The 43,706-nt window shown below is 53.4% G+C and carries 35 protein-coding genes, 1 tRNA gene and 2 pseudogenes (1 of these 38 only partly in view); 10 read left to right on the forward strand and 28 right to left on the reverse strand.

Annotated elements, in window-relative coordinates:
• The 3 genes and pseudogenes from phnX to J2Z18_RS05455 form a co-directional block, all read right to left on the reverse strand.
• Window positions 1-358, reverse strand: the 5' end (the start) of a protein-coding gene (phnX, locus tag J2Z18_RS05445; protein ID WP_210094332.1) for a phosphonoacetaldehyde hydrolase. 464 nt of this gene lie to the left of the window's left edge; only the first 358 of its 822 coding nucleotides appear in the window; it begins with the start codon at window positions 356-358; the stop codon falls past the left edge of the window.
• Window positions 355-1,287: pseudogene (phnW, locus tag J2Z18_RS05450) on the reverse strand (2-aminoethylphosphonate--pyruvate transaminase); the annotation flags it as partial. The pseudogene phnW and the gene phnX, both read right to left, overlap by 4 nt.
• Window positions 1,286-1,810 (reverse strand): annotated as a pseudogene (locus J2Z18_RS05455) (ABC transporter ATP-binding protein); the annotation flags it as partial. The pseudogenes phnW and J2Z18_RS05455, both read right to left, overlap by 2 nt.
• A gap of 252 nt (window positions 1,811-2,062) precedes the next feature.
• Between J2Z18_RS05455 and J2Z18_RS05460 the strand changes: the two are divergent.
• The 3 genes from J2Z18_RS05460 to J2Z18_RS05470 all read left to right on the forward strand — a co-directional run bounded on the left by J2Z18_RS05460 (window position 2,063) and on the right by J2Z18_RS05470 (window position 4,411).
• The gene (locus J2Z18_RS05460) at window positions 2,063-2,827 is read left to right on the forward strand and encodes a DeoR/GlpR family DNA-binding transcription regulator (RefSeq protein ID WP_144870736.1); all 765 of its coding nucleotides are present in this window, start codon (window positions 2,063-2,065) and stop codon (window positions 2,825-2,827) included.
• 238 nt (window positions 2,828-3,065) lie between these two features.
• Window positions 3,066-4,127 (forward strand): hypothetical protein, encoded by a 1,062-nt coding sequence (locus J2Z18_RS05465; protein ID WP_144870738.1) that lies wholly within the window; start codon window positions 3,066-3,068, stop codon window positions 4,125-4,127.
• A gap of 26 nt (window positions 4,128-4,153) precedes the next feature.
• Window positions 4,154-4,411 (forward strand): hypothetical protein, encoded by a 258-nt coding sequence (locus J2Z18_RS05470; RefSeq protein WP_210094334.1) that lies wholly within the window; start codon window positions 4,154-4,156, stop codon window positions 4,409-4,411.
• 57 nt (window positions 4,412-4,468) lie between these two features.
• Here J2Z18_RS05470 and J2Z18_RS05475 read toward each other — a convergent pair whose 3' ends face one another.
• On the reverse strand, window positions 4,469-5,383 hold the full coding sequence (locus tag J2Z18_RS05475; RefSeq protein WP_245255852.1) for a GNAT family N-acetyltransferase: 915 nt from the start codon (window positions 5,381-5,383) through the stop codon (window positions 4,469-4,471).
• Window positions 5,384-5,689: 306 nt separating this feature from the next.
• Here J2Z18_RS05475 and J2Z18_RS05480 point away from each other — a divergent pair, with 306 nt between their 5' ends.
• Window positions 5,690-6,535: an alpha/beta fold hydrolase gene (locus tag J2Z18_RS05480; RefSeq protein ID WP_210094335.1), complete on the forward strand. Its 846-nt coding sequence runs from the start codon at window positions 5,690-5,692 to the stop codon at window positions 6,533-6,535.
• Between the two features lie 221 nt (window positions 6,536-6,756).
• Here the strand turns inward: J2Z18_RS05480 and J2Z18_RS05485 are convergent, their stop codons facing one another.
• From J2Z18_RS05485 to J2Z18_RS05555, 15 genes are all read right to left on the reverse strand, one after another.
• Window positions 6,757-7,935 carry an MFS transporter gene (locus J2Z18_RS05485; protein WP_210094336.1) on the reverse strand — a complete coding sequence of 393 codons (1,179 nt, stop codon included), beginning with the start codon at window positions 7,933-7,935 and terminating at the stop codon, window positions 6,757-6,759.
• Between the two features lie 387 nt (window positions 7,936-8,322).
• Complete coding sequence (metG, locus tag J2Z18_RS05490) at window positions 8,323-9,963, reverse strand: methionine--tRNA ligase (RefSeq protein WP_210094361.1); 1,641 nt, start codon at window positions 9,961-9,963, stop codon at window positions 8,323-8,325.
• Between the two features lie 627 nt (window positions 9,964-10,590).
• On the reverse strand, window positions 10,591-11,595 hold the full coding sequence (pdxA, locus tag J2Z18_RS05495; RefSeq protein ID WP_210094337.1) for a 4-hydroxythreonine-4-phosphate dehydrogenase PdxA: 1,005 nt from the start codon (window positions 11,593-11,595) through the stop codon (window positions 10,591-10,593).
• On the reverse strand, window positions 11,592-12,893 hold the full coding sequence (locus J2Z18_RS05500) for a four-carbon acid sugar kinase family protein (protein WP_276824934.1): 1,302 nt from the start codon (window positions 12,891-12,893) through the stop codon (window positions 11,592-11,594). The genes pdxA and J2Z18_RS05500 overlap by 4 nt, the downstream gene beginning before the upstream one ends.
• Before the next feature lie 13 nt (window positions 12,894-12,906).
• Window positions 12,907-13,893, reverse strand: a complete 987-nt coding sequence (locus J2Z18_RS05505; protein WP_040740343.1) for a 2-keto-3-deoxygluconate permease — start codon at window positions 13,891-13,893, stop codon at window positions 12,907-12,909.
• 303 nt (window positions 13,894-14,196) lie between these two features.
• Complete coding sequence (locus J2Z18_RS05510; protein ID WP_245255854.1) at window positions 14,197-15,909, reverse strand: sigma-54-dependent Fis family transcriptional regulator; 1,713 nt, start codon at window positions 15,907-15,909, stop codon at window positions 14,197-14,199.
• 232 nt (window positions 15,910-16,141) lie between these two features.
• On the reverse strand, window positions 16,142-17,488 hold the full coding sequence (locus tag J2Z18_RS05515; RefSeq protein ID WP_210094339.1) for a glycoside hydrolase family 30 protein: 1,347 nt from the start codon (window positions 17,486-17,488) through the stop codon (window positions 16,142-16,144).
• Between the two features lie 124 nt (window positions 17,489-17,612).
• The gene (locus J2Z18_RS05520) at window positions 17,613-19,256 is read right to left on the reverse strand and encodes a type 2 periplasmic-binding domain-containing protein (protein WP_186332972.1); all 1,644 of its coding nucleotides are present in this window, start codon (window positions 19,254-19,256) and stop codon (window positions 17,613-17,615) included.
• A gap of 60 nt (window positions 19,257-19,316) precedes the next feature.
• The gene (locus J2Z18_RS05525) at window positions 19,317-20,201 is read right to left on the reverse strand and encodes a carbohydrate ABC transporter permease (protein ID WP_210094340.1); all 885 of its coding nucleotides are present in this window, start codon (window positions 20,199-20,201) and stop codon (window positions 19,317-19,319) included.
• A 100-nt stretch (window positions 20,202-20,301) separates the two neighbouring features.
• Window positions 20,302-21,300: an ABC transporter permease gene (locus J2Z18_RS05530; protein WP_007132949.1), complete on the reverse strand. Its 999-nt coding sequence runs from the start codon at window positions 21,298-21,300 to the stop codon at window positions 20,302-20,304.
• A 202-nt stretch (window positions 21,301-21,502) separates the two neighbouring features.
• A complete protein-coding gene (locus tag J2Z18_RS05535; protein WP_007132950.1) occupies window positions 21,503-22,513 on the reverse strand; it encodes a LacI family DNA-binding transcriptional regulator in 1,011 nt (336 codons plus the stop codon).
• A gap of 482 nt (window positions 22,514-22,995) precedes the next feature.
• Window positions 22,996-23,199 carry a hypothetical protein gene (locus tag J2Z18_RS05540; protein ID WP_028406738.1) on the reverse strand — a complete coding sequence of 68 codons (204 nt, stop codon included), beginning with the start codon at window positions 23,197-23,199 and terminating at the stop codon, window positions 22,996-22,998.
• A 349-nt stretch (window positions 23,200-23,548) separates the two neighbouring features.
• Window positions 23,549-25,735, reverse strand: a complete 2,187-nt coding sequence (locus tag J2Z18_RS05545) for a DEAD/DEAH box helicase (protein ID WP_210094341.1) — start codon at window positions 25,733-25,735, stop codon at window positions 23,549-23,551.
• Entirely contained in the window at window positions 25,732-27,066 is a 1,335-nt protein-coding gene (locus J2Z18_RS05550) for an ATP-binding protein (protein ID WP_210094342.1), read from the reverse strand. The genes J2Z18_RS05545 and J2Z18_RS05550 overlap by 4 nt, the downstream gene beginning before the upstream one ends.
• A gap of 56 nt (window positions 27,067-27,122) precedes the next feature.
• Complete coding sequence (locus J2Z18_RS05555) at window positions 27,123-29,201, reverse strand: TerB N-terminal domain-containing protein (RefSeq protein WP_210094343.1); 2,079 nt, start codon at window positions 29,199-29,201, stop codon at window positions 27,123-27,125.
• A gap of 144 nt (window positions 29,202-29,345) precedes the next feature.
• Between J2Z18_RS05555 and J2Z18_RS05560 the strand changes: the two genes are divergently transcribed.
• Window positions 29,346-30,008 (forward strand): M50 family metallopeptidase, encoded by a 663-nt coding sequence (locus tag J2Z18_RS05560; protein WP_028406734.1) that lies wholly within the window; start codon window positions 29,346-29,348, stop codon window positions 30,006-30,008.
• Between the two features lie 42 nt (window positions 30,009-30,050).
• Entirely contained in the window at window positions 30,051-30,575 is a 525-nt protein-coding gene (locus J2Z18_RS05565) for a hypothetical protein (protein WP_210094344.1), read from the forward strand.
• A gap of 95 nt (window positions 30,576-30,670) precedes the next feature.
• Here the strand turns inward: J2Z18_RS05565 and J2Z18_RS05570 are convergent, their stop codons facing one another.
• A complete protein-coding gene (locus tag J2Z18_RS05570; RefSeq protein ID WP_210094345.1) occupies window positions 30,671-31,573 on the reverse strand; it encodes an RsiV family protein in 903 nt (300 codons plus the stop codon).
• A gap of 75 nt (window positions 31,574-31,648) precedes the next feature.
• The gene (locus tag J2Z18_RS05575; RefSeq protein ID WP_028406731.1) at window positions 31,649-31,834 is read right to left on the reverse strand and encodes a hypothetical protein; all 186 of its coding nucleotides are present in this window, start codon (window positions 31,832-31,834) and stop codon (window positions 31,649-31,651) included.
• 295 nt (window positions 31,835-32,129) lie between these two features.
• Between J2Z18_RS05575 and J2Z18_RS05580 the strand changes: the two genes are divergently transcribed.
• Window positions 32,130-32,321 (forward strand): hypothetical protein, encoded by a 192-nt coding sequence (locus J2Z18_RS05580; RefSeq protein WP_028406730.1) that lies wholly within the window; start codon window positions 32,130-32,132, stop codon window positions 32,319-32,321.
• A 655-nt stretch (window positions 32,322-32,976) separates the two neighbouring features.
• Here J2Z18_RS05580 and eno read toward each other — a convergent pair.
• The 6 genes from eno to J2Z18_RS05610 all read right to left on the reverse strand — a co-directional run bounded on the left by eno (window position 32,977) and on the right by J2Z18_RS05610 (window position 40,245).
• Window positions 32,977-34,266: a phosphopyruvate hydratase gene (eno, locus tag J2Z18_RS05585; protein ID WP_007133019.1), complete on the reverse strand. Its 1,290-nt coding sequence runs from the start codon at window positions 34,264-34,266 to the stop codon at window positions 32,977-32,979.
• Window positions 34,267-34,320: 54 nt separating this feature from the next.
• Window positions 34,321-35,865: a 2,3-bisphosphoglycerate-independent phosphoglycerate mutase gene (gene gpmI, locus J2Z18_RS05590; protein ID WP_028406078.1), complete on the reverse strand. Its 1,545-nt coding sequence runs from the start codon at window positions 35,863-35,865 to the stop codon at window positions 34,321-34,323.
• 1 nt (window position 35,866) lies between these two features.
• Window positions 35,867-36,619, reverse strand: coding sequence for a triose-phosphate isomerase (gene tpiA, locus J2Z18_RS05595; protein ID WP_028406079.1), 753 nt, complete (start codon window positions 36,617-36,619; stop codon window positions 35,867-35,869).
• 83 nt (window positions 36,620-36,702) lie between these two features.
• On the reverse strand, window positions 36,703-37,884 hold the full coding sequence (locus J2Z18_RS05600) for a phosphoglycerate kinase (protein WP_007133016.1): 1,182 nt from the start codon (window positions 37,882-37,884) through the stop codon (window positions 36,703-36,705).
• Between the two features lie 194 nt (window positions 37,885-38,078).
• Window positions 38,079-39,083 carry a type I glyceraldehyde-3-phosphate dehydrogenase gene (gap, locus tag J2Z18_RS05605; protein WP_007133015.1) on the reverse strand — a complete coding sequence of 335 codons (1,005 nt, stop codon included), beginning with the start codon at window positions 39,081-39,083 and terminating at the stop codon, window positions 38,079-38,081.
• Between the two features lie 118 nt (window positions 39,084-39,201).
• A complete protein-coding gene (locus J2Z18_RS05610; RefSeq protein ID WP_210094346.1) occupies window positions 39,202-40,245 on the reverse strand; it encodes a sugar-binding transcriptional regulator in 1,044 nt (347 codons plus the stop codon).
• A gap of 263 nt (window positions 40,246-40,508) precedes the next feature.
• Between J2Z18_RS05610 and J2Z18_RS05615 the strand changes: the two genes are divergently transcribed.
• The 3 genes from J2Z18_RS05615 to J2Z18_RS05625 all read left to right on the forward strand — a co-directional run bounded on the left by J2Z18_RS05615 (window position 40,509) and on the right by J2Z18_RS05625 (window position 41,930).
• A tRNA-Arg gene (locus J2Z18_RS05615) sits at window positions 40,509-40,583 on the forward strand.
• A gap of 164 nt (window positions 40,584-40,747) precedes the next feature.
• The gene (gene clpP / locus J2Z18_RS05620; RefSeq protein ID WP_007133013.1) at window positions 40,748-41,344 is read left to right on the forward strand and encodes an ATP-dependent Clp endopeptidase proteolytic subunit ClpP; all 597 of its coding nucleotides are present in this window, start codon (window positions 40,748-40,750) and stop codon (window positions 41,342-41,344) included.
• Between the two features lie 139 nt (window positions 41,345-41,483).
• Window positions 41,484-41,930, forward strand: a complete 447-nt coding sequence (locus tag J2Z18_RS05625) for a hypothetical protein (RefSeq protein WP_210094347.1) — start codon at window positions 41,484-41,486, stop codon at window positions 41,928-41,930.
• A 295-nt stretch (window positions 41,931-42,225) separates the two neighbouring features.
• Here the strand turns inward: J2Z18_RS05625 and J2Z18_RS05630 are convergent, their stop codons facing one another.
• The gene (locus J2Z18_RS05630; protein ID WP_210094348.1) at window positions 42,226-43,296 is read right to left on the reverse strand and encodes a PdaC/SigV domain-containing protein; all 1,071 of its coding nucleotides are present in this window, start codon (window positions 43,294-43,296) and stop codon (window positions 42,226-42,228) included.
• Between the last annotated feature and the right edge of the window lie 410 nt (window positions 43,297-43,706).

A 43,706-nucleotide genomic window follows, 5' to 3' on the forward strand; every position in this document is an offset into this window, starting at 1 on the left:
TCCTCAGCCCCCGGCCGCGAAGCTCTTTCACCGTCTCGATAACTCCAGGAATAGGGTCTGTGTATGTGGACAACGATGCCATGAGCGCAGGCTCGAATTCGCCGTACAGCCGCTCCACATCTTCTTCATTGAAGGCCCTTCCGTACTTCTCCTCCCACAGTCCCGACACACGCGGCATAGACAGCATTGCGCGGATGTGATCGATTTTCAGCATGCCCATCGGCGCTCTGGCTTCCTCCATCGTTACATCGATGCCTGCATTCCGGAATATATCCACGAACACATTCACCGGTGCGAAGCAGCCGAAGTCCACAGCCGTCCCGGCCCAGTCGAGAATTACGCCTTCGATCTTGTTCATTGTGCCATCACTCCCATATATTCTTCGATAATTTCGCATAACCGCACGATATCCTGCTCATAGATCTCTCCGATGTTCCCGATGCGGAACGTGTCCACCTCCGTCAGCTTGCCCGGGTAGATGACATAGCCCCTGTCCTTGATGTACGCGTAAAATTGCTCGAAGCTGAACCGGTCGCTTGGAAAAACAAATGTAGTAATAATGGGAGATTGAACAGGCTTGGCGATATAAGCGCGGATTCCGATTCTCGCCATTCGCTCTCGCAGCAGCCGGTTATTGTTCCGGTAGCGCTCGAATCTTGCAGATACTCCGCCTTCCTCCATGAGTTCATCCAGCGCCTTGGAAAAAGCGGCTACGACATGGGTGGGCGACGTATAACGCCATTTGCCGTCCTTGTCCATTCCCCTCCACTGATCATACAGATCCAGGGACAAGCTGCGCGCAATGCCTTGGCAAGCCGCCAGCCGCTCGATGTTCGCAATGACAAACCCGAAGCCCGGAACGCCCTGGATGCACTTGTTCGCACTGCTGATCAAATAGTCGATGCCAAGCCCTGCCACGTCGATCTCGATGCCGCCAAAGCTGCTCATCGCATCGATGATCAGGGTTTTTCCGTATTCCCGGGACAGCCCCGAGATCATGTCCAGCGGATTAAGAATCCCGGTTGTCGTCTCGCAATGCACCATCGCGATATGGGTGATGCGCTGATCCTCATTCAGGATAGTGCGAAGCTCCTCCTCCTTCGGGTGCACATCATAACCGGTTCTGTAAGCGGCGTACTGGAGTCCAATGTACTCGGCCATTTGGATAATTCGTTCACCGTATGCGCCGTTGGACACGATCAGCACTTTATCCTTATCGGAAATGGCGGAGGTCATGACCGATTCGACCGCAAACGTGCCGCTGCCCTGCATCAGCACGGCCGTATATCGATTTGATCCGCTGCTTGATCGACTCCTTAATGACGCCGTCCAAGGCGCTGAGCGGCTCATCCAGCAAAAGAATCTTCGGCTTCGTCACCAGCGTTCTTGCGAGTGCCACCCTCTGCTTCTGCCCGCCGGACAGCTCGCCGATCCGCTTCTTCAAATGCGGCTGGAGTTCGAGAAAATCAATATACTCATGAACCTCCTGCGGGCTGGCGGCCCCCTTCTTATTGCGCAAGCCATAGACGATGTTCTCGTAGGCATTCAGATTCGGAAACAACGCATAATCTTGAAAAACAATGTTGAATCCCCGCTTCTTCATCGGCACGCGGCTCAGGTCCTGATCGTGGAATAAAATCTTGCCCTGGTCGACTTTCGTCAGACCGAGGATCATATTCAGCAGCGTCGTCTTCCCGCTTCCGCTCGGACCGAGCAGGGAGACGATCTCTCCCGTGCCGATCTCCACGCTGATATCGTCCAAAACCGCTTTATTGTCGAAATGTTTGCTTACATGTTGGAGTTTCAGCAAACCGGTCACCTCCCTTAAACACACCCCCAGTATAGAAATCCTATGTAAACAGGAATCATGCCAACTGTTAAATCCACGTAAATTATGCATAAATTATTACTAAATCTATACCATGTTATGGTCATATTGATCCTTAATGGATGCCTAACTTATGAATAATATGGGATGCTCTATTGAATAAGCAGGAGAAAATCGGTAAACTGGACATGAAAAAACGAGGCTTCGGCTAATGCTGATGGGATGGGTGAGGGCATGTTTCCGCTGGAGAGGCAACAGAAAATCATTGAACTGCTGACAATTCGAAAAGTCATGAAGATCACGGAGTTGACCGATGAGCTGAAGATTTCTGTAGATACGCTGCGCCGGGACCTGAATATTCTGACCGACCAAGGGCGGATCGAGAAAATATACGGCGGCGTGAAGCTTGCGGAGTCCCGGTTCGGCGAATCCTCCATGGATGAGCGCATGGTTAGCCATCTGGAAGAGAAGGACCGGATCGCCCGCAAATGCAGCGAATTTGTCGCAGAAGGCGACTGCATCTATATCGACAGCGGCTCGACGACCTACCAGATCGCCAAGTACGTGAAACACCGGAAGAAGCTGACGGTCGTAACGAATTCGCTTCCGGTTGCGATGGAGCTGATGGACAGCGACGTGGAGCTGATTATGATTGGAGGAAAAATACGGCGGGAGGAGCAGTCGGTCGTTGCGTATGAGTATATCTTTAATTTTCACGAGCTGAATGTGCAGAAAGCCTTCATATGCTGCAGCGGCATTACGATCGAGCGGGGCATCTCCGATTACAATCTGGAGGAAGCCATTACCCGCAAAAAGATGATCGAGCTGTCCAAGGAGGTCTACGTGATGGCCGACAGCACCAAATTCGGCAAGGACGTGACCGTGTCGATTGCTTCGCTCGACAAAATCGATTGTATCGTGACCGATTCCAACGTGAATCGAAGCTTTATTCCGAAGTTCAAGAAGACGGGCACCGAGCTTGTTATCGCTGAGATGTAATCATAGCAAAAGGACATTTCTACTTCGGGATCTTGAGGGATCCATCCGGAGGAAATGTCCTTTTTTAGTACGGCAGGGGCATGGAGCAGAATCGTCGGTGCTGGAGCAAAATAAGTGATTGATCGATCAATGGTACTGTAGTTGTACTACCAAATGGAAGTCAATATAATGGTAAGAAGATCAGGATGTTTTTTCTAAGTGAATACAACACTATGCAGATAGGGGAGGAAATCGGGTTATGAACGTTGGATCAGCTCGGGCGGCCGCGGCCGATTGGGTGCTGCAGCATGCCGGCGGCGAGCCCGGATTTATGGGTGCCTACTTCAGCGGCTCCACCGTAGGAAAGCCGGACGATGCCGAGATCGCGCCATCCTCCGATATCGACGTTGTGGTCGTTACCGATCGCGCAGAGCCTCCGATGAAGCCTGGAAAGTTTCGTTACCAGGACGCCTTGATTGAGGTCACTTATTTGTCGTGGCAAGACCTTGCTTCGCCCGAGCAGGTGCTATCCTCTCATCATTTGGCCGGCAGCTTTCGCGTGGACACACTGATTGCCGATCCATCCGGACAGCTTCGCAAGCTGCAGGCTGCCGTTGCCCGTCAATTCGCTGACCGGGCCTGGGTCATGCGCCGCTGCGAAGGCGTCCGGGAGCGCATCATAACAGGTCTTCGCTCCATCCAGAAGGACGCACCTTGGCACCAGCAGGTAACTTCCTGGCTGTTTCCCACCGGGATTACGACGCATTTGCTGCTGGTTGCCGACCTTCGTAATCCAACTGTTCGGCTCAGGTATTTGGCGGCCCGCGATGTGCTGAGAGCATATGGTTACGATGAGGTGTACAGCGAGCTGCTGGAGCTGCTGGGCTGTCAGCTGATGACACAGAATCAAGCTTTAGGTCATCTTGAAGGTCTTGCCCGCACCTTTGATGCAGCCAGCGCTGTTGCCAAGACGCCCTTCTTCTTCAGCAGCGATATTACGCCGGAGGCCAGGCCGATTGCCATCGACGGCAGCCGGGAGCTGATCGCCCAGGGGAACCACCGGGAGGCCGTCTTCTGGATGGTCGCCACGTACGCCCGCTGCCATGCTATCCTGGCTGCCGATGCATCACCCGAGCTGCAGCAGGAGTACCAGCCGGCCTTTGATTCGCTCCTTGCCGACCTCGGCATCACCGGCAGGGATGACCTGTTGAGCCGAGCGGATTTAGCCTTGCAATACTTGCCGAAGCTGTGGAAGGTTACGGAGGATATTCTTGCTGCTAACCCGGATGTGAAAGATGGAGACAGCCCTGCTCCGGCTTAACGTCATATCTAACAAGGGGGAGAAAGTTGTTTACTTTAATCGGCGCCGCGATTCCGTCGCTGCTCGTGTCGTTGGTGGCCGTATATGCGCTGACGGTCGTCTTCAGACGAAAACCGCTGCATCTGTTATTGCTCGGCATCCAGAGCACATTGTTCGGGATCGGACTATTCCTGCTGTACCATATCACGCAGATGGGGGCCGACAGCATTGTGCTGCTCGGAGCGTTTCTCATGATCTTCGGCTTCGTTCTTAGCATCGCGGCCGTTTTTCGACGGGAATCATAAAATTAAGGAGAATCGCAGCCGAAACGGCAGCGTTTCTCCTTTTTGCCATGCCCTTCCTCACGGGATCGGCAGATAGAATCGATGCTCTTCCCCGGCTTGGGCGAATCCGACCGATTGATAGAGCGACAAGGCCGAGGCATTCGCCGCTTTCACTACCAGCTCCGCCGTTTCCGAGCCGTGTTCCCGCAAATAATCCATCGCCCGGCTTAACAAGTATTTTGCAAGCCCTTGCCGGCGCCAAGGCTCGCGGACGAACACGTCCTCAATGACGCCCTCGCCTTCCTCCTCCCGCCATGCCATGACACTGGCTGCAATCTGCTCTCCCTCAGCGACGATGATCGCCGTCCAATTCGGTTTCGCCTTGTACTCCCGAAGCCGGTTCAAACCAAGCGGTGCATCCGGCCATACCTCGGCCTCCAGCTTCAGATACCTCGCTTCCTCCCGCTCGGTCTGCATGTCCCATAACTGACAGCTAAAGTTCTCATCAATCGCAAATGAAGGGATCGGCTCGTTCAAGGAGCGGACCATGGAGTACAGGTTCTCCAGCGGCCTAAATCCTTTTTCCTCTGTGAAAAAAGCCGTATTCCTCTCCTCATGGGCAAAATTACCGACACACAAATAAGTGCCGTGATGACTGGGCAGCGTCTCGTTCAGCTCGAGCGCCCGGGCGTAGAGACGTTGGTACAATTCCTCCAGCAGCTCAGCATCCCTCTCCCGTTCGGGGATGGTTTTCAAATTTACGTAAATATGGTGCTTGCAGTTTTCCGGGCAATCCTCCGGAAGCACATTGATGACAGCCACCTGGCCTTTGGCAACCATCTTCCCCTCTTCAAATGCGCAGAAGACGTTCGTCCAGTTGTCTTCATCGCCCACCCACCAGAACAGTCCGTCCCCTTGGCGCACGGCCTCGTATAACGCTCCGAGCAAAGGCATGTCGTCCTGCCGGAAGTTTCGTGTGATTCGTATATTCAAGCTTCGCTTCCCCCCTTTTGCCTTCATTCTACGATGGTCCTGCGGCCTGAACCTATATAAAAAATGGCTAAAGTCAAACAAGGCTTTCCAAATGCTGGACTCCTTCGTTTTAAGCCTATGGTCTCGTTGCAATCAGCTAAAAAACCTATACCCACCATTTCCGGGTTTCCGGTATACTGGCATCAAAGAACCATGATGTAATCGAGGTGAGCTTGAAATGCTGGAGCGTTCGATGGAGAATGTGATGGAATATTTCGCGAAAGGAGTTGATGCTTATCGAATATAAACGAAAAGAGGACGATGAACATGAACAGAAACGGCACGATCATGAGCGGTGAATTTGCATTGAACTATACGGTCCGCGGGCAAGGTCAACCCATTCTTGCCGTAGGAAGCAGTGTGTATTACCCGCGCTTGTTTTCGGAGCATTTTTATACAGCATTCCAATTGATTGCCCTTGACCACAGGGGGTTTGTGAAGCCGCCGCGGCCTCTTCAGCCGGAAGATTATACGCTGGATCGCATCGTGGAGGATATCGAGGCCGCGAGACAAGCACTTGGCTTGAAGGATCTTGTGCTCATGGGCCATTCCGGGCATGCGTTCATGGCAGCGGCCTACGCCCGCCGTTATCCTGAAGCTGTCCGCAAGCTTGTTCTGCTGAACACCGCGCCGACCAACAGTCCGCAGCGGCAGCAGCAGAGCCTGGCCTTCTTCCAGGATACCGCCAGTCCGGAGCGCAAGCGCCAATTCGAACAGGACATTGCCCTTCTTGAGGAAGATCTTGCAAAGGAGCCTGAGAGACGGTTTGTGCATATGTGTATCCGCATGGGCGCGCATAGCTTTCATGATTATACCTTTGACGCCTCGCCAATGTGGGACGGAGTCTACACCAATATGCCCGTCATCGATGATTTATGGGGCAGATCCTTCGCTGAGCACAATCTGATTCCGCTGCTGGCGGAGCTGCGTCCCCCCGTGTTCCTCGGGCTCGGACGGTATGACTACCTTGTCGGTCCGGTATCGCTGTGGGATCCCGTAGATGAACGGTATGGACATGTGCACAAGGTTGTATTTGAAGCCAGCGGCCATAATCCGATGCTGGAGGAGCCTGAAGCATTCGTCTCGGCGCTTTCCGATTGGATCCGCGAGTGAACGGATGTATTGAATGAAGAAGGCCTGTGCTGTCCGAAGCCTCCTTCGCTGGGGTAAATTTTAAAACAGCAGGGCACCCCGCGGTCAAATGATCGATAGGGTGCCCTGCTATATTTTAATCAAAGGTTCAGCTGATGCATGGGTTTCTTCAATAGCGAGCCTAAGCTCCGAGTTCAGTACACTAGAGGGCTCAGCACGCTTTTTCAACGCTCGGGCGTTGTTTAAACGGCTTTTCGCGAAGCGGTTAGAAAATACAACGCATACAAGGCGCAGATGACGGCAATGAAGCCATATCCGCCGAACACATCGAATTTCGACGAGAAGTATCCGAAGCCTAAGCCGATTGCAATTAGTACCGCCTTCTCCCCCAACGACTGGAATGACCCCGTCGTCGCCCGCATCCGGGAGTCTGCCCGGTGTTGGAGATATCCTGCGGCCAATGGCTCGACGAGCCCGGCGAACAGGGATATGACAAACAATGCCGCTATCGAGCGGCTATCCCGCATGGCGGCAAGCCAGAAGAAGCAGGCTGCCAGCACGCCGGTAACCAGGGTTAAGAGCAGCCTGTAGCTGAACCGCTCCTTCAGCGCGAATGCCAGTAAGTTTCCCGGAAGCCTGAGCAGAAAGATGCCTGCGGAGAACAGGCCGAAATACAGCACGGGAATCTCCACACGCTCTAAATATGTCTGCCAGAACTCATCGATGAAATTGACGGCTGCCCCTGTGACCATGCCGGACAGCATTACCAATAGCAGCCCCCGGTTCTCCCTGAACAGTCTCCATGATGCGGTAAGGTACACGCGGATTGGAATCGGACTTTCCTCCCCGTCCCCGGACGACCCCGCTTCCGTCAGCGTCAAGGTCAAGCCGAGGCAGACCAGCATGCTGATTAGCGACAGCGCGTAGTTGAATTCGTAAGGCAGACGGCTTGCCAGCAGACTGCCGCACAGCGCCGCCAGCACCGTTGATGCTATATCCACCGCGTTCAAGCGGCCGAGCCACTTCTCGAAGGAGCGCTCCCGCCCTCGTTCTCGCAGCGACTCATACAGCAGCGCCTGCTCGGCCCCGCTGCTGGCCGCGCCGCCAATTGCCGCCACAACGACAACGAGCGCAAAATGCCAAAATGCCTCGGCGAACAGGAGCAGCAGAAACTCCGCGCAGCCCATGAGCGCGGAGACCAGCATCATGGTCTTCCGCCCCCAGCGGTCGGCCATCATGCCGCTAGGCACTTCCAGCAGCACGATTGTAACGGCATAAATAATCTCCGCATACACGACCATCGGAATCGTCATGCCTCGATCTTCCCAGTACAATCGTTCGATGACGTACGCGGGAATGAGACTGTAGAAGAAGCGGATCGCCAGCAGCTTCCACACATTTATATTTATCGAATGGTTCATTATCGGCTCCCTCTCTTATCGGACTGTCTTATTTCAAATCCGGATACAGAGGGGGGACCTCGTGCACGAAGTACGGCGAGGGATTAGCAGGGCGGTCGGGCTTGATTCATTCAGCGGCCTCCTCTTCGCTTGATAAACTTGCTTATATTATGCTCGCTTGCCTCTTTCGTTAACGCTATTATAACGGATATTGTCCGTCCCCGGGAATCCTTCTTTCCGGGCGCTGACTCTTGCGGGCAGTCATCGACCGACCCGCTTGGGTAGCTCTCTCCTTCTTCAACATTTCGGTAAACTACCGGATGTTCTTGGCCCGGATTTCCGGCTTTTGGACGCAGCCGACCCGATCAACATCATACAGCAACCAAGACCCCTTATCCCTAAAAAGGGTCATTGCAGATCAGCCCCACCCAAGCGGCTCATCTCCTCCTCGATCCGGCTCGGATCAATGCGCTCAAACAGCTTCGCCAACTGGCATACCGTCCGATTTACGGGTACATGGCACCGAGACCAGCCCGGCTCATCCAACGCAAGAAAGTCCCGTATCCGATCACAGGCGAACGGAATAAAAGGCTGCAGAAGATTCGCAAGGTTAGCGATGATTTGCACACAGGTATGCAGTGTGTGACCGCAAGCCTCCGGGTCATTCTTGATTTGAAGCCATGGCTTCCGCTCATCATAAAATTTGTTAGCCTGGCGCACGATCCGAAAGACGGAGGCTAAGGCTTCCTTCAAACGACCTTGTTCGATGAGCGTTCCGGTATCGACATACGATTGCTCGATGATCCTCCGCCAATCCTCTTCTAAATTCCCTTCAGGAATCTTGCCGCCAAACGATTTTTCGATAAAAACCAGCGTCCGATTCACCAAATTCCCGAAAGCCCCGAGCAGCTCACCATTATGCCTGTTAATAAAATCGAGCCAAGAGAAATCCGTATCCCGATGCTCAGGTCCGTTGGCGATCAGGAAGTAGCGGATCGAATCCGGCTGATAGCGGCTAAGAAGGTCCGGCACCCAGATCGCCCAGTTTCGGCTTGTCGAAAATTTTCTCCCTTCCAAGGTCATATATTCGCAGGACAAGATCCGATCCGGCAGATGCAGTCCGCCTACCCCTTTAAGAATCGCCGGCCAAATCAACGTATGGAACGGAATATTATCCTTACCGTGAACGTAGTAGGTGGTAATGTCGCCATCTTCCTGCCAAAAGGACTCCCAATCTCCGCCCGTTTCCGCGGCCCATTGCCTGCTTGCCGATAAATATCCGCTAACCGCCTCGATCCAGACATAGATTTTCTTCCCTTCAAGCCCCGGAACCGGGACGTCGATCCCCCAGTCCAAATCCCTTGTAGCCGCCCGGTCCCGCAAGCCCTCCTCCAGATATCGCCGGCTCTGCAGCACCGCATTCTCCCGCCAGCCCTCAGCTTCCTTCACGTATTGCGCGAGATCTTCCTGAAACTTGGACAACGGTACATAAAAATGCTCCGTGGGGCGTTCTACCGGAGGGTTGCCGCAAATTTTGCAGGCTACGTTCGTCAGGTCCGAAGGGTCCAAAATAGCGGAGCATACGTCACATTGGTCGCCGCGAGCCCGGCTTCCGCATATCGGGCAGTCCCCTTCCACATAACGGTCCGGCAAAAACCGGTGGTCGGTCTCGCAATACGCTTGCCGGATCGTTTTCCGGTATAAATGCCCGTTCTCCTGAAGCTTTAAAAACAGCTCCTGTACAATACGGTGATGGAAGGGTTGGTCTGTACGGGTGTACAGATCGTAGGTAAACCCAAGCCGCCGGAAGCATTCCGAAAATTCTTGATGGTACCGGTCCGCAATATCCCGCGGAGCAATCCCCTCGGCAGTGGCCTGAACCTCCACCGGCGTTCCGTGGCAATCGCTGCCGGATACATACAGCACCCGCTCGCCTTTAGCCCGAAAATAACGAGCCAATACATCGCCAGGGAGCAGACTCGCCAGCCTCCCCAAATGGAGCGATCCATTCGCGTAAGGCCACGCGCCCCCGATAAAAATGTTGGTCATCATATAATCCCTCCTTTTTTTCACAAACAAAAAAAGCCCTCATCCCAAAGGGACGAGAGCTTGTGCTCACGTGGTACCACCCAATTTCACGAATGCCTCACAGCATTCACCTCTTCGGGTACGGCGCATTCCATGCACGTATACCCTAGCACAGTAACGGGTGCAGGTTCCGGCGCAGCCTACGGCTTGGATCAGCTTCGGTGCGCAGCTCAGAGGCCATATTCCCTTAGGCTCATTCCTTACCCCTTCTCACCTGCCGGGGCTCTCTGGTCAAGGACCTTACCTAGGTACTCTTCTCATCATCGCTTGTCATTGGCATATTCAAGTTATTGGAAATCATACCTGATCATAACTCCCGAAGTCAAGGGGCGACCTGTTACGTAAGAAAAAATGCAAAGCCGCTTAGCATCTAATCTCACATAAGCGCCAAAGATTTTTGTAAAGCGAGTGTCGCTTCTCCATATGATTTACAGCTGCATAAAGCCTAGATCCATCGGGATCGAAATACGATTCAAGCAGTCCTGCCCATCCAATGGTCAGCCATCGCTCTCTTCATGAAAAAAACAGCCCCTTCTGCCATCCGGCAAGAAAGGACTGCATATTGGTTGATACTCACAGTCTGATCGGTTAAGCCTTCGGCGCCAGCTCGGCCCCTTGGCGGATCGCTTCCATCAAGCTCTTCTCATCCGCGATGCCCGTTCCGGCAATATCGAATGCCGTGCCGTGGTCAACACTTGTGCGGATGATCGGCAGCCCGACCGTAATGTTGACGCCCGCATCCAGGCCCAGCACTTTGACTGGTCCGTGTCCCTGATCGTGATACATGGCCACGACGATATCGAAGTCGCCGCGAACCGTCCGGAAGAAGAGCGTATCCGCCGGGAGCGGTCCCACAACCTCAATGCCTTCCGCCTGAGCTTTCTCAACAGCCGGAATGACTTTCTCCTCTTCTTCCCCGTACCCGAAGAGGCCGTTCTCCCCGGCATGAGGGTTAATCCCGCACACGGCAATCTTCGGCGCATCGATCCCCGCCTTCCGCAGCGTCTCATGCGCCAGCTTGATCACATGATATACCCGCTCCGGCGTGATCATCTTCACGGCATCGATCAGTCCGACATGGGTCGTCACATGGATGACCTTCAGGTTCGGCGCGGACAGCATCATGGAGAAGTCCTGCGTTCCCGTCAAGTCTGCCAAAATCTCCGTATGACCCGGATATTTGTGCCCGCCCTTGTGAAGAGCCTCCTTATTCAGCGGAGCCGTGCAAATTGCTTGAATGCGATTTTCCTTCGCCAGCTCAATGGCTCTTTCCAAATATTTAAACGCGGCATGTCCAGCCTCGGCCGACACTTGACCGACCGGCAGATCGCCCGGCAGCAAGTCCAGATCCAGCACGTATACCGTGCCCAGACGGTAATCGGCCTGCTCCAGCTCGTCCGCAGCAATGCTCTCGATGGCCAAATCGCTGTTTACGAACGTCTTCGCGCGCTCCAGGATCTTACGGTCCCCGATGACGAACGGTCTGCTGATCTCATACATCTCCCCTTGCTTGAGGCTCTTCAGAATAATCTCCGGTCCGACGCCAGCGGCATCGCCCATCGTGATGCCGATTATCGGTTTGCGCTCACTCATACTCTCACCCTTTTCTTTGTGGTCATATACTGCAACGCATCAACGAGCGACTCGTCACGGCCAAAGCCTCCGGCTTTCGTAATCGCCCAATAACTGCGACCCTTGCCTTGGAGCTTACCGAACGGCAGTCCGGGCTCCGCCTCCGAATGGAGCTGCATTTCGCCGATCCCCAGCTCCTGGCAGACCGCCTTCGCCGTATCTCCGCCCGTCAGCACCAGCCCCTCAATATCCTCAAATGCCTGCAAAATCTCCCGTGTAATATGCCCGAGTCCCCGAGAGATCGCTTCGCTTACTTCCGTCAAGGACAGCCCAAGCTGATCTCCCGCTGCTTTCGCAGCGATGCGATTATGCTCGGAACCGTCCACATACAATACAGCATAAGGCTTGTCCGAGCTCTTTTCCAATGCTCGAACGTAACGATCGGCATCTGTATCGCCTCGGACCAAGTCGACCGGATCCACTTCCAGCATGCAGGCCTCCGCCATCTCGCCGACCTTTGTCAGCTGCTGCCGCGTGGTTCTGGACAAGCTGCCGGAGACAACCAGCGTTTTGCCCGCCAGCGCCTCAGCCTCCTCCCCGCTACCTGACGGCTTCAAAGCCAAAGCCTCTGGCAGGTATTCGATCAGCCCGGCCGAACCGGCCCAGACGATCGATCGATCCCAGCTCGAGAAGAAGGCGGCGATGGTCCGAAGATCCTGCTCGGACTCACTGTCGCAGACCAGCCAGGTCTGCCCATGCGATATCGCTTGGTTCACATATGCCGCAAGCTCATCCGCGGGCCCCCGCAGCAGGCTCGTATCGATCAGCCCTACCTCACGGCCGGCCCCTGCCTGGAGAAGCCCAGGAATAAAGCTTTCCGTAACAGGCGTCTTAGGGTCCTTGGCAAATTCCGTATCCGTGATGAGCGAGCCGTTCACATAGTGATGCCCGCCGACGGTTACCCGGTTCATCTTGGGAAAAGCCGGAGCAATCAACATCAGATCCGGGCGGAACACCTGCTCCACCGCCCTCAGCTCCTCCGCCATGTTGCCCCGAAGCGTCGAGTCCACCTTTTTATAAATATGCCCGTAACCATGCCGTTTCAAATAATGGGCCGCTCCATATGCCGCTTCATAAGCTTCGGCACCTTGCTTCGCCCGGCTGTCTGTATCCACGATCAGCACATCGGCAGGCGCAGCGTCACCGCTCTGACGATAGTCGAGTATAACGGTCGAGGAGAGGCCTTTCTTCGCCAATTGTACGCCTGAATCGTTCGCCCCCGTCAGATCGTCAGCGATAATTCCCATTTGATTGATCACATTTATCACACCTTTAAACTTCGGTTTCCGCTTCCCGCTCAAATGAATATCCCTTCTTCTCCATCCGTTTGACCAGGAAGCCGACATAGATCGGAAGCAGGATGGCCGTCGTTACTACAGAGGCCGCCACCTGCACGGTTGCAATATCGGTAAAGGCCGCGAAGGATGCATTGGCGGCAGCAATGGCAGCAGGCGTCGCCACCGCGTTGCCTGCAGTCGAGCCTTCAGCCGCTCCGACAATCGGATTCCATTTCATCGCTTTAAATACAAAGTAACCTGCAGTACCTGTAACAAACACCGTCAAGAGTCCAAGAATGATGCCGGACAGTCCGCCTTCCACGATCGCGCCGAAATCGATGCCCATACCGAGCGAGAATGCAAAGAACGGAATCAGCATAGAGCTTCCTTTATCCAGAAACTTGCGCATGTCTTCGTCCAGGTTGCCCAGCACCATACCGACGAGAATCGGCAGCAGCACCGAGATGAACGAGACGAACGAGAACATGCCGTCGACGAATCCCATCGCACCGAAGATCGACAAGGCCACCATGGTCAGGAACGGACCGTCATTCAATGCCAGCAAAGAATAGGCCGCGCGGTCCTCTTTGCTGCCATACTGGCCGACCAACGCCACGAACAAGCCCCCGTTACTATTGGTCATCGCCGCGATGACCGCAATCGGCGCCAGGCCGAGCCACAATCCGTTCTCGCCGGCAAACGCATAAGCGATCAAGCCGAATGCCGCCCCTACTACCCACTTGGTTACGAGCAGCGTCGCGCCTTTACCGACCGATACGCCGAACGATTTGACGTTGATCTGCGCCCCCGTACAGAGCAGGAACAGCGCGATCAATGTGCTTGAACCGTTTACGAACAAGGCCTCAGTAAAATTACCGATGCGAAGCAAATCCGGAGCGAAGGTATTGATAACTGCTGCAATAAGCAGCGGAACTACCATCATGCCTCCGGGAATTCGATCTAAAGCTGCTTTGATCTTCATTATTGTAGCACCCCTTCAATAATTGTTTCAATATTAAACAGTGATTCATGATTGAAATCGCTTGCAGGGATTATTGTAAATGCTTACTTTAAAATTTGCAACACATTGTTCAAAAATTGTTGCAATTTTAAACATTCTATCGAAAGGGCCATATTTCCTTCTCCAAGATGCCACACTAAAGATACATTGCCGCTTGGGAACCAGACCCTGAGCCTTCCCTTAGTCTGACCACTCCGCCTCAACCGATCCCTCGCCCGCTTTATGAAATGCAGTAACATCCGCCGCATAACAAAAAAGCTGAAACTATTGTTTCAGCTTTCGCCACAGCGTCGAGCGGTTGATCCCCAGCCGTTCCGCAACGCGCGTTTGATTATCATGTTCTTCTTTCATGACGGCATGAATAATCCGCTTTTCAATCTCATCCAAAGTTCCTTGAAGAAAATCCGCCGGCAAACCGGCGTTTACAGAATGCTGTATCTGCTTCCTGCCAAGATGCCGGGAAATTTGCGCCCTCCCGATCACATAGCCTTTTTCCTCCGTCACCGCATCCTTCAGCAAGGTCCTTAATTCGGCCACATTGCCTGGCCAGCTGTACCCTTCCAGCATCATCGCGGCTTCGTCCTTCAGCTTGACCGGCGATGTGCCCAGCGTTCCGTGATAGGCAGCGATATAGTAGGTTGCCAGCGCCTTAATATCTTCCTTGCGCTCCCGCAGTGCCGGCACATTCACGCGAACGGACTGCTCATCGAACAGGAGCGATTGATAGACCGGATCCTCCTTCTCGAAGGCCAGTATCACCGTTCGCCCCCTGCTGCGTTCAGCCCTCACCAGAGCTTGAAGGTTCGAAATCTCGTTCGGACTAAGCATGTCGATTCCGTTAATATAGACCGTTTTGATATCGTCGTCGAAGCCTTCGCCTTCGATCTCGGTCAAGGCCTGCTTCGCCGTCAATGCCGCGTACAGCCCCTTGCGGTCGTGTTTCTTGAAGTGAATGTAGCGTGACAGCAGCTGCTTGCCGGTACCCGTTTCCCCAATCAGGATGAAGGAGTCGCTCTCGAGATGATGCTCCATTGCTGCGAGGCATCCGGCCATCGATTCGCTGCGGGCAATGATCATCGGCAGCTGGGATACGGCCTCAACAGGGAAGGCCACTTGTCCGGTACTCTCCTTCATTTCGGAGAAATCGAACAGATAGTACGGCTTCCCCTGGATGTATTTCAATATCCGCTTCTGCTTCAGCTTGCGCTGCCCGCGCTCCTGAACCGTCAGAACACGGGTCTGATCCGGATTTTCCCGAATGCCTGCGCTTAATTCATCGACCGAAACCGGGCAGGAATCGTAGTCGGCCCAGTTTTGATAGACCACTTCGCCTTGGCGATCCAGCACGATGAGGTTGTTGGCCGTCTCGGCAAGCAGGGAATGGAGGAACGAAATCTCCCACTCCTTTCGCCGATAAAGGCGATGAACCGACTTCGCCCTTTGGAACGCTTCAAAAATCGCTTCCCGCCCGGACTGGATAAGAATGCCCTCCAGACGGTACTTGGCGGCAGCCTCTATCGTTACGACATCCCCCATAATCAGCTCATAGCCCTTATCTTTGAGTTCCTCCAGAATCGAGTCGACCTCCCCTGCCTTCTCGACCGTGCACACCTCGATCTCGATATCCAGCACATCGGTAATGGCCTTGGCCCCAAGGGTAATGTTGGAGAAACCGACAATCGCTTTTTTTCCGGGAAAATCATTCGCCAGCGTCAGCACCCGCAGCATGTCATAGCCCGAAACATGAACGTCAATGACCGGAATCGCCACCTCGGGCTCGATCAGCTTGGCCGTGCCGCCCCTGCTGATGATCACGTCATAGCCCTGAGACTCTCCTGCCTGCGCAAGCGGAATCGCCTCCTGGAGGTTCGCCACCTCGATATGAATATCCAGATCGGGATCCTCTTGCCGGCATTCGTCGATGAGCGGGGTCATGGCCGGGTAAGGAGCGATAAACAATGTTTTTATCTTCATCATGTTCCACCTATAAGTTCTTTGGTTAACCCTATGCTCATTATTCTAAACGTTCCGGTTCAAATAACCAACTTTTTATGGGATCACAGGGCAGGGACCTGGCCGGGAGCCAGACTATTAAACGGGATCCGATCAGGATGCGCTAGCGGTAAGAAGATTTCCCATCGGCACAAAATGAACAGCGAACACCCCCAAGGCCGTCTTCCATGCCAGGGGGTGCCTCTATCATATTCAGTTATGCTTCAATCCGTACCGTTACGGCACTCTTGGCTTCCATGCGGAAGCTTAACGCCTCTATACCCTTCAGCGCAAGCGATACATTGGCAGCCTGCTCCCCGTCGTTGAACATCACGGCGGCCACCGAGCCGTCCGTATTTTTGAATGCAACGTTGGATACCAGCGCATGGCTGGATTCGGACGCGATTCGGACCGCTTTGGGACGAATGCATTTGCTGAAGTGGGCGAGCGCGTAGTAATCCAGCGTATAGGTCAGCTCCTTGGTTCCTTGATCGATCTTGACGATGCCGCGGCAGGTGCTCTTGCCGAATCCCGGTACCGTAGGCCCGTTCTTCTCATCGAGCGCCATATTCCATAGCACGAACGACTTGCTGCAATTCCGGAGAATGTCGATGCCCGTCCGCATCACATTAGAGAAAGCCGGTTCGAACGGCGGAATCCACTCCCCGCCCGATCCTTCCGTGAAATGGACCTCTTTGCCAGGAAAAGCTTCAAACACCTCGGTCTGCGCCGATGGCCGCCCTCCATACCAATGCCAAGCGACGCCATCCACCTCGTCATGCGCCTGCTCGAGCACTGCCTTTGGATACTCCGGCTTGTCCCAGTTGTGGTCATAACACAGTATTTTCGTGTTGATGCCGTGCTGCACGAATTTCGGCTTGAGATGGTTTTTAATAAAATCGCTCTGCGCTTCCGGCAGCATGATCATGCCCGGATAGTGCACGGGCGAATACAATGCCTCGTTCTGCGGGGTTACGGCATAAATCGGCAGGCCATGCTTCGCATAAGCCTGGATGTACCGCACGAAATAATCTGCATACACCCCGTAATATGCCGGCTTCAATTCCCCTCCGATCATCGAGCCGCTCGTCTTCATCCAGCCGGGAGGGCTCCAAGGCGAGCCCATCAGCTTAACATCCGGATTCAGCCGCAGCGCCTCCTGCAGTAAGGGAATGATGTCCTCCTCATCGTGCGCGATCGAGAACCCCTTAAGCTCCTCGTCCGTTTCACCTTCCGGCATATCGTCATAGCTGTAGAAATCGCGGGCATAGTCGGAAGCGCCCATCGGATTGCGAAGCACCGACAAGCCGATCCCTTCCTCCGCATCGAACAGCCTCCTCATCAGCACCGAACGCTGCTCCGGCTCCAGCACTTGATGGATCAAATACGCGGCCGAATCCGTAAACGATGCCCCGAATCCGTCCATCTCCTGATAGGTAAGCTCATCGTTAATGGTAATCGTGCTATGCTCCTCGTCCGGTGGTACCGGAGATAGCTGTTCCTTCGATTTCGGGACGAATAGCTCGTCTTCCCCTCTCGACTCATAAATGGTGATGTTTCGCATGCTGTTTCCCTCCAGGTTCGCTAAGTTTCCTATCCATCGGATCGGCCCATGCCAGGGGCTTGTCTGCCGAAGCTCTCCCCTTCTTGGAAAAATCTCCGCAGCCCCTGCATGGACCTTCGTCTATTTAAAGACCAAGCTTCTCCTTATTCGCTTTCATCTTCTCGTTGCGGATGTCCACGATTTTGTCCCAGCTGTTGGCCTCAAGGAACGATTTGTATTCATTCAAAATGCTCTCGAATTGCCCATCGTCCTTGGCACGGATCATGCTGACGAGCGTCGTGTTCCACTTCGTATTAATGGCGCTCAATGCGCGAGCCTCCGGGGTCCCTTGATCCGGATTGATATTCTCCAGAATAAAGTGCGGCACCAGCTTGCCCCGGCCCCATTCCTGCATCTGCTTGATCGCATCCGGGAAGGCGTCCTGGCTTAGCGCCTTATGGCGGTCATGGCCGAAGAACATGAATTCACCCATACGATAATCCTTCTTGAAGGTGTCCGGATTGTTCAATTGCAGCTCCTTCACGGCCGGCAGGAATGCTACGGTGCCGTCGGCGTTGACCTGATAGGTTTCGCCTTCGATTCCGTAGTTCATCAGCATTTGGCCCTCTTCGCTCAGCAGGTACGTGAACAGCTGAATCGATTTGGCCGGATCGGCGTTGCTCTTCGTAATGAAGCTGATCATCCAGCCGGTGATGCCGGATTGGTTCAAGGTCGGAGCATGTCCCGCCGTGCTTTGCGGCCCGTCAATCGCGATGTATTCCTTGCCCGGGTTAGCGCTGGCGAAGCTTTGGAGATTGCCGCCCTGCTGCGGGGTTCCGTCGAGCAGAATCGTTGCGTATTTGCCCGCTTTTACCTTCTCTTCAAAAGCCGTCCCGTCGTCCGCAAAGCTGTCGTCGCTGATTGCGCCGTCACGATAAACGGTGTTCAGCGTCTTCACCCACGTCAGGTAGTCCTCGTCCAGATTGCGGTTGTAGAACCCGCCGTTCTCGTCCTCCAGCGGCACGCCGATGAAGTCCTGCAGCACGTCGCCCAGCGACCCGGTTCCCTCGCCGATCGAGTTGAATCCGAATGGAATCAGCTGCGGGAATTTTTGCTTGATGTCAGCCAATACCGCGCGGAACTCATCCGGCGTTCCCATGCTCGGCTTGCCCAGCGCCTCATACACGTCCTTGCGGATGATGAACGCCGTCTTCGCCGGAATGTTACCGCTGTCATAATCCGCCTGGGTGTTGGAGTAGTTCGGGTAGCCGTAGGTTTTGCCGTCCTTCAGCTGGAACCAGTTCAGCGTATCCTGCGCTGCCACCTTGTTGAAGTGAGGGTCGTACTTCTCGGCCAGATCATTGAGCGGCAATGCCCAAGTCGCAGCCTTCTGCACTACCGGCGAGTTGGAGTCGAAGGTCGTGATCAAATCCGGCATATCGCCGCCGGCAAAGAACGTATTCAGCTTCGTATCGTCCCCCGTGATGAACTTGATGTTGATATTAAGGTCTTCCTTGATTTTCTTCGTGACGACGTCCTTGCCGAAATCGGTGTTCCACCAATCAGCGTTCACATACCAGGTCAGCTCCGTCGCCTCTTCCTTCTTATCGAGCTTCCACGCCGGCGTTTCCGGATCCGGGGTGTACCGGTCCTCGATTGAGATCCAGTTTTCCTTCTTGGAGCCGGAGTCGCCGCCCGAGCCGCAGCCGGCAACTACCAGCATAATCGCCAGCATGAGCGAAGCCCATGCAAATCTTGTTTTGCCCTTTGATTTATCCATCTTCAACATCCAGTAACCCTCCCTTTTAATAAAAGCGCTTTCTTTCAGACCCGACCTACTGCTGCTTTCTTATTCTTTCACCGCTCCCAGCATCATTCCGGAAATAAAGTACCTTTGAAGTATTGGATAGATCGCAACAATCGGCAGCGTAGTAACAACGATCGTGGCAAGCTGAACGCCCTTCGTTGTCGTCTCGATCACGACCGAGCCGGCGTTCTGCATCGATTGCGTCTGCGACTGCACGATAATTTCGTAGAGCATCATTTGCAATGGGTACAGCGACTGATCCGTGATATAGAGCTTGGTCGTCATAAAGTCGTTCCATTGTCCGACGCCGTTGAACAGCGCAATGGTCGCCATTGCCGGCATGGACAGCGGAATGAAGATGCTCAGGAAGATCCGCCAATCCCCGCCGCCGTCAATCTTCGCGGATTCCTCCAGCGAATCCGGCACGTTGCGGAAGAAATTCATCAAAATAATGACATCGTAGAAGCTGAGCAGCGCCGGAATAATATACACCCAGAAGCTGTTCAGCATGCCCAGGTCCTTGATGAGCAGGTACGTCGGAATCATCCCGCCCGAGAAAAACATCGTGATGACGCCCATCGTGACATAAAATTTGCGGCCGCGCACGTACCGCTTGCTGAGGCCGTAGCCGACCATCGCACAGAAAAAGACGTGGGTGATGACCCCGATCAAGGTTTTGGCGACCGAGATGAAGAAGGCCTGCCAGATGCCGTCATCCCGGAATACGGCCTGGTAATTTTCAAGGGAAAATTCGGTCGGCCAGAAAATAAACCCGCCCTCCGCCAGAGCTCTGCCCGAGCTGAAGGAAGAGACCAGAACATTCCAAAGCGGAACCACGATGATAAGCGTAAACACTACCAGCAATGCGATATTGACGGCATCGAAGATCCGGCTATCCCAGTCCCCTTTCGCTGCTTTCGAATTCAAGGTAAAGCCTCCCTCCCGTTACACTTCTACCGCCCGCCCTTAACCCTTAGCGTCCGATTCGGCGCTTTGGATGCAGCGGGCACTTTTGGGTGAACAACCGTTACAGAACCGACTGGTTGTCGTTTAATTTGCTGGTGACTTTGTTGGCGGTCACGAGCAGAATGACCGAAACGATCGAGACGCCAAGGCCCACGGCCGTTGCGTAGGAGAAGTCACCCTGCGTCATCCCCATCCGGTATACGTAAGAGTTGATAACCTCCGCCTTTTCCCGGTTTTGCGAGTTCATAAGCACCAGCGTCTGATCCAGGTTCGAGCCTAATAAACCGCTTACAGTTAGGATCAAGTTCAAGCTGATGATCATTTTCATGTTCGGAATGGTAATATTCCAGATTTGTCTGAGACGGCTGGCGCCGTCGATTTTCGCGGCTTCGTAATAGGTCGGATCGATCTTGGCCATAATCGCCAGATACAGAATCGTCCCCCAGCCCGCTTCCTTCCAGATGTCGGACAAGGTGGCGATCCACCAATACTTGTTCGGATCCAGCATAATGTTCTGCGGCTGCGAGATCAGACCCAGGCTGAGCAGCAGCTGGTTGAACAAGCCCGTCGTCGAGAACCAGGTAATAAGCATCCCGCCGAGCACGATCCAGGACAGGAAGTGCGGCAGGTACGACACCGTCTGCACAAATTTCTTGAACCGCCCGAAGCTGACCTCGTAAATCATGATGGCAAGAATAATCGGAATGACGAACCCGATCGCTAATTTCAGAAAGCTGATGCCCAGCGTGTTTACGACGGAATCCCAGAAGTACTTGTCCGACATGATGATTTTGAAATTGTCCAAGCCGACCCACGGCGCGGAATCGATCGTGTCGATGACCGTGTAGCTCTTGAATGCGATCGTCAGACCGTAAATCGGAATGTAGCAGAAAATAAACATGAACACGACGCCCGGAAGAATCATGGACTGCAGCTCCCATTGCCGTCCGAAATCCACGACAAACTCCTTCACTCTCCGCCCCATCGGCTTTTTGCCGGATGGAAGCACGGCTCCCGTTCCTGCGGGCGTCGCGGACGGAGCCTCGGCTGTCTTTGCCACCTCGTTCGCCTCCTCCTTTAATAACATGGTTGTTTCCAGACCCCTCGATTGCACTACACCTTGTTACCCATCCATAAGAACGCAATCATTCATCATTCAATAAAAACGTTTTTATTTTTGGTAATAAAAACCCCCTATGCTTGGATGAATTTAAAAAAACAGATCCGAAATGATGCCTTCTGCCTAGTCTACTGGCTCCGGCTCATTCCGATCGGACCTTCACTTGACTGGAGCCGCGGACGATCAGTTCTCCCGCCAGCTTCTGCACCTTGCCCTGCTCCTTCTTCTGGATCATGCGCACCAGATGGTCAACGACCAGGATGCCTTGCCGCGCAATCTGGTTGCGCACCGTTGATAACGGCGGCGTAAAATACTGTGCGATATCGATGTCGTCAAAGCCGACGACGCTGATATCCTTCGGAACCTCGTAGCCGAGCGATTTCAGTGCCCGGATGCAGCCGATGGCGCTGAGGTCGTTCCCTGCCAGGAACGCGTCCGGCACCTTGCCTGGATGCATGTGGATGAACGATTTTACGGCGTTATAGGAGCCTTCCTCCTCGAAATAACCTTGGAGGATCAAGTCCTCATCGATCGGAAACTGCACTTCGCGTAAGGCCGCGAGATAGCCCTCCTTCCGCTGCACGCTGTCGAACATGGTGTCCACGCCCGATATGTAAGCAATATTGCGGTGTCCGAGACTGATCAAGTATTTCGTCGCCTCATATCCAGCTTCATATGAGTCGAAAATAATGCTCCCCATCGTCTCGTTCTGAACGACGCGATCGAGAAATACCGCCTTGATTTTGTCCTTCTCCATGACGGCAATGTCTTTATCATCAATTCTCAGCTCTTCGAAAATGATGACGCCGTCTACGCGCCCGCCCAAAATGTTGCTCATAATGACCTGCTTGTCCTTCGTCACGAACACGTTCAGCCCGTAGCCGAGACGGTCGCACTCGCGGGACATGGATTCCACAAGCGTATAGAAATAGGGCCCCGATACGCTGGTGGTGAAGAAGCCAAGCATCTTCGTCTTGCCCGATTTCAGCAGCTTGCCGTTCAGGTTCGGCACGTAGTTGAGCCGTTCCGCCACCTTCAACACATGCGACTTGGTCTCGGGATTCAGCACGTCCACGTCATTGAGCGCGTTCGATACCGTCGAAATCGATACGCCGGCCTCTCTTGCGACATCTTTGATGGTTACCTTGCCCATTCACTGATCTTCCTTTGCAATAAAAACGTTTTTATGTACATAAGTTACCATACGATGGCGTTGAGCACAATGCTTATTTTTTCGGGTAGGCGGATTTTTATGCGAGGCTTGTCATTCGCACCAATCCTCGGGGCCGATGGAAGCCGATGGAAGACGACGGAAGTGGATCGGGTGATCCCATCTGCGTGCGAGTGATGGAAGAACCTTTTGAGGGAGGGCAGTACGGTTCCAAAAGGAACAGAACCTTTGGTGAATGACATCACCAAGGCTCATTTTGGGGATAACCTAGATTACATGCGATGATTAAGCCGATTCAGACGGCTCTTTAAATTAAGAAAATAAAGGAAGGGATCATTTCTTGAAGAGATGTCCGCAGGGTTTCAGTCAAAGGCTGGAATTCAATTAAATGTAGAGCAGAAATGTAGAGCAGAACTCCAGCCACTAAAAGACTTCGCAATTTTTAATTTTGGCATTTTATCCATTCACTTTTTCTTTTTTTCGAAGAAATCGAACTTGATCACGTAATCAAAAAGAGATGTAATAATAACAGCTCCAAGCGGAATCATGGCGGGTGCCCATGGCGGATTAACCGGAGCCTCACCAGGGGGTGCATCAATTAAAATCGCATAAAGGACAAAACAATAAATTAGGGCCACAACAATACCTGTCTTGTTTCTATTTTTCACAGCTGTTTTCACCTCTAGTTCACAGAAATTCAAAGTATTGTATTTTCTAGCTAAGAATATTGTAACACAGATCGACAAAGCTGGAATAATTTATCTCTCTAGTTATAGATCCTAAGCTGAAATCCTGCGACGAGTCCCGGCCGATTCAGCGATGAAACGAAGTGGATCCGAGAAAACGAGAAACGTTTTAATGACCTGAAATCCTGTGTGCTATCAAAAAGTGAAGAGTAAAAAATCAGCCATGGAGTCGGGCATGTCCCGTTCTTCCATGGCTGTTTTCGATTGCATGTTTACTTCGCGACTATGTTTGCGCTTATGAACGCTGGCTAAAACCCCCGCAAGGCGCTTATCACGACCGCAACAACTCAGCCAGGCCCTGCACATCCAGCCCGTCGGCGGCAAACGCCGTGCGGACGAGCTTAGGCGGCACAAACTCGTCGTATTTGCCGAGGTAAGGCGCCTCGTCCGGGTCCAGCAGCGAACTGGCGTCGCTGCATTCCGCCAGCTCGCGGCGGATCTCCTCCAGCAGCGTCCCGGCATCCGCCTTGCCGGCAACGATCATGTAATAGGGCTCCATCGGCACGATCGAGCGCAAGGAGAGCGGCTCGGACAGATTATGCTTAAGCAGCCGCTCGAGCGTGCGGAACTGCTTGCTGCCCGCCCAAGGCAGTATAAACAGCGAATCCCCGCCCGCCGGGATAACGACCTGCTTCAGAAGCCCGCTCTCCCGGGCAAGCCGGCGCGCCCGCTCCAGGCGGTTCACGGCACCGGGCGCGAGATACGGGTAGATGGTGCTGTCCGCCAGCACCTCCCGCATCTTCTGCACGACCCGGGTGTGGACATCGCCGCCGGCGCCCAGCCATAGCGTATCGACCTTGCCTTTGGCAGCCTTCACGTACAATGCTTTGTGCTTGGTGTCCACTTCCTCTACCTTCCACAGCTTGCCGGCCAGTGAGAAGCAGTAGCCCGGAGGCGGCACGGTCGTAATCGATCCGATCTCCTCGGATCCGTTGTAGACGACATGCTCCTCATCGTCCTTAAATACCGCATAGAAGCGGTAGTTATTTACGATCTTCTCCCCGCCAAGACCGATGATGAGGCTGCCTTCCTCTGTGCGCTGGATATGATCGGTCTGCAGCAAATACTGCAGGAACTCCTTATACTCCTCCGGCTCGATGCCGCGAAATGCCGGGAGCGTAAGCACAGCCCGCGCCAGATCCTGCGGCTCGGCTTCTCCCATGCTCTTCAGCGTGCTCATCGTCTGATGGTACAGCACGCCCACCGGCTTCTTCCGCAAGGTGAGCGGCTCAACCCATTTCTCCCGGATGTACAGCTCGATGACGGCGATCGCCCGCAGCAGCATCCAGGGCATGCGCGCCGGCAGCAGCGCCTCTTCATCCTCGTCCTCCGGGCAAAGAAACATCATCTCAGAGGCCTGGTCCCCCCTGCGGCCGGAACGGCCGAGCCGCTGCACGAAGCTGGAGCAGCTGTACGGCGCACCGAGCTGGATGACCCGCTCCAGCTCGCCGAGGTCGATGCCGAGCTCCAGGGTTAGGGTTGCCGCGGCCACCGCCGGCCCCGGACCCGACCGCAGCGCGGCCTCCGCTTCCTCGCGCAGCATGGCGGAGATGCTTCCATGGTGCACATGGAAGACGTCCGGCTGCTGCCGCTTCGCGGCGATTCGCCGCAGCTCCAGCGTCGTGAGCTCTGCGTCCGAGCGGCTGTTTGTGAAGACGAGCGCTTTTTTCATATGCGTGTGATCGTACACGAAATCATAGTAGGCTTTGCGCGCGAGCTCCAGCTGCTCGGCCTGCTTCTCGTCCCGCGCATCGGGAAAGGAGAAGTGCTCCACCGACAGCCGCAGCTTCCGCCCGCCTTGCGGAGCAATGACCTCGACCGCATGCTGCGTTCCCGCACCCAGCCACCCGGCCGCGGTCTCGTAGTCGCTCAGCGTAGCCGACAGGCCAATCCGGCGAGGCTCGCACGAAGCCATCCGCTCGATGCGGGTGAGCTGGCTCAGCACCTGAATGCCGCGATCAGCTCCCATGAACGCATGGACCTCGTCGATAATGACGTACCGAAGATCCTGAAACAAGGCCGGTATCGCATTCGGCCGGTTCATCAGCAGCCCCTCAAGCGACTCCGGGGTAATCTGAAGCACGCCGGAAGGCTTCCGCATCAGCTTCGTCTTCTCAGCCTGGGACACGTCGCCGTGCCAGTGCCATACCGGAACCTGCCCCTCCTTCAGCAGATCGCTGATGCGCTCGAACTGGTCGTTGATCAGCGCCTTAAGCGGCCCGATATACAAAATGCCTACCGAGCTTGAAGGCCTGTTATACAGCTCCGTCAGGGCGGGAAAGAACGCCGCCTCCGTCTTCCCCGAGGCCGTACCGGATGCGATCAGCAAATGGTTCGGCGTATCGAACAGGACGCGGCAGGCTTCAACCTGTGCCTCGCGAAGGGTATCCCATCTTTTTTTATAGATAAATTCCTGAATGAATGGCGCCAACCGGGAAAAAGGATTCGCTGCGCTCATAGCTCAAACTCCGCCAGCAGATCATCCAGGTCGTCCCCCGGCTCATCCGCTCCTTTGCCGATTGGCTGCGCCTCCGCACGTTCGCCCATAAGCTGCTCGAAGCTGGCTTCCGGATGCTGATGCAGCGTGTGCAGCAGGTCCATGAAATCCCGCACAACCTCCCGGGTCGTCAGCAGTTCTTCCGCGCCCAGCCGGTTCACGGCAGCCTGCATAAACGCCACCAGCTGCTCGTCCTTCAGCTGCGGCTCATACTTGAAGTGCAGGGCATGGATATCCCTCAGCTTCTGCAGAAGGATCAGAATTTCTTCGTACGAGAGCATGTCCAGCTTCAGGATCGGGGATGTATACGTCCGGAGCGTGCTGCTGCCGTAACGTCCATCGATCAGACGTGAACGGAGGGCGTCATAGCTAAACAGCCCCCGGCGCTCGTCTTCGACAAACTGGGGCGTGCCGCCCATGTAGATCCCCAAGTGCTGGGCTTTGCCCTGCATCGTGTCGTTGAACATGGTGAGCAGCTTCTCGTAGTTGCTCTGACGGGAGATGCTGTTCGTGATTTTGTACAGGTTAACCCCTTCGTCAATGAACAGCAGCAGTCCCTTGTATCCAATCGCAGCCGTGAATTCGGACCACAGCTTCATATAGTCGTACCAGTTGTCATCGTCGATGATGACCCCTACGCCGAGCTCCTTGCGGGCTTCCGTCTTGGTCGGCACTTCCCCGCGCAGCCATCGCAGCGCCGCCGCTTTCCGGTCATCGTCGCCAAGCTTATAGCCCTTCCAATAAGCAGCCAGAACCTTCGCAAAATCAAACCCGTGCACCAGATTCTGCATCTCATTCGTCACCGCGAAAATGTCCAGCTCCACGCGTTCGTTCAGGGCGGGATCATCCGGCCGAAGGCCCGCCTCACCCATGATTCGCTGCTGAATCGCCGCAATCCACTTCTGCAGAATAGCCTCCAGCGCTCCGCCGTCAGGCCGCGTCTTCGTTGACAGATGGGTCATCAGCTCCCGGTACGTCGCCAGCCCCTGTCCCTTCGTGCCTACCAGCCGGCGCTCCGGCGACAAATCCGCATCCGCCACGACGAAGTCGCGGTCCATGGCATAGTTTCGCATCATCTGGAGGAGGAAGCTCTTGCCGCTGCCGTAACGTCCCGTGATAAGGCGGAAAGCCGCTCCCCCTTCGGCGATATTGTCCATATCCCGCAGGATCGACTCCACCTCCGGTTTACGCCCGACGGCAATATATTCAAGCCCAACGCGCGGCACGACGCCTGCCGTCATGGAGTTCACAAGGGCAGTGGTGAGCCGCTTCGGGATTTTTAACTCGTTCATGATCGATATTCACCTTCTTTCAAAAGCATTAGAGGCCGGTTGTACCGCCCTTGCTTTTATATCCTCTTCAAAGCATCCATCTTGTCGATATATTCTTCCGCAATGGATTCTCCGTCAATCAGCAGATCCCCGATGGTGTCCATCGCAGCCTCGTTAATCTCATCCAGCAGCAGGGCGGGCATCGAGCCTGCGCGCTCTGCAATGGGCTGCAGCGCAGCCGAATTCGGTCCCGCCTTCAAGGCGTGCAGAATCTCCATATGCACGGGCGTCAGACGCTCCGCAAGCTGCTGCCAATCGTCATCCTCAACATCCCATTGCCATGCCTGTCCGTGTGAATGGGATGCTTCCTCTGCTTTACTCGCTTCAGCCTCCGATCCCCGTTCAATATGAGGGATTTCTTTAGCGCCAAGCGTTACTTCAGCGTTTTTTTCGGTAGCTTCTTTGGTAGCTTCTTCGAAAGGTTCTTCGATTGGTTCTTCGATAGTTTTTATGTTAGTATCCAGGGTAGTTTCTACAGTAGTAAGCGCGATAGATTGTTCAGCAGCCTGTTTATAGATTTGCTCAGCGGTTTCCGCAGAAGATCCCCCCGTAGTTTGTCCAGTCGGTACGTTTGCCGCTTCGACGGTCGTTGGTTTAGCCGCTTTTACGGTCGTTGCGTTAGCCGTCCCTTCGATCCGCGGTTCCATTCCGGAAGAATCTTCGCTAGGGAGCCCCGCATCAAAATCCATCACGGCCTGAACGACATCCACACTCTTCGGTTTGCGCTTTCCAGATGAGACGGCTTTCGGGGACTGATCTGAACCTGCATGGACTAATGAAGACTTCTCATCCAAGGCCTCCTCCGATCCGGCCCCCTCGACAAGCAGCATGTCGCGGACCTCGTCCGACTCCCGCTGCAGTCGCCGCAGCTTCCTTGTATCGATCTGCACCTCCGGGATGCTCTTCTTCCGCTCGGCTTCAAGCTGCTGCTCTATTTCTTTGGTCAAATACCGTTCAACCAGCTGCGCCACATCCGGTCCGATGGCCTCCGTCCCGCGAAGCCGTCCCTTGAAGCCCCTAAGCTCCCTCAGCTTGTTCTCCGTCAGCCGGATCAACCCGGTCATGTAAGCCCGCAATGGGGCATACTCGCTTAAGGAGAGGATTGTCAGGACAACCGTTCGCCCATGCAGACCATGGTCATACACCGCGCTGCGAAACAGATATCGCTTGACCTGTCTTGGCCGGGGTTGGAAGCGGTCGATGAAGCGCTGCCCCGTCTTTTTGACCAGATAGCTGTCGACCAGCGCCACAACCTTCGGGGCATACCGCTGCATGTCCTTGCGTCCGGATTCCTGATAGAAACGGCTCTTCTCGGCGTCATAATCCAGCAGGCCGCACAGCAGCTCCCAGGTCAGCTCGGCAGGCTGAAGGGAGAAGCGCCGCATGTACTCCCGCTCCTTCAATTCTGGCGAAATGGCCCGCGGCAGGCGATCATACGTCTCGGGAATCGGCATATCCAGGTGATGCACGATCATAAAATCATATAGCCATTCCCGCAAATACATATCGAGCTTGGCATAACGCTCTCGGTAAGCGTTCCACGCTTGCAGCATCAAATCGTATCCTTGCCGCGGGTCGCTCCAGCCTACGCCGTGAATCAGCTCGTAAAAGTACAAGAACAAATAGGATAAATCCGTATCCGGGTACCGGCCGGACCGTACCTCCTCCCGCCAGTAAAAATACCAGCGAAACTGTTCAGGCCTCATCTGCTCGTACGTCGGCCAGTATGTTTTGAACGGAGCGAATGGAGCCGCCTCCTCCGTATGCCAGGCCAGCTCCCGTGCTTTCAGCGCAAATTGCTGCTCCTTGGTCACATAACGGAAGCTGTCGTCCAAATTCAGATCGGGGGGCTCCTGCGGCTTTACAACCAACGAGCTTCTCCCCACCGGTGCTTGAGGTGCCTCCGTTTGCCGATCCTGCTCTTGATCCGGATTCAGCCCCTCCCCGGTCCGGGTGGCAAGCGGCATGTCCCGCTCCTCCCCGCCGAACTCGATTTCAGCAAAACGAATCCCCTGATCATTGACCAGTGTGGTATGTCTTATGTGCTCTATGTGATTGTTTTTGTTATTATTGAAATCCGGCTTCTCATTTTTCATCGGTCATGAACCTCCGTCATGACTTCAATTATACCATTTTGCGTGGCTAGTCTAATGGATTTTCATATGAAACTCATCTATATTATAAGGGATGAAAGCGAACGATGCTCCAGATCAAAGACTGAAGCCGGAAAGGACTTCCTGATGAATAAATGGATCAAGGCACTATTATTTCTGGTAGGGGCGGCCATTCTGACCCGGCTGATCCCCTTCTCTTCCTGGTTCCGCATCCTCGATACGATGATTCACGAACTGGGACACGCACTCATGACCCTCCTCATGTCCGGCCGAGTGCTCAGCATTGAGCTGAACCCGGATCACAGCGGCGTCACGTATTCCATGCTGTCCTCGGGGGGCTGGAGTCCTGTCGTTGTCTCGTTGGCAGGGTATGTATCGGCCTCCGTGTTCGCCATTCTCATGTTCCTGGGATATGCCCGCAAACGGCAGGGCGAAGGCTTAATGACCATTACCGCGCTGGCGGTTATTATGATTATTTTCTTCGTACACAAGGGGTACGGGCTGTGGTGGCTCATTATTTTCATCATCGTCAATCTTATCTTTTATATGCTGGGACCGAAAATCCGCAACTTCTATTACCTGCTCCTGGCCTTTCTCGTGCTGGAGGAGTCCGTCATGGGGCCGTTGACCTTGGCCATACGGGCGCTGAGCCAGCCATCGCAAGCAGGAGACGCAAGCAATCTGGCCAATATGACTGTGGTTCCCGCGATTATCTGGGCACTGCTGTTCTTCGTCTTTTCCTTGTGGTGCGCCAAGGTGGCGCTGCAGCTGTTCTGGAAGAAGCGATGATGGGCCGTCCCGCTTACCTGATTTTGAAAGGAGCTGCTTAGCATGGCCCGGAAGCAATGGATCAGAGCGCTTGTGGTGTTAGTTGCCTCGAGTCTCATCACTTTAGGCATCCTCTGGTCTAAAGCAATACCTGATAACGAAACTGCAGATACTAAGACTGCGGATCATACGGAATTATATACACTAGAAGGGAATGGAGCCGCCTGGCGGGTGGAGGACTATACCGTCATTCGAACAAAGGACTCCATTTGGCGCGGCAATGCCAAGCTGGTCTATCTGGGGGACTCTAACGAAATCAGGCACTCCGACTACCTGAGCTATACCGTTTATGAGACGCTCGGCAGCGAGAATGAAGCCGTTCCCGTGCTTAGTGGAAGCCAGACAGCCGTAGGCGGGGCGATCAATCTCCTCCAGAATCTGGAGGATCTAGGCTCGGTGGAAAGCCCGATTACGGCTGCCGAACGGAATATGATCAAATTCCAGCCTTCCGGCGTTTATGTCGTCGTCGAGTGGAGGAACAGCCATGGGCAATCCATCCGGGACCGCATTCCGCTTGAAGTGCTGTAAATGGAATAAGCCGTCGTTTCCTCGGTGAGAGGGACGGCGGCTTCTTTATTAGCTGAAGTGGGTAGTAGCGCTTTTTAAAAAATATTGAGGTCCAGTTAATCTGTTCCGACAAGCTCAACCTCTACGAGTTCATCTATGTACTCGGCTTTCAAGTAATATTTGGACCCTTTTTGATAAATGATCACTTCCGGCCAAGAGGGATTATAATAAAATACATACCCCACTTGCTTCCACGTTTGCCCGTTTGCTAATTCATAAATATTCCCGTAATCAAATCCGGTAAATTCATTTTCGATATGGGACTTTGTGACATACGTATAACCTGGAATGGTTGGAGCAGGCGATGGCGGGCCATTCCTTTTCTTGTTAATTGTTGTATAGTCTACTTTAGCATCCACAAATCCCTCGGAGTGAGGCCCAACTTCACCTGGATTGAAGCGGATGACGATGCCCTGATCATAATAGTAAAATGAGTGATTGGACTGAGTAAGGTAAAATTCAATATGATCCGTGAAGATCGGATCCCCTTTGGACTCCCTCTTTACAAGCTGCGATGTAACAGCCTCAATCAGATTGAGCTTTTGACTTTCAGTCTTGATCACATCATCAAGCTCCAAGCGCTCGCCTGTCCTTAGATCAAAATTAAATGTACTGGCTGAGATGGTTTGGCCGCCTTCAGAATTTAAGTAGATGGTATTAACAATCGATAACTTTCCGTTTTTATTGTATTTGGTATTGGCTTTGGAACGAAAAGAGGTATGTTCACCGCTCTTTTTGTATTCCATATTCGCCCAGGCTAAAAGCTGGGCGTCTGCTTTAAGAATCCTATTGATATCACTGACCACTTTTTTGTTTTCCCCGCTAATTTGCACATATTGTTGGCCGAGGAAGTAATGTACGCTTGTCTTAACCTTGGTTGAAGCCGCATCAACCCCTGATGCGAATGAGATCAGGCTGATGAGGCACACGATCAACCATCCAGAAACAACTTTACTCATTACGTTTTCGTTCCCCCTACGATTGGATGAAACCCCAATTTCTTTTCCATCAGTATTTCAAAGCAACTCCAATCACTACCTGACAATATGAATGATAAATCCAAAAATAACGGCGATCACGATCAATACACCAGCCGCTAATAAAGTCATCGCCATATCGCTCAGCAACCCCCGCTGCTGATGACCTGCAAGCTTCTCCTTGACCTTTCTTTCTGAAACTTCCTGTTGTACTTGATCCAATGGCTCCGGGCCCATGACCATATGAATGCACCTCCACTATGCCGCATACCCAATTTTACCATAGTTTGCGGAATGAGGAATTCAAATCTGCTCACTTATTCGATATACGCACCGCCCCACGGCACGCTAACAGGTGTGCAGCCACAGCCCCTCCCCCACTCCCAAAAAAAGCGCAAAATAAAAAGCCCAGCCCCCGCAAGAGCAGGAGCCTGGTGCAAAGCAATCGGTTGTTTTCACCATACGGTCGAACGAAGAGCGCGTGTAATGGTATAATTGTAAATAGTTTAATAAAATCCCATGATAAGGGGGTGTTGATATGGGTTCGGCATTTGGTTTTGGAGGCCTGATCGCCAATCTAGTCATAATCTTTGTTGTTTTATTAGTCCTATATCGAATCGTAAAACTTGCGGTTAACCGATCTGAAATTAAAGAGGACATCACAAAATTAAGGGCAGAGGTAAAAAACTTACATACAAAAATTAATAACCTTGAAAAGTCAGACTTATGAGCGACCGGAGACGATTTACGCACCGCCCCACGGCTCGCTAAGGAGTGCAGCCACAGCCCCCCTTCTCCATAAAAAGCCCGGCTCCTGCCTTTGCAGCCAAGCCGGGCTTTGCCTTTGCGTTTCCATGGGACACCCACAAGGGCTTTGCTGCACACTTCTTCCCCTGCCACAGGTGCGAATATCGGCGGAGGAGCAGCGCGCTCGCCTTTAAAATCGGGAAGCATCCTCTACCTATTCCAGTCTAGCTTCCCGATTTTAACAGCGACCGAAGCCGATATACGCACCGCCCCACGGCACAAACCCTAATGTGCAGCCCTTCCTCCCTCCTCCCCAAAAAAGCCCGGCTCCTGCCTTTGCAGCTGAGCCGGCTTTGCCTTTGCGCTTCTATGGGAACCCACGTGGCTGGGCTGCACACTTTCTTCCCTGCCACAGGTGCGTATATCGGCGGAGGAGCTATGCGTTCGCCTTTAAAATCGGGAAGTATCCTCTGCCTACTCCATTCCAGCTTCCCGATTTTAACAGCGACCGGAGTCGATATACGCACCGCCCCACGGCACCCTAATAAATGTGCAGCCAACAGCCACGCCCTCACCCAGAAAAGCGCAAAATAAAAAGCCCAGCCCCTGCAAGAGCAGGAGCCGGGCTTTACCCTAAATTATTGTTGCTTCAAGTTATAGAACGACTTCAAGCCGTTGTATTGAGCAAGCTCGCCCAATTGGTCTTCGATGCGAAGCAATTGGTTGTACTTCGCTACGCGGTCCGTACGAGAAGGTGCACCCGTCTTGATCTGACCTGCGTTGGTAGCAACAGCGATGTCAGCGATCGTGCTGTCCTCGGACTCACCGGAACGGTGGGAGACAACAGCGGTGTAGCCTGCGCGTTTTGCCATTTCGATTGCATCGAATGTTTCAGTCAATGTACCGATTTGGTTAACCTTGATCAGGATGGAGTTACCGATGCCTTCCTTGATACCTCTCTCCAGACGCTCAGTGTTCGTAACGAACAGGTCGTCACCAACCAGCTGAATTTTGTTGCCCAGCTTCTCAGTGAGCAGCTTCCAACCTTCCCAATCGTCCTCGGAGCATCCGTCTTCGATGGTGATGATTGGGTATTTGTCTACCCAAGAAGCGAGCAGGTCAACGAATTCCGCAGGCGTGAAGGATTTGCCTTCGCCTTCCAGAACGTATTTGCCGTCCTTGAAGAATTCCGTGGAAGCAACGTCCATACCCAGGAATACGTCTTTGCCTGGCGTGTAGCCGGCTTTTTCGATCGCTTCGATGATGGAGGACAGTGCATCTTCGTTGGACGTGAAGTTTGGAGCAAAACCGCCTTCGTCGCCAACTGCCGTGTTCAGGCCTTTGCCTTTCAGAACGGACTTCAGGTTGTGGAAGATTTCAGCGCCCATGCGAAGCGCTTCTTTGAAGCTAGGTGCGCCCACAGGCAGTACCATGAACTCTTGAACGTCTACGTTGTTGTCGGCATGTGCACCGCCGTTCACGATGTTCATCATTGGTACTGGAAGCTGTTTGGCGTTGAATCCGCCGAGGTATACGTACAGCGGGAGATCCAATGCGTCAGCAGCAGCGCGTGCTACAGCCATGGATACAGCCAGGATCGCGTTTGCGCCGAGCTTGCCTTTGTTAGGCGTTCCGTCCAAAGCGATCATCAGCTTGTCGATACCGAGCTGGTCAAGCGCGTCCATACCGATTACTTCAGGGGCGATGATTTCGTTCACGTTCTCAACAGCTTTCAGAACGCCTTTGCCCAGGTAACGGGATTTGTCGTCGTCGCGAAGCTCAACCGCCTCGTGAACGCCAGTGGAAGCGCCGGATGGAACGATCGCGCGTCCGATCGCGCCGGATTCCAGGTATACTTCAACCTCTACAGTCGGGTTGCCGCGGGAGTCAAGGACTTCGCGAGCATATACGTCAGAAATAATAGTCATGGGTATAGTCTCCTTTTTCTTTGGTATCGTTTATGGTAAAGATTTTGTCCGTCTTTATTTACGCGCCGCAATCATGGAAGTTCCGGTCATTTCAGCCGGCTTCGGCAGATCCATCAGGTCGAGGATCGTCGGAGCAATATCGGCCAGAATGCCGCCTTCGCGCAGCGTCACGTTCTCATCGGTAACGATGAACGGTACCGGGTTGGTGGTATGAGCCGTGAATGGGCGTCCATTCTCGTCGAATACCATGTCCGCATTGCCGTGGTCAGCCGTAATGATGGCGACCCCGCCTTTAGCCAGAACGGCCTCAACCACTTTGCCGACGCACTCATCCGTCACTTCAACCGCCTTCTTGGTTGGCTCGAGCATGCCCGAGTGGCCAACCATGTCCGGGTTCGCGAAGTTCAGGATAATCGCATCATGCTTCTCGGCTTCGATTTCCTTCACGCACGCATCTGCGACCTCGTAAGCGCTCATTTCCGGCTTGAGGTCATAGGTTGCTACCTTCGGCGAGTTGATGAGGATGCGCGTTTCGCCTGGAAGCTCCACATCGCGTCCGCCGCTGAAGAAGAACGTCACATGCGGATATTTCTCGGTTTCCGCAATGCGCAGCTGCTTCTTGTTATGCTGCACCAGCACTTCGCCAAGCGTGTTGTCCAGATCCTTCGGCTTGTAGGCAACGAAGCCCTCCACCGTCTCGCTGAACAGGGTCAAGCACACGAAATGCAGGTTCTGCGGGAATCCCGGACCGCGATCGAATCCGCGGAAATCCTTATTCGTGAACACCTGGGACAATTGAATCGCGCGGTCAGGGCGGAAGTTCAGGAAGACGACCGAATCGCCGCTTTCCACAAGGCTTATCGGCTGGCCTTGGTCATCAACGATCACCGTAGGCTCGACGAATTCGTCATATACGGATTTCTCATACGATTCGGTAATCGCTTTGAGCGGATCGGTGTACTTCGGTCCTTCTCCGTATACCATGGCGCGGTAAGCCTTCTCCACGCGATCCCAACGCTTGTCGCGGTCCATCGCGTAATAGCGTCCGGACAATGTAGCGATCTGTCCAACGCCCACTTCCTGGATCTTGGCAATGAGATCTTTCACGAACTGCTTGCCGCTGTCAGGCGCTACATCCCGTCCGTCCATGAAGCCATGGATGTAAACGTCCTGCATGCCTTCCTTTTTGGCCAGGTCCAGCATCGCAAACATATGCTCGATGTGGCTATGTACCCCGCCATCCGACACAAGCCCGTACAGATGAAGCTTCTTGCCGCTGTTTTTTGCCGCGCGAACCGCCTCGACCAGCGTATCGTTCTCGAAGAACTCGCCTTCACGAATCGACTTCGAGATCCGGGTCAGGTCTTGGTACACGATCCGGCCTGCGCCGATGTTCAGGTGGCCTACTTCAGAGTTCCCCATCTGGCCTTCCGGCAAACCAACCGCTTCGCCGCAAGCGGTAAGCGTTGTGTTCGGATACTGCTTCAAGTACCGGTCATAATTCGGCTTGTTCGCTTGAGCGACTGCATTGCCTACTTCGGTGTTGCGAAGCCCGAAACCGTCCATGATGATCAGGGCTACTGGTCTTGGAGCTGTCATCTTACTTCGCCCCCTCAACGAGTGCGATGTAGGAAGCCGGCTGAAGACTTGCACCGCCGACGAGCGCGCCGTCGATGTCGCTTTGTCCCATATACTCCGCTACATTTTCAGGCTTCACGCTGCCGCCGTACTGAATCCGTACTTGAGCTGCAACACTTTCACCGTACAAGCCCTTCACCAGCTCGCGGATATAGGCGATCACTTCGTTAGCATCCTCAGCCGTGGAAGATTTGCCTGTCCCGATAGCCCAGATTGGCTCGTAAGCAATGACAACATGAACCGCTTGGTCTGCAGGGAGACCTGCAAATGCGGCTTCGGTCTGCACCTTGCACACATCTTTCGTCTGGCCGGCTTCACGCTCTTCCAGCTTCTCGCCTACGCATACGATCGGCAGCAAGCCGTGACGGAATGCCGCATGAACCTTCTTGTTCACGATCTCATCGGTTTCTGCAAAGTATTGGCGGCGCTCGGAATGTCCGATAATGACATAATCAACGCCCAGGTCCTTCAGCATCAAACCGCTGATTTCGCCTGTAAATGCGCCGTTATCTTCAAAATGGAGGTTTTGCGCGCCGATCTTGATGTTCGTTCCTTTGGCTGCTTCCACCAAAGCCGGAAGATTCGTAAACGGTGCGCAGATCACGCTTTCCACGCCTTCTACTTCCGCTTTGCCTTTAATCTCTTCGAAAAAAGCCTTTGCTTCCGGAACCGTCTTAAACATTTTCCAGTTGCCAGCTATGATAGGTGTTCTCACACAGTTCACTCCTTTATTCCCCCCGGTGAGCCGGGGTTCAAGCTTCTTCCACATTAGCTATCCAAAATCATTGATCTATATCTTTATTTATCGTTCAGTGCCACAACACCAGGAAGTGCTTTGCCTTCCATGAACTCAAGAGACGCACCGCCGCCGGTGGAAATATGGTCCATCTTGTCAGCGAGTCCGAATTTCTCAGCAGCTGCTGCGGAATCCCCGCCGCCGATCACCGTGTAGGCTTCCGTTTCTGCACATGCCTGTGCCACTGCACGGGTACCATGGCTGAATGGTTCGATTTCGAATACGCCCATAGGTCCGTTCCATACAACCAGCTTGGAGTTTTTAATGACTTCAGCATATTTGGCACGAGTCTTCGGTCCGATGTCAATGCCTTCCCAATCAGCCGGAATACCATCGATATTGACAATCTTGGTGTTGGCATTTGCGCTGAATTCGTCGGTAACGACGATATCTTCAGGCAGGTAGAAATTCTTGCCGAGCTGCTTCGCTTTCTCGATGAATCCGAGCGCGGCATCCAGCTTCTCTTTATCAAGCAGAGATTGGCCGATTTCATGCCCTTGCGCCTTGAGGAAGGTATACGTCAATCCGCCGCCGATGATCACGTTGTCGGCAATGTTCAGCAGGTTGTCGATGACATCGATTTTGTCCTTAACCTTCGAGCCGCCGATAATCGCCGTGAACGGACGATCCGGATTCGAGAGGGCTTTGCCGAGAACGGACAGCTCCTTCTCCATCAAGAGGCCGGATACGGCTGGAAGATGATGAGCAATACCTTCAGTAGATGCATGCGCACGGTGTGCTGCGCCAAACGCGTCGTTCACGAACAGATCGGCAAGCTCTGCGAACTGCTTCGCCAGCTCCGGATCATTCTTCTCTTCACCTGGATAAAAACGAACATTTTCAAGCACCAGCACGTCGCCGTTTTGCAGCTTTTCGACCTGCGCTTTTACCGCTTCCCCTACAGCTTCGTCCGCTTTTGCTACCGGCTTGCCCAGCAGCTCGGACAGACGCTCGCTCGCAGGATTCAGACGCAGCGATTCGACAACCTCGCCTTTCGGACGGCCCAAATGGCTCGCCAGGATGACCTTGGCGCCCCGCTCCACCAAATATTGAATCGTCGGCAAAGTTTCGCGAATCCGAGTGTCGTCTGTAATTTTACCATCTTCGAGCGGTACATTGAAATCGACGCGGACAAACACCCGTTTGCCGCTTACTTCTACGTCACGCACACTTTTCTTGTTCATCTCCACGTTCCTCCTAACAAAATGTTCTCCCTCGCCGGGCAGCATGCCGCTGCTCTCGTTTCTCTCTCTAATCGCCCGCCAGAGCCGGCTTCTCTCGCTACTTCCCAGTACTCTGGCATGAAAACAGGTTAAAACCATGAACCAAAGAGGAGGCCCGTAAACGGAACTCCTCTTCGATTGGTTGGCTGGATCAATTACAGACCTTTGCTTGCGATGTAAGCAGCGAGGTCAACGACACGGTTGGAATAGCCCCACTCGTTGTCATACCAGGAAACAACTTTAACCATGTTGTCGCCAACAACCATTGTGGAGAGCGCGTCGATCGTGGAAGAAGCAGGATCGCCATTGTAGTCGCTCGATACGAGCGGCTCGTCGGAGTAGTTCAGGATGCCTTTCAATGGACCCTCAGCAGCTGCTTTCAGCGCTGCGTTAACTTCTTCTTGCGTAACGTTCTTGGACAGCTCAACAACGAGGTCCGTTACGGAAACGTTCTTCGTAGGTACGCGCATTGCCATACCGTTCAGCTTGCCTTTCAATTGCGGCAGAACCAGGCTAACCGCTTTAGCAGCACCTGTTGTGGAAGGAATGATGTTCTCTGCAGCTGCACGAGCACGACGCAGGTCTTTGTGCGGAAGGTCAAGCACTTGCTGGTCGTTCGTGTAGGAGTGAACGGTAGTCATCATACCTTTCACGATGCCGAACTTCTCGTCGAGAACTTTAGCGAATGGAGCCAAGCAGTTGGTTGTACAAGAAGCGTTGGAGATGATGGTGTGGTTAGCAGCATCGTATTTCTCTTCGTTAACGCCCATAACGATAGTGATATCCTCGTCCGTAGCTGGAGCGGAGATAATAACTTTCTTAGCGCCGCCTTTCAGGTGAGCGGAAGCTTTCTCTTTCGCTGTGAAGATACCCGTGGACTCAACAACGATTTCTACGCCGTACTCAGCCCAAGGCAATGCTTCAGGGTTGCGCTCAGCAAATACTTTGATCTCACGGCCGTTTACAACCAGTGCGCCTTCTTTAGCTTCAACGGTTGCATTCAGTCTTCCGTGAGTCGTGTCATATTTCAAAAGGTGAGCCAGCGTGCTTACGTCCGTCAAATCGTTGATTGCAACGATTTCTACTTCGCTGTTGTTCAGCGCAGCACGGAACACGTTGCGTCCAATACGTCCAAAACCGTTAATACCTACTTTAACCATGAGTAGTTCCCTCCATATTTGTAAAATTAATATATTCAAGACCGACCGTTAAGCCGATCAAGACAACGGGATAAAGAATAACGAGGCCTTGCACCTGTATGCTTGCCGGACCTTAAGGTTACGATGCCGCTGCATCGATCTCCTTCTCTACCTCCAGCGCAGCCGCCTCATCCGTAACGAGGATATCCTCGTGCCCGAATTTCAGCACGGCATGAATCGCTTTGCCTTTGCTTCGGCCGCCGGCAATGCCAATGATCGTCTCCGTCTGCATGATGTCCTCCAGCCGGAGCCCGAGAGTCAGCATCTTGTGGACAACCGCGCCTTCCTCGCTGAAGTAGTATCCGAAGGATTCGGCAATCGCCCCATCCTGCTGGAGGCTGCGGATCGAGTCCTCGTCCAGCTTGCGTCTTCTGGCCATTTCCATCGCGTCGCCGATCCCGTGGATAATGATCCGGGAACGTCGGATGACATCCACAATCTCCTGGATGTGCTGATCCTGCACTAGGGATTGATAGGCATCCTCGCTAAGGAGATCAGGCACGTGCAGCAGACGATATTCGGCACCCACGCGCTTTGCCATCTTGGAAGCAATCGTGTTGGCCTGAATTTCCATGCTCTCTCCGAGACCGCCGCGTGCGGGCACAAACCATGTGCCTTTCAGAGGCCCTGCCGCAAGCGGTGACATCTGCTCCGCGACTTCGGCGAGCGTGGATCCACCCGTGACGGCGATCGTATCGCCGTTCTCGACGAAGCTTAGCAGTGTTCTTGCTCCGGCACGTCCGAGCTCGCGCTTCACTTCCGGAGAGGATTCACTGTCACCGGGAATGACGACAACCTTGCGGAGTCCGTAGGCCTTCTTGATCTTCTCCTCAAGCTCGACCAGCCCGAACAAATCCTTCATGAGCGGCTCCAGTTCTTCGAGCAGACACAGTCCTGCATGGCTGATCCGCATACCGAGCGTCTCAATCTCGATCAGTCCCTGCGCTTTCAGAAGATCGGTTTCAGCCCGCAGAACCCGTTCCGTCATCGATAAGGATGACGCCAGCGTTCGTCGGCCGACCAGCCCGGACAGCTTGATCTGATGGAGGATCGTGTACCTTCGTTTAAAGGTGTCCATCAAATCGGGCAGAAGCTGCTCTTGTATTTCTAATAGGTTACGCATGCATTCCACTCCTGCAAACTTTCGTCTCGGCTCTTCTATCGGTTGGACGTAAAATGTCCCAGGATAACCTTTTAAGTCCCACCCCTATTCTAACCAATAATGATGCAGGTTGCAAGTGTCCGAACGTATATTTCTCTGCAACCATCATTCTTATACATTATGGCCAAATCGAAACCTCTCTATATATCAAAACAATGTTTTATCCGCTCTTGTGTTTTTCTATTAGATAGGGTATAATCATCTTCGTTGCTGATTTTTTATATGCGCCCGTGGTCCAATGGATATGACGTAGGCCTCCGGAGCCTGAGATCGAGGTTCGATTCCTCGCGGGCGCGCCATCTTTAAATTTTCTCATATATGAATTACCCGAAAGTGCCCATGACGGCTCTTTTTTTTGCCCAATAGTTTGACTATCTTTGACTTTTTGATTAAAATTGTTTATCATGTGGGTAATACGGTAACAGTATTTATTAGTGATGCACTTAATGAGGAGGTTTTTCACGTGAGTTTTATACCTATGGTCGTTGAACAAAGCAACCGCGGCGAGCGGGCATACGACATCTATTCCAGATTGCTGAAAGACCGCATAATCTTCCTCGGCTCCGACGTCAATGACGTGGTCGCCAATTCCATCATTGCCCAAATGCTGTTCTTGTCGGCAGAGGATCCGGAGAAGGATATTCACCTTTACATCAATAGCCCTGGCGGTTCGATCACCGCGGGGATGGCAATATTCGATACGATGCAATTCATCAAGCCGGACGTCTCGACCATCTGTGTCGGTATGGCCGCCTCCATGGGTGCATTCCTGCTGAATGCAGGCGCTAAGGGCAAGCGCTACGCGCTGCCGAACAGCGAAATCATGATTCACCAGCCGCTTGGCGGCGCACAAGGTCAAGCAACGGATATCGAAATCCGGGCACGCCGCATTCTGAAGATGCGCGACAAGCTGAACCGTATTCTTGCCGAGCGCACCGGCCAACCGCTGGAGCGGATCGAGAAGGATACCGACCGCGACTACTTCATGACGGCTGAAGAAGCCAAAGAATACGGTCTCGTCGACCAAGTGTTGGAGAAGACGCCTTCGCAAGGACTATAAGAAGCAATACATGCAAAAGGCATGCACACGTAAAGGTGCATGCCTTTTTTCTTATGTCTGTATAGAACATAGTGACCAACCCCAATGGTTATTTCTGGTATAATTGCATTGTTGATTCCTAATATACAGGGAGGTCCTTATGATCGGCTCTAAAATATCCTTTGTTTTCATGCTCGTGCTCGTCCATCTTCCGTTTCTGATCATGAACCTGGAGCGTGCCGTTTCCGGCGCCGATCCGCATGCAATTCATGGAGTTGCCTCCATTGTTCTTGTCCTTCTGCTTCTGTTCTCCGGTTTTGTGATGGGGTATACCAATCAGACATTCTACCCCCGCTGGTTCTCGGCTTATTGGCTCGTCGGCGTGTTCTTCATGGTCGTCGGCTACTTGCTGAAGCTCTACGTCGTTCTCATTCCATTCGTCCTTCTCTACGCCGTCCCCCTTTACGGGCTCGTCCACTACACCGGTCACTCGGAGGAGACGGTTTATCCTCTTGTCCATGCGGCCGTTGGTTGGGGAGCCGGTATAATTGGTTACGGAATTGGACATTCCCGCTTCAGACGGAGGGATCCTCAACAAGCAACATGAGATTCCATCGGATCCCTTCAGGATGGATTCGTAATTGGTTCATGAGCTTGTGAATGCCCATATCCGTCTGATTAGCTATACCCAACTGTGATGCAGACCCCTCCGCCATGCCCTACGCATACAAAAATCCCTTGGCCGCTAGGCCTGAAGTTAACCTCAGGCTGCGATCCAAGGGATTTCTTTTTGTATTCCGGCACATTGTTGCATCTTTACATCACAGTGTATCAAACGGTCACAGGCCTCGCGCCCCCTAGGATTCAGTTATCCCATGGTTCAGAACCTGCGGTTCCCATCCTTATTTCCATTCCTTCAGCTTCAATTCAAATTCAGGGAAGCCGTAGGCATAAGCCGTGTATTCATACAGCTGGAAGTACAGGACCACGGCGTTATCCTTCAGATAGAATTCCGCATCTTCCGGAACTCCTTCGAATCCGCCAAGGTAGCCCCCGCCCTTCTTCAACTCGCTCAAGACGCGGTTGTCGAGCTTCTTCTTCTTGCCCTTCAGGTCGATGAAATCGCCAAGCTTCAGCAGCTTTCCATCCTTCAGGGAGAACGTGAAGCTGTTCTTGAAGGTCATGCCGTGCGCGCCGCCGAGATAGGAATAATCATGCGCCGTAACACTCAGCAAGCCGTCCTTGTTGTAGTGGACCACAAAATTGCCTTCGAAGGCATAAGGGAAGCTGTCTTCACCCGGAGGAAGCTCCTTGATGCTTTCCTCTGCGCGGGCGATCACGCTTTCCGCATGCTTTTTCAATACGCTGTTGATTTGAGTTTGGGCCTCGCCATTGCTTAGGCCGCTGACAACCGGATAACTCACAGCAGCTTCCACGCCCTGGATCGTCTTCTTCAACGTTTCCGATTTGATCGTTAGATCGCTCTGCTTCTTCGTCAAGCTGAGCGTCTTCGAGGACGGACTCCATTGTCCCTGGATCCCTAAGTATTCGCTGACCGTCTTGAACGGCAGATAGAGCCGTCCGTTGAGGATTTGACCCCCAGGCTCTCCGGCATAGAGGCCGTTGACCAACAAGCCGATTTCCTTCGAATCATACACAACGGCACTTAGTTGATGATAGCCGGCGTTCAGGGTATACGTACGGTTTTTCGAATCATATTTCAGGGGCATTCCCGCCGCATCCCGGAGTACGGTTGCAGGGATATAAGTAACTCCGTGCAGAAGGACTCCCTTCTGGGATAGGGTCTTGCCGTTCCATTTCAATGTCACTTCATTCTTCTTCGCTACGTTGTGGCTGGCGGAAACAGAGGGCTTCGAGGGGCTTGCATCGATGACCTGTCCGTTCAAGCCAAGACTTCCGAGCAGGACGCCAGTTGCAATAATTGTTGCGCATACGCGAAATTTGGAATTCATATTAGTTCCACCTTTTCCAATTTAAGTTGCCATAGTTGTTTATTACCCTCATTCATTATAAAAAATCCGGACCACCGTTTGGTAACAAGTGAATGACAATTTTGATTCCATGCTATAGGAACTACATGAAGAATATAGTCTTATAGTCTTATTTCCCCATATTTGACCAAAACTTATGAACGGGCTGCTTCCTTCACCTGATCGATCTGCGAACCGTATCTCTTTATAGTGTCTTACCACTTCAGCTGGTTCTATAACATTCAAAATCTTTGGCATATCTCATAGACCGCTGCTCCTCCGTCATGATCCCCATTCCAATCAGAACCACCCGTCAAACGGGTGGTTTGCTCTTGGGGTATAACCCCTTGTTGCCAAACTGCGCCTAAAGACGCTAGCCTGACAATAAAATT

The sequence above is a fragment of the Paenibacillus lactis genome (assembly GCF_017873605.1).
Lineage (GTDB): Bacteria > Bacillota > Bacilli > Paenibacillales > Paenibacillaceae > Paenibacillus_AQ > Paenibacillus_AQ lactis.

Bases quoted from the DNA above. Each gene is read 5' to 3' on its own strand.
- gap (WP_007133015.1), bottom strand. From the start codon at position 39,083: ATGGTTAAAGTAGGTATTAACGGTTTTGGACGTATTGGACGCAACGTG.
- gpmI (WP_028406078.1), bottom strand. From the start codon at position 35,865: ATGACAGCTCCAAGACCAGTAGCCCTGATCATCATGGACGGTTTCGGG.
- J2Z18_RS05600 (WP_007133016.1), bottom strand. From the start codon at position 37,884: ATGAACAAGAAAAGTGTGCGTGACGTAGAAGTAAGCGGCAAACGGGTG.
- J2Z18_RS05480 (WP_210094335.1), top strand. From the start codon at position 5,690: ATGAACAGAAACGGCACGATCATGAGCGGTGAATTTGCATTGAACTAT.
- J2Z18_RS05570 (WP_210094345.1), bottom strand. From the start codon at position 31,573: ATGAGTAAAGTTGTTTCTGGATGGTTGATCGTGTGCCTCATCAGCCTG.
- J2Z18_RS05535 (WP_007132950.1), bottom strand. From the start codon at position 22,513: ATGGGCAAGGTAACCATCAAAGATGTCGCAAGAGAGGCCGGCGTATCG.
- J2Z18_RS05520 (WP_186332972.1), bottom strand. From the start codon at position 19,256: ATGTTGAAGATGGATAAATCAAAGGGCAAAACAAGATTTGCATGGGCT.
- pdxA (WP_210094337.1), bottom strand. From the start codon at position 11,595: ATGAGTGAGCGCAAACCGATAATCGGCATCACGATGGGCGATGCCGCT.
- metG (WP_210094361.1), bottom strand. From the start codon at position 9,963: ATGACCAACATTTTTATCGGGGGCGCGTGGCCTTACGCGAATGGATCG.
- J2Z18_RS05545 (WP_210094341.1), bottom strand. From the start codon at position 25,735: ATGAGCGCAGCGAATCCTTTTTCCCGGTTGGCGCCATTCATTCAGGAA.
- J2Z18_RS05505 (WP_040740343.1), bottom strand. From the start codon at position 13,893: ATGAAGATCAAAGCAGCTTTAGATCGAATTCCCGGAGGCATGATGGTA.
- J2Z18_RS05485 (WP_210094336.1), bottom strand. From the start codon at position 7,935: ATGAACCATTCGATAAATATAAATGTGTGGAAGCTGCTGGCGATCCGC.
- J2Z18_RS05555 (WP_210094343.1), bottom strand. From the start codon at position 29,201: ATGAAAAATGAGAAGCCGGATTTCAATAATAACAAAAACAATCACATA.
- J2Z18_RS05560 (WP_028406734.1), top strand. From the start codon at position 29,346: ATGAATAAATGGATCAAGGCACTATTATTTCTGGTAGGGGCGGCCATT.
- J2Z18_RS05510 (WP_245255854.1), bottom strand. From the start codon at position 15,909: ATGATGAAGATAAAAACATTGTTTATCGCTCCTTACCCGGCCATGACC.
- J2Z18_RS05610 (WP_210094346.1), bottom strand. From the start codon at position 40,245: ATGCGTAACCTATTAGAAATACAAGAGCAGCTTCTGCCCGATTTGATG.
- J2Z18_RS05575 (WP_028406731.1), bottom strand. From the start codon at position 31,834: ATGGTCATGGGCCCGGAGCCATTGGATCAAGTACAACAGGAAGTTTCA.
- J2Z18_RS05630 (WP_210094348.1), bottom strand. From the start codon at position 43,296: ATGAATTCCAAATTTCGCGTATGCGCAACAATTATTGCAACTGGCGTC.
- J2Z18_RS05565 (WP_210094344.1), top strand. From the start codon at position 30,051: ATGGCCCGGAAGCAATGGATCAGAGCGCTTGTGGTGTTAGTTGCCTCG.
- J2Z18_RS05465 (WP_144870738.1), top strand. From the start codon at position 3,066: ATGAACGTTGGATCAGCTCGGGCGGCCGCGGCCGATTGGGTGCTGCAG.
- J2Z18_RS05625 (WP_210094347.1), top strand. From the start codon at position 41,484: ATGATCGGCTCTAAAATATCCTTTGTTTTCATGCTCGTGCTCGTCCAT.
- J2Z18_RS05550 (WP_210094342.1), bottom strand. From the start codon at position 27,066: ATGAACGAGTTAAAAATCCCGAAGCGGCTCACCACTGCCCTTGTGAAC.
- J2Z18_RS05515 (WP_210094339.1), bottom strand. From the start codon at position 17,488: ATGCGAAACATCACCATTTATGAGTCGAGAGGGGAAGACGAGCTATTC.
- J2Z18_RS05460 (WP_144870736.1), top strand. From the start codon at position 2,063: ATGTTTCCGCTGGAGAGGCAACAGAAAATCATTGAACTGCTGACAATT.
- J2Z18_RS05580 (WP_028406730.1), top strand. From the start codon at position 32,130: ATGGGTTCGGCATTTGGTTTTGGAGGCCTGATCGCCAATCTAGTCATA.
- eno (WP_007133019.1), bottom strand. From the start codon at position 34,266: ATGACTATTATTTCTGACGTATATGCTCGCGAAGTCCTTGACTCCCGC.